The sequence below is a fragment of the Pontiella desulfatans genome, assembly GCF_900890425.1.
Lineage (GTDB): Bacteria > Verrucomicrobiota > Kiritimatiellia > Kiritimatiellales > Pontiellaceae > Pontiella > Pontiella desulfatans.
In genome coordinates this window covers 518,507-576,177 of the sequence record NZ_CAAHFG010000001.1, presented here as the reverse complement: position 1 = coordinate 576,177, position 57,671 = coordinate 518,507, and the positions used below count along the sequence as shown (strand labels likewise).

At 53.4% G+C, this 57,671-nt stretch carries 54 protein-coding genes, 1 tRNA gene and 1 pseudogene (1 of these 56 cut by a window edge); 26 read left to right on the top strand and 30 right to left on the bottom strand.

Annotated elements, in window-relative coordinates; genetic code table 11:
* The 7 genes from E9954_RS02200 to E9954_RS02170 all read right to left on the bottom strand — a co-directional run.
* Positions 1–673, bottom strand: partial view of a sulfatase-like hydrolase/transferase gene (locus E9954_RS02200; protein ID WP_136077611.1) — the beginning only. It extends 959 nt beyond the left edge of the window; the window shows 673 of its 1,632 coding nt (coding positions 1–673); its start codon is at positions 671–673; its stop codon lies beyond the left edge, outside the window.
* Entirely contained in the window at positions 670–3,039 is a 2,370-nt protein-coding gene (locus E9954_RS02195) for a glycoside hydrolase family protein (protein WP_136077610.1), read from the bottom strand. Before E9954_RS02195 ends, E9954_RS02200 begins: the two co-directional genes overlap by 4 nt.
* Positions 3,040–3,072: 33 nt before the next feature.
* Entirely contained in the window at positions 3,073–4,446 is a 1,374-nt protein-coding gene (locus E9954_RS02190) for a Gfo/Idh/MocA family protein (RefSeq protein ID WP_136077609.1), read from the bottom strand.
* A 248-nt stretch (positions 4,447–4,694) separates the two neighbouring features.
* Positions 4,695–8,189 carry a beta propeller repeat protein gene (locus tag E9954_RS02185; RefSeq protein WP_136077608.1) on the bottom strand — a complete coding sequence of 1,165 codons (3,495 nt, stop codon included), beginning with the start codon at positions 8,187–8,189 and terminating at the stop codon, positions 4,695–4,697.
* 437 nt (positions 8,190–8,626) lie between these two features.
* A complete protein-coding gene (locus E9954_RS02180) occupies positions 8,627–12,016 on the bottom strand; it encodes a fibronectin type III domain-containing protein (RefSeq protein ID WP_136077607.1) in 3,390 nt (1,129 codons plus the stop codon).
* 162 nt (positions 12,017–12,178) lie between these two features.
* A complete protein-coding gene (locus E9954_RS02175; protein WP_136077606.1) occupies positions 12,179–12,820 on the bottom strand; it encodes a response regulator in 642 nt (213 codons plus the stop codon).
* Entirely contained in the window at positions 12,820–15,033 is a 2,214-nt protein-coding gene (locus E9954_RS02170) for a sensor histidine kinase (RefSeq protein WP_136077605.1), read from the bottom strand. The genes E9954_RS02175 and E9954_RS02170 overlap by 1 nt, the downstream gene beginning before the upstream one ends.
* 652 nt (positions 15,034–15,685) lie before the next feature.
* Between E9954_RS02170 and E9954_RS02165 the strand changes: the two genes are divergently transcribed.
* The 9 genes and pseudogenes from E9954_RS02165 (at position 15,686) to E9954_RS02125 (ending at position 25,670) form a co-directional block, all read left to right on the top strand.
* Positions 15,686–17,056, top strand: coding sequence for a DUF4185 domain-containing protein (locus tag E9954_RS02165; protein ID WP_136077604.1), 1,371 nt, complete (start codon positions 15,686–15,688; stop codon positions 17,054–17,056).
* A 35-nt stretch (positions 17,057–17,091) separates the two neighbouring features.
* The gene (locus tag E9954_RS02160; protein ID WP_136077603.1) at positions 17,092–17,322 is read left to right on the top strand and encodes a hypothetical protein; all 231 of its coding nucleotides are present in this window, start codon (positions 17,092–17,094) and stop codon (positions 17,320–17,322) included.
* 305 nt (positions 17,323–17,627) lie between these two features.
* A pseudogene (locus tag E9954_RS33600) lies at positions 17,628–17,804 on the top strand (Gfo/Idh/MocA family protein); the annotation flags it as partial.
* Positions 17,805–17,967: 163 nt separating this feature from the next.
* Positions 17,968–19,989 (top strand): tetratricopeptide repeat protein, encoded by a 2,022-nt coding sequence (locus E9954_RS02150; protein WP_136077602.1) that lies wholly within the window; start codon positions 17,968–17,970, stop codon positions 19,987–19,989.
* The gene (locus E9954_RS02145; RefSeq protein WP_136077601.1) at positions 19,973–21,502 is read left to right on the top strand and encodes a TIR domain-containing protein; all 1,530 of its coding nucleotides are present in this window, start codon (positions 19,973–19,975) and stop codon (positions 21,500–21,502) included. Before E9954_RS02150 ends, E9954_RS02145 begins: the two co-directional genes overlap by 17 nt.
* Positions 21,503–21,800: 298 nt before the next feature.
* Positions 21,801–23,291, top strand: coding sequence for an IS21 family transposase (istA, locus tag E9954_RS02140; RefSeq protein WP_136077600.1), 1,491 nt, complete (start codon positions 21,801–21,803; stop codon positions 23,289–23,291).
* Positions 23,288–24,070 (top strand): IS21-like element helper ATPase IstB, encoded by a 783-nt coding sequence (istB, locus tag E9954_RS02135; protein ID WP_136077599.1) that lies wholly within the window; start codon positions 23,288–23,290, stop codon positions 24,068–24,070. Before istA ends, istB begins: the two co-directional genes overlap by 4 nt.
* Before the next feature lie 93 nt (positions 24,071–24,163).
* Positions 24,164–25,123 carry a thrombospondin type 3 repeat-containing protein gene (locus E9954_RS02130; RefSeq protein WP_136077598.1) on the top strand — a complete coding sequence of 320 codons (960 nt, stop codon included), beginning with the start codon at positions 24,164–24,166 and terminating at the stop codon, positions 25,121–25,123.
* An 85-nt stretch (positions 25,124–25,208) separates the two neighbouring features.
* Entirely contained in the window at positions 25,209–25,670 is a 462-nt protein-coding gene (locus E9954_RS02125) for a tetratricopeptide repeat protein (RefSeq protein WP_136077597.1), read from the top strand.
* Between the two features lie 94 nt (positions 25,671–25,764).
* Here the strand turns inward: E9954_RS02125 and E9954_RS02120 are convergent, their stop codons facing one another.
* From E9954_RS02120 to E9954_RS02105, 4 genes are read right to left on the bottom strand one after another with little or no spacing between them, the layout of a single operon-like run.
* Complete coding sequence (locus E9954_RS02120) at positions 25,765–26,031, bottom strand: hypothetical protein (RefSeq protein ID WP_136077596.1); 267 nt, start codon at positions 26,029–26,031, stop codon at positions 25,765–25,767.
* A gap of 50 nt (positions 26,032–26,081) precedes the next feature.
* The gene (locus E9954_RS02115; protein ID WP_136077595.1) at positions 26,082–27,047 is read right to left on the bottom strand and encodes a Gfo/Idh/MocA family protein; all 966 of its coding nucleotides are present in this window, start codon (positions 27,045–27,047) and stop codon (positions 26,082–26,084) included.
* Entirely contained in the window at positions 27,044–28,366 is a 1,323-nt protein-coding gene (locus tag E9954_RS02110; RefSeq protein ID WP_136077594.1) for a Gfo/Idh/MocA family protein, read from the bottom strand. The genes E9954_RS02115 and E9954_RS02110 overlap by 4 nt, the downstream gene beginning before the upstream one ends.
* Positions 28,359–29,657, bottom strand: a complete 1,299-nt coding sequence (locus tag E9954_RS02105) for a 3-keto-disaccharide hydrolase (protein WP_136077593.1) — start codon at positions 29,655–29,657, stop codon at positions 28,359–28,361. Before E9954_RS02105 ends, E9954_RS02110 begins: the two co-directional genes overlap by 8 nt.
* Before the next feature lie 179 nt (positions 29,658–29,836).
* Between E9954_RS02105 and serC the strand changes: the two genes are divergently transcribed.
* From serC to E9954_RS02070, 7 genes are all read left to right on the top strand, one after another.
* Entirely contained in the window at positions 29,837–30,910 is a 1,074-nt protein-coding gene (gene serC / locus E9954_RS02100) for a 3-phosphoserine/phosphohydroxythreonine transaminase (RefSeq protein WP_136077592.1), read from the top strand.
* A gap of 196 nt (positions 30,911–31,106) precedes the next feature.
* A tRNA-Arg gene (locus E9954_RS02095) sits at positions 31,107–31,181 on the top strand.
* A gap of 82 nt (positions 31,182–31,263) precedes the next feature.
* Entirely contained in the window at positions 31,264–32,631 is a 1,368-nt protein-coding gene (locus E9954_RS02090; protein WP_136077591.1) for a site-specific integrase, read from the top strand.
* A 412-nt stretch (positions 32,632–33,043) separates the two neighbouring features.
* A complete protein-coding gene (locus E9954_RS02085; RefSeq protein WP_136077590.1) occupies positions 33,044–33,640 on the top strand; it encodes a hypothetical protein in 597 nt (198 codons plus the stop codon).
* A gap of 476 nt (positions 33,641–34,116) precedes the next feature.
* A complete protein-coding gene (locus E9954_RS02080; RefSeq protein WP_136077589.1) occupies positions 34,117–35,751 on the top strand; it encodes a hypothetical protein in 1,635 nt (544 codons plus the stop codon).
* Between the two features lie 56 nt (positions 35,752–35,807).
* Positions 35,808–36,239: a hypothetical protein gene (locus E9954_RS02075; RefSeq protein WP_136077588.1), complete on the top strand. Its 432-nt coding sequence runs from the start codon at positions 35,808–35,810 to the stop codon at positions 36,237–36,239.
* A gap of 349 nt (positions 36,240–36,588) precedes the next feature.
* Positions 36,589–37,617 carry an ATP-binding protein gene (locus tag E9954_RS02070; RefSeq protein ID WP_136077587.1) on the top strand — a complete coding sequence of 343 codons (1,029 nt, stop codon included), beginning with the start codon at positions 36,589–36,591 and terminating at the stop codon, positions 37,615–37,617.
* On the opposite strand, the gene E9954_RS02065 is transcribed toward E9954_RS02070, so the two are convergent.
* Positions 37,565–38,746: a PDZ domain-containing protein gene (locus E9954_RS02065; RefSeq protein WP_136077586.1), complete on the bottom strand. Its 1,182-nt coding sequence runs from the start codon at positions 38,744–38,746 to the stop codon at positions 37,565–37,567. The two genes, E9954_RS02070 and E9954_RS02065, sit on opposite strands and share 53 nt — an antisense overlap.
* 585 nt (positions 38,747–39,331) lie before the next feature.
* On the opposite strand from E9954_RS02065, the gene E9954_RS02060 reads away from it, so the two are divergent.
* From E9954_RS02060 to E9954_RS02050, 3 genes are read left to right on the top strand one after another with little or no spacing between them, the layout of a single operon-like run.
* Positions 39,332–39,871 (top strand): YpsA SLOG family protein, encoded by a 540-nt coding sequence (locus tag E9954_RS02060; RefSeq protein WP_136077585.1) that lies wholly within the window; start codon positions 39,332–39,334, stop codon positions 39,869–39,871.
* A gap of 3 nt (positions 39,872–39,874) precedes the next feature.
* Entirely contained in the window at positions 39,875–40,891 is a 1,017-nt protein-coding gene (locus E9954_RS02055; RefSeq protein ID WP_136077584.1) for a hypothetical protein, read from the top strand.
* A gap of 2 nt (positions 40,892–40,893) precedes the next feature.
* Complete coding sequence (locus tag E9954_RS02050; protein ID WP_136077583.1) at positions 40,894–41,121, top strand: hypothetical protein; 228 nt, start codon at positions 40,894–40,896, stop codon at positions 41,119–41,121.
* A 122-nt stretch (positions 41,122–41,243) separates the two neighbouring features.
* Here the strand turns inward: E9954_RS02050 and E9954_RS02045 are convergent, their stop codons facing one another.
* The 7 genes from E9954_RS02045 to E9954_RS02015 all read right to left on the bottom strand — a co-directional run bounded on the left by E9954_RS02045 (position 41,244) and on the right by E9954_RS02015 (position 46,776).
* The gene (locus tag E9954_RS02045) at positions 41,244–41,627 is read right to left on the bottom strand and encodes a hypothetical protein (RefSeq protein WP_136077582.1); all 384 of its coding nucleotides are present in this window, start codon (positions 41,625–41,627) and stop codon (positions 41,244–41,246) included.
* Between the two features lie 115 nt (positions 41,628–41,742).
* A complete protein-coding gene (locus tag E9954_RS32940) occupies positions 41,743–42,294 on the bottom strand; it encodes a hypothetical protein (protein ID WP_222847019.1) in 552 nt (183 codons plus the stop codon).
* Between the two features lie 19 nt (positions 42,295–42,313).
* On the bottom strand, positions 42,314–42,898 hold the full coding sequence (locus E9954_RS02035) for a helix-turn-helix domain-containing protein (RefSeq protein WP_136077581.1): 585 nt from the start codon (positions 42,896–42,898) through the stop codon (positions 42,314–42,316).
* 630 nt (positions 42,899–43,528) lie between these two features.
* On the bottom strand, positions 43,529–43,966 hold the full coding sequence (locus E9954_RS02030) for a helix-turn-helix domain-containing protein (RefSeq protein ID WP_136077580.1): 438 nt from the start codon (positions 43,964–43,966) through the stop codon (positions 43,529–43,531).
* An 86-nt stretch (positions 43,967–44,052) separates the two neighbouring features.
* The gene (locus E9954_RS02025) at positions 44,053–44,664 is read right to left on the bottom strand and encodes a hypothetical protein (RefSeq protein ID WP_136077579.1); all 612 of its coding nucleotides are present in this window, start codon (positions 44,662–44,664) and stop codon (positions 44,053–44,055) included.
* 49 nt (positions 44,665–44,713) lie between these two features.
* Entirely contained in the window at positions 44,714–45,310 is a 597-nt protein-coding gene (locus E9954_RS02020) for a hypothetical protein (protein WP_136077578.1), read from the bottom strand.
* Between the two features lie 11 nt (positions 45,311–45,321).
* The gene (locus E9954_RS02015; RefSeq protein WP_136077577.1) at positions 45,322–46,776 is read right to left on the bottom strand and encodes a hypothetical protein; all 1,455 of its coding nucleotides are present in this window, start codon (positions 46,774–46,776) and stop codon (positions 45,322–45,324) included.
* A gap of 109 nt (positions 46,777–46,885) precedes the next feature.
* On the opposite strand from E9954_RS02015, the gene E9954_RS02010 reads away from it, so the two are divergent.
* Positions 46,886–47,146 carry a helix-turn-helix domain-containing protein gene (locus E9954_RS02010; RefSeq protein ID WP_222847018.1) on the top strand — a complete coding sequence of 87 codons (261 nt, stop codon included), beginning with the start codon at positions 46,886–46,888 and terminating at the stop codon, positions 47,144–47,146.
* Positions 47,147–47,291: 145 nt separating this feature from the next.
* Here E9954_RS02010 and E9954_RS02005 read toward each other — a convergent pair whose 3' ends face one another.
* Genes E9954_RS02005 through E9954_RS01995 form a run of 3 tightly spaced genes read right to left on the bottom strand, consistent with a single transcriptional unit; the run spans position 47,292 to position 48,607 of the window.
* Entirely contained in the window at positions 47,292–47,510 is a 219-nt protein-coding gene (locus E9954_RS02005) for a hypothetical protein (RefSeq protein WP_136077576.1), read from the bottom strand.
* A gap of 30 nt (positions 47,511–47,540) precedes the next feature.
* A complete protein-coding gene (locus tag E9954_RS02000; RefSeq protein ID WP_136077575.1) occupies positions 47,541–47,726 on the bottom strand; it encodes a hypothetical protein in 186 nt (61 codons plus the stop codon).
* Positions 47,726–48,607, bottom strand: a complete 882-nt coding sequence (locus E9954_RS01995; RefSeq protein WP_136077574.1) for an ArdC family protein — start codon at positions 48,605–48,607, stop codon at positions 47,726–47,728. Before E9954_RS01995 ends, E9954_RS02000 begins: the two co-directional genes overlap by 1 nt.
* A gap of 186 nt (positions 48,608–48,793) precedes the next feature.
* Here E9954_RS01995 and E9954_RS01990 point away from each other — a divergent pair, with 186 nt between their 5' ends.
* The 6 genes from E9954_RS01990 (at position 48,794) to E9954_RS01965 (ending at position 53,469) form a co-directional block, all read left to right on the top strand.
* Positions 48,794–50,893, top strand: a complete 2,100-nt coding sequence (locus E9954_RS01990; RefSeq protein WP_136077573.1) for a right-handed parallel beta-helix repeat-containing protein — start codon at positions 48,794–48,796, stop codon at positions 50,891–50,893.
* A gap of 38 nt (positions 50,894–50,931) precedes the next feature.
* Complete coding sequence (locus E9954_RS01985) at positions 50,932–51,498, top strand: porin family protein (RefSeq protein WP_136077572.1); 567 nt, start codon at positions 50,932–50,934, stop codon at positions 51,496–51,498.
* Between the two features lie 26 nt (positions 51,499–51,524).
* Positions 51,525–52,334, top strand: a complete 810-nt coding sequence (locus E9954_RS01980) for a hypothetical protein (RefSeq protein ID WP_136077571.1) — start codon at positions 51,525–51,527, stop codon at positions 52,332–52,334.
* 308 nt (positions 52,335–52,642) lie between these two features.
* Entirely contained in the window at positions 52,643–52,822 is a 180-nt protein-coding gene (locus E9954_RS01975) for a hypothetical protein (protein WP_136077570.1), read from the top strand.
* A 9-nt stretch (positions 52,823–52,831) separates the two neighbouring features.
* On the top strand, positions 52,832–53,215 hold the full coding sequence (locus E9954_RS01970; protein WP_136077569.1) for a hypothetical protein: 384 nt from the start codon (positions 52,832–52,834) through the stop codon (positions 53,213–53,215).
* Positions 53,216–53,250: 35 nt separating this feature from the next.
* On the top strand, positions 53,251–53,469 hold the full coding sequence (locus E9954_RS01965; RefSeq protein ID WP_136077568.1) for a hypothetical protein: 219 nt from the start codon (positions 53,251–53,253) through the stop codon (positions 53,467–53,469).
* A 145-nt stretch (positions 53,470–53,614) separates the two neighbouring features.
* Here the strand turns inward: E9954_RS01965 and E9954_RS01960 are convergent, their stop codons facing one another.
* The 8 genes from E9954_RS01960 to E9954_RS01925 form a co-directional block, all read right to left on the bottom strand.
* Positions 53,615–53,875 carry a hypothetical protein gene (locus E9954_RS01960; protein WP_136077567.1) on the bottom strand — a complete coding sequence of 87 codons (261 nt, stop codon included), beginning with the start codon at positions 53,873–53,875 and terminating at the stop codon, positions 53,615–53,617.
* On the bottom strand, positions 53,862–54,311 hold the full coding sequence (locus E9954_RS01955) for a hypothetical protein (RefSeq protein ID WP_136077566.1): 450 nt from the start codon (positions 54,309–54,311) through the stop codon (positions 53,862–53,864). The genes E9954_RS01960 and E9954_RS01955 overlap by 14 nt, the downstream gene beginning before the upstream one ends.
* 131 nt (positions 54,312–54,442) lie before the next feature.
* Positions 54,443–54,760: a hypothetical protein gene (locus E9954_RS01950; RefSeq protein ID WP_222847017.1), complete on the bottom strand. Its 318-nt coding sequence runs from the start codon at positions 54,758–54,760 to the stop codon at positions 54,443–54,445.
* A 1-nt stretch (position 54,761) separates the two neighbouring features.
* Positions 54,762–54,977 (bottom strand): hypothetical protein, encoded by a 216-nt coding sequence (locus tag E9954_RS01945; RefSeq protein WP_136077565.1) that lies wholly within the window; start codon positions 54,975–54,977, stop codon positions 54,762–54,764.
* Positions 54,974–55,414: a hypothetical protein gene (locus E9954_RS01940; protein WP_136077564.1), complete on the bottom strand. Its 441-nt coding sequence runs from the start codon at positions 55,412–55,414 to the stop codon at positions 54,974–54,976. Before E9954_RS01940 ends, E9954_RS01945 begins: the two co-directional genes overlap by 4 nt.
* A gap of 16 nt (positions 55,415–55,430) precedes the next feature.
* The gene (locus tag E9954_RS01935; RefSeq protein ID WP_136077563.1) at positions 55,431–55,862 is read right to left on the bottom strand and encodes a JAB domain-containing protein; all 432 of its coding nucleotides are present in this window, start codon (positions 55,860–55,862) and stop codon (positions 55,431–55,433) included.
* A gap of 250 nt (positions 55,863–56,112) precedes the next feature.
* A complete protein-coding gene (locus tag E9954_RS01930) occupies positions 56,113–56,937 on the bottom strand; it encodes a RecB family exonuclease (protein ID WP_136077562.1) in 825 nt (274 codons plus the stop codon).
* 84 nt (positions 56,938–57,021) lie between these two features.
* On the bottom strand, positions 57,022–57,438 hold the full coding sequence (locus E9954_RS01925; RefSeq protein WP_136077561.1) for a hypothetical protein: 417 nt from the start codon (positions 57,436–57,438) through the stop codon (positions 57,022–57,024).
* Positions 57,439–57,671: the final 233 nt, after the last annotated feature.

The following is a 57,671-nucleotide window of genomic DNA, read 5'->3' as shown; positions in this document are numbered from 1 at the left end:
CGGTTGGATGGTTCATCAGTTTAACGTGCGGATACCAATACCAGCCATGCTGCCAGTAGGTTTCAACCGGCCGTCCGGTATCCACATTGGTTACCGCATGTTTTCCGCCGCCCTTGATGGGTTTGTGTTTGAAGTCGGTGTAGGGATTGTCCGTATCGCTCAAGCCGCCGGGCGTAAAACAACCTTCATCGAACCCATGCAGCGCATATTCACCCGCCATCTGCGTCTTGCCGGACCAGAAGGTTCCATAGCCGGCCTGCTGCGCCACATGCCCGATCAGCAACGGGGAGCTTTGGTAGACCGGCCAGGTATGGACCAGCTTGCCGGTTTCATCATGGCCGCGTCCCCGGTCGCCGTTGTTCCACCATTTGGTCCTATAGGCATAGCGCCCCGACATCATCATGGCGCGGCTGGGGTTGCACACCACCGAGGCCCAGGCCGTCTCGATCCAGCACCCCTCTTCGGCCAAGCGGTCGATCACCGGCGTCTTGGCCCGGTATTTCGGGTCGGATGTGGTGGTTGCATCCGGGGCAGTCCACACCGAGCTTCCATACACGGGAAACTCGCGCGCGCTGATGTCGTCCGCGAAATAGATGATAATGTTGGGCTTCGTTGTTGCCACAGCCGCGGAAGCGGCCAACACAACGGTTAAAAACAACACCTGTTTTTTCATTGTTCATTCCCTGTCAGTTTTGAATAGCCGACCACCAGACCGCCATCCTTGGTTTGGCCGATCAGTTTGCCCACAAAATTCTTTGCGGAGATTCCGCAGCCTTCGCCGAAGACCACCACCAGTCCTTCGGCATGTTTCTCTGTTTTCCGAACCAGGGAACCACCCCCGAAGTTTACAGCCTCTGAACCGCCGAAGCGGAGCGATTCCAGATCGAGGTCGGCCCGGGCATCGAAGCCCTCTTCGGAATGGATCAGCACCCGGATTTCGCGGGTATCCCCATTCACCGGCTCCGGGTTGAGCATCGTCAGGCGCTTGGGCACGGCCAGAGGAATAATCACGTGCTTGGCGCTGTGCGCATCGTTGCCGAAGTCGTCTTCCTTCTTCACGTCGATCACCGCCAGCGACAGATGGGTTGCGCGGCCGAACGCATCCTGCAGCACATTCGGGCGCTCCACCTTGTGCCAGAAGGTGCGGGTGCCGTCCTCGTACTGCGTACAGGTCGGCGTATAGGCCAACCCATCCTCATATTTCCAATTCACGCCGTCCGGGGAACGCAGGTAGATGGCGCGGTAGTCGAGAAAGGCATTGATGAGCATGTGGAACTGCACCCCGTCATGCCACAGCGTTGGATCTTCATAATTCGAGTTGCGGTATGTTGGAGGAATCGTTTCGTTTTCGCCGACGACTCCCGAGACCACGTCGTAGGGGCCGAGAATGCCGTTCGTGCTGCGCATCATCGCACCGGCCTTGGTGACGAACAGGAAGCTGCCGTCTTCGCACTGCACGCCGGAGAGGTTGCGCTCAAGCCGGTAGGCATTCGTGTAGTTTTCCGGAACGTTGACCTTCATTTCACCCTGGACTTTCCACGGGCCGTTCATCGTATCCGAGGCCAGAACCATCGCCTTCCAGTTGATCAGCGAATAGAGCGCATACGTCCCGTCGTTCAGCAAAATGATGTTCGGATTATGGCCCAGCCCGTTGGCGAAACCGTAGGCCGTGGCGTCCCGCTCGACATAGGGCCCGGTCGGATTGTCGGACACCACATGCGCAACCGTCGAACCGGGCCAGGCCCAGTGCCCCTTGCGATCGCCTTCCGGCCAGCGGGTCACGCAGATGTGGTATTTGCCGTCCGACGGATCCTTGATCGGTTTGCCGCCCCAATAGGACCAATCGGGATGCTCGACCCCGTTGTCGGGATCGCGCGGCCGCACACTGGCCGCTCCCCACAGATCCGAACGGAGCTTTTGGTGAATCGGCATCGGCAGAATGAGATCGCTGAACGAAGCACCGCGCACGGCCTTCACCTTCGCCATGGCAACCTCGGAAAGCGGGCTTGCATTCCCACTATAATCGACGGCCATCACCGCATAGCTGTTCCGTACGCCTTTGGGCGGCAGCATGTCCTCGAAGTGGTTGCCGGCCACATGCGGCGCAATGCAAATGCCATCCCGGTAAACCTTGAAATATTCAACATCGTTATCGCCGGTCTTCCAACCGAGCTTCACCACCCAATCCTCGCCGGAGGCTTCAACCGCATGCGGCGCGGCCGGCGGAACCGAATCCATTTTGCGGGCCTTGACCACCGGCGAAACCGAAGTCCCCTGCTTCACCGCATAGCAATAGGTCTTGCCGTGGATGATGGAACGGTCGATCCAGTGGTTGCCATCGATTCCATCGGCCATTTTCCCGTATCCCGTGCGCTCTTCGTCGCTGCGGTAAACCGTAACCGTTTTGTTTTCATCGCTGTTCCAGGAGAGTTCGATTCCCGCATCGATGGCATTGGCGGCCAACCCGCAGACTCCCCCCTGCAACACCTTCACATCCACCCAGTAGACGTAGACGATAATCCCGTGGGTCGATTCCAAGGTAAATTTAAGCTTCGGCATACCCCGTTTTGCATCGCGGGCCGTGACCGTATAAAACCCTTCATAGACCTGCGGCTTCGCGGGGCCGTTCGGCACCTTCACGCGCCCGGCCACCATGCGTTCCGAATCGCCGAACACCAGCGCGAGGCTCACGCGCCCGTCGCACGGATATTCCGTATTGGAGGCAAAACGCCAGGCCAACACATCGCCCACCTTCAGCGCCTTGATCCCGGTGTGGTCCAGCACCCTCGATTCAACGGTCGCCTTCGCGGCCCCGCCGTTCATCATCCGCCCCAACGCAAAGCCGACCTTGCCGTTTCCCTCAACCACTTTCGTCGTCCAGTACGGCGACTGCCCGGGATTCCGCCAACCCGCACGGACCTCCTCAAAGTCGCCGTCCAGCAGACTCTTGCCCGGCAGGTTGCTCCCCATCAGGGGAACATCGGCAACGGCGCCTCCCCCCATCAGCAAGGCCAATAGAACGGCACGTCCCTTCGTCATGGCGTCCTCCGCCAAAGAACGAAAGCCATGGGTCTACAGTTCATAATATTGCTCCCAACCCTTGCGCGGGGTGTCCTTGAGCAAACCGTTCGCGAGGTCGTTGTTGCTGAAGCGGTTCTTCGCCCGGTCGAACGCCAGCGTCTCGCCCGGGTTGCCGATGCGCTGGGCAATGGAGCCGAGGATGAGGAACTGCGACAACGGGCCGGCAATTGAAAACGGGGAGCGCGCCTTTTCCACGCCCTTGCAGGCCAGCAGAAAGTTGGCGTAGTGGTCGGAATGGTCCTCCCATTTCCTGGGCAGCTCCCCCGCCTTGAGCATTTCGCGCATCCGGTCGTAGGGAACAACCTGCAGCGGGTCGCCGTGATGCTTGCCGTAGAAGACGAGATCGTCCGTGAAGATGAACTTGCCGGGATCCTTGTGGAAGTCGTGCTCGCGCCCTTCGAACTCCTTCGGAACCGGCGGCAGGTTATTCCAACCGTCGTAGTAGTCCACCGTCATGGCCGGCAGGCCGTTGCGCGCGGGAAACTTGAAACCGAGCGTCGAAGCCTCCGGGAAGATCAGCTCGTGTTTATTTTTAAGGGTCTTCACTTCGATCGACTCCGGCATGCCGAACTCGAGGAAGTGGTGCATGGTGTCGAAGATATGCGCGCCCCAGTCGCCGAACGCACCGGTACCGTACTGTTGCCAGCCGCGCCACTTGTTGCGGGAATAGAGCGTGCTGTACGGATGCTCCGGAGTGGTTCCCATCCAGGCATCCCAGTTGATGTGCTCCGGCATCGGCTCGCCGACCGGCCAGCCGGTGATGGCCTTTTTGGCATCGTAGTGGTGCGGATACCAGGCGAACCCGTTGTTGATGAAGGCATCCACATGGCGGACGTTCTGGATCACGCCGGCTTCCTTCCACGCCTTGAACTGGAAATAGTTGTCGCCGGAAAAGCCCTGGTTGCCCATCTGGTTGACCACGCCGTGGCGTTGCGCGGCCTGGGTCATCAATTCGATTTCCTGGAAGGTGCGGGCCAGCGGCTTTTCGGTGTAGACATGCTTGCCCAGCGCCATGGCCGCCATCGTGACCGGAAAGTGGGAGTGGTCCGGCACCATCACCATCACCGCATCGAACGCGTTGGCCTTTTCGTCGAACAGCTTGCGCCAGTCGTCGTAGAGGTATGCCTTCGGGAAACGGGCTTTCGCCTCGTCGACAAAACTGGACTTCAGATCGACGTCGCACAGGGCCACCACGTTCATCACCCCGGAGCGCTCGAAGTTGCTGAGCAGCCGGTTGCCGCGCCCGCCGACGCCGATCCAGGCAACATTCACCTTTTCGTTTGCGCCCAGCACCTTGCCGGGAATCAGCGAGCAGGCGGAAACCGCGCCGCCCGCAAATAAGCTTGTTCTTCTGGATAGATTCATTTCCGTTCCTTTTTTTACGATTCAAAGGCAATTAACTTGAAGAGTCTCACCACAGAGCGCACGGAGGCACTGAGCAACCAATATACCTGCCACCCTCTGCGTCTCTGCGAACTCTGTGGTAAAAAATTAAAATCAGTTTAATTTGGTATCAGACCCCATGTGGCATGCTCAACCACACCATCGAACAAGGGACGTTCACTCTCCCCTGTTCCAAACGGGAATGCACCTATCCAAAAGGCCGATAAAGCTCAAGGCAGTTCAACCTGCACACGGTAGAAGCGGTTCGACGCCATCCCGGCATCGACGAACTCCAACGGGCCTCCGGTGCCCGCAACCCCGTTGGTCAGCACCGACCACCCCGACCGCAGGTCGCCGGCAACCTCGATGGTGTAGAGCCGGCCCTCGACCGACTCGAATGCAATGCGGTTCCCCTCCGCCAGATCGGCCCGAAGATAGCTGCCGCCATCGTCGGGATCGGTGCCGGCCACGAATTCGGCGGGGCCGTCGAAGCCATCCGCATCCGCATCGGCCAACCTGCCCTTCTGCCCGTTTTCCTCCATCCAATCCCAGAAGAACGGAATCGGCTCCCCGGTTTTCAGCGGCGAAATGTCCGCCCGGAAAAAGCCGGTTCCATGATTGCCCATCCAGAGCACGTCGGGATCGTAGGGATCGGGTTCAACCTTGCGGATACCGTCGGGTTGCCCGTGGCGGTTGTTGATTTTATGCCAATTGGCACCGCCATCGATCGTTACATAGAGCCCGGGATTGCGTTGCCCGACGGTGGTGTTCCTCTCCACGGTGACCGCAATGATGTCGGGATCGGCCATCGAAGGCACGAAGTGGCGCAGGTAGGGCATGTCGAAGAGCAAATGCCAGGAGGCCCCGCCATCCTGGCTGACGTAGCCGCCCCCGGTTGATCCGTTATAGTCGCCACAGGCGATATAGATGCCGCCGTTCGCATGCACCACCACGTGGTTCACGCTCCGGATCCCCGACGGAATCGGGAGCGGGTTCCATTGGCCCCCGCCATCCGTCGTTTGATACAGACCGCCGGGATCGCCGTTGTGCGTTTCGTTCAACGCGGCATAGAGGATCTGCGGATCGGCCTGGTCCATCGCCAGGCGGTAGACGCTGCGGTTCGCCGGAATGCCGTTGGTGGCCATGTCGAAGCTGATGCCGCCATTGGTGGATTTATAAATACCCTGCCCGAACGTTTCCGTATCCCCATCGAACTTGCGCCCGTTGTTGACGAAGTTGCCCGACCAGCGCTCCCACTCCGAAAACGGAATGCAGAAATAGAGGTTGTTCGCATCCTGGTGGTCGATCAAAAGCGAACGGGAATCGAGCACATCGTTTGCTCCGGGAAAAACAATCGGCGTTGAAAGCGTGGTCCACGAGTCGCCGCCGTCGTCCGAGAAGAGCAGCTCGCCGCGCATATCCTGCCGGAACGGAATCATGTAGACGTGGTTCGGGTTCCGGGGATCGGTGGCGATGGTTGAAATGGAGAGCGGGCTGTTGTCTGAAATGCTTTGGCCGGTGAGCTGCTCCACGGCGATGGCGCCCGGATAGACGAGGTTTCCATCGTCGGTGTTGCGCCAAAGACCATGTTCGCCACTGCCCCAGAGGTAGGTGCCGGGAGTTCCGGTTTGCAGGCAGAAGGTTTCGCCGGGCAGGTTGCAGTCGCCCCGCCCCACCCAGTGGCCGCTGCCCGGGAACGTTTCGTCGTCGTCCACCTGGTTCCAGGTTGCGCCGTGGTCGGTGGAGCACATCACCTGCTGGGCAAAGGCGGTGTAGACGTCCCCCAGCGGATTGCAGAAGACGAAACGCGGGCCGGATTGGGTGTTGTCGTTTTCGCGATGCTCCCGATCCACATGGGCGAAATTCGCGTTCATGCCCAGGGGTTGCCCGCGCGACTGCCAGTAGGCCTGGTCCGTCCCGTTCATCCAGTATGGCCCTTCGCGGGCGGCGGCGATCCAGTTCGTTCCGCCGTTTTCGGTCATCCAAATGTTGCCGGGCGGGAAGGCATAGTCGTGCTTGTAGTTGTGCGAAAGATAGACGCGGTCCTTGTTGGTGGGGTCCACCGCAATGCGGGTGAACTGGCTGAAGGTGTTCGTCGGGAAGACGGGATGGTTGGTTTTCACATCGTCCGTAGTCGTCTCGAGCCACTTGCCGACCGCCCAGAAATATTTTTCCCGGTAGCCATAGGACGAGGGGCCGACGATGCCCATGTCGATGCCGAGGTTGCCGGCTAGATCCTCCCAGTTCGCGCCGCCGTCGGCACTGCGGAACACCCCGCCGGAGGTATCGATGGTGCTGCCGTTGGGCGTGTAGTGCGTAACCTCCAGCACGTAGAGCAGGAATTCATCGGCCCCGTCGAAATAGAACCCCATGTCGCGCGGCTGGTTGTGCGGCAGCTGGCCGTGTCCCGGCACCAGCGCCCAGTCGGCCCCTCCATTGGTGCTTTTATAGACGCCATGCTGGTTGGAGGCATAGACGACGTCCGAATTACGCGGGTCCACGATGATTTTGCTGAAGTCCGAATCGGCCGGGAACACGGAAGTAACCTTTGTCCACGATTGGCCCTTGTCGGTGGACTTGAGAATGAACCCGGAGGAATAGTTTCCGTCCGTGGAATAGAACAACCCGCTCTGGGTGAAATGGGTATCCTTGATCATCCAATGCTGGCCGGCCCCGATATACCACACCGCGTCGTTGTTCGGATCGACCGCCAGCACACTGTGCATCTGGGAGTTGGCGGGTTCGATATCCAGCAAAAAAAACCAGCTGCGGCCGCGGTTGGTCGTTGAATAGATCCCCTCCTTCGCCATCATCAGTCCGAAGTCGGGATCCTGGTAGGAAAACTCAATGCCGGTGATGCCCCCCGGCAGCCCGTTGCCATCGATCTCCTTGTAGCTCGTCCAGTATTCGCCGCGGTTCAGGGTGACGTGCCCGTTGCCCATGTCGAGCTGGGTATACATGGCATCCGGATCGCCGTTGTTGATCCAGAACTTGTCGATGTATCCCGACATGCCGGGGCCGAACTGCTTCCACTTCACCAACGGGGTCGATTCCACGCGGTTTGCCTTCAGGTTGGCAAAATAGGCCGTATTGAGCGGAGGCGGGGGTTCTGCTTCCTCGGTGATTTCCAAGTGGATGTTGTCGATGTAGAGATAGTCGGCCAGCAACGCCCCGGCCTGGTCGATGCCGATGAACGGCCGCACCTCATTGACGTCCGTTGCAATGAAATCCGAGATCGGCCCGGCATAGGCAACGTGGTACTGGCCGGCCGCATGTTGTTCTGAGGAAGCATCGGTTGGGCCGTTCCCCCCTGCGCCGTCCAGCGCGAAACGCGGTTGGAAATCCCCGACGGCGACGGCCAGGTTGTCCGGCAGATACATATCGAACGTCAGGGCATAGGTCGCCGTGGGCGGAACCTGGCCAAACGGGATCGGGTTCAGGCTGGAGCGGAGCGCCGTGAATGCATTGGCATCGGTGGAAAGGCGGATGAACTTTCCCGAAGCCAAAGGGAAGGCCGCGGCGGCCGCGGAATCGGTGGTTGCATCGACAATGATTCCGCTCGCCGAGTTCGCCGTTTGCAGCACGGTGCCGGGCAGGGTTTGGTTGTTGCCCGAGGCGGCGTTCAAGGCCGCCCCCTCGAAATCCTCGCTCCAGACCACGGCGGCCGAAGAAGACAACACCCATCCCGCAAGGGAAACCACGCATAATCCCAATCTGTTTCTCATAATACCAAATTAAACTGATTCGTTTTTTTTTACCACAGAGGGCACTGAGGCACAGAGGAGCGGAATTGCTATATTTCTCTGTGCCTCCGTGTCCTCTGTAGTGAGACCATTCAAGCTAAGTTCCTATAAGTCCCCTCTTTTAGCACACAACCCTACAAACGTAAATGAACCACAGATGAACGCGGATAAACACAGAACCCAAGACAGGATATGCACAACCGACACCCAACCCAGCGGGAAAGTGGGGCAAATTTCGTATCGTCTTGAATATCAGCGTCCATCCGTGTTCATCCGTGGTTCCATTCCCGGGTTAAGGATAACAGGAAACCCCCGCCAAAACAGGCCCGGCGCTCAACAGCAACACCATGGCTACGTCTCTTTTTTTCATTGGTTCTCCTAACTTCAACCCCGCGCCACGGGGGCGCGGGTTGTTTTCCCTATAGTTCGTTGACCTTCAGATCGAGGAACTTCGCGGCGGCGTCGGCCGGAATGAAGTTCGTGACCGCCTTGAAGTAATAGTCGATGTTCTCCGTACCGAGTTCTTCCGCGGCCGGATCGTCCGCCCACGACGGGATGGCCAGGTTCAGCGTTCGTTCCAGCGAGTAGCCGACGCCCGGCGCCGGATCGCGCAGCTCGACGTGAACCACCACGAAGCCATCGACTCCATCCAGGTTGGCCGCCGTGAAGCTTGGCAGCGTACCCACATCGGCGCCGTTGTTCGGATCGCCGCCAAAGGCATATTCCTTCAGGTTCGAGAGCAGGTCGCCATCGATGTCCTCGTTGAGGTTCGTGACCCCGTTTTCGCCCGCCCAGTAATCGACCGACGGAACCGATCCCGATGAACTGTAGGACAGCTCGTAAACCTTCATGCGGCTACCGGTTGCGCCGACATACAACCAGCCGATGGCGTCCACGGCCGTGAACGAGTCGTTGTGGGTTTTGTCGAACGCGCCCGGATCGGCCAGCAGCGTCCCCGGATCCACCACGCCGGCCGCACCGATCGCCGCCCAATTTTCGTCGTAGAGGTTGGCCACATCGAGTCGGCCTGCGGGAATGTTCTGGGTTCCGTTCGCAACCGCGGTTTCGTGCGCATACCACAGCCCGTTGTTGCGGATCGCCAAGCGCAGGGTTCCCGTATTCAGCTTGTTGGCCAGCGATACGGAATGGGTGTCGGTGGTAATGTCCACCGTCGCCTCCGCATCGGACCAGTCGGCCGTCTGGATGTAGGCCAGCAGGTTCATTGCCGAACCGTTCGCCCAGAGATCCAGGTCGTCGCTGGCCAGTCCGTTGGATGTCTTGGTCTGGACCTCGAGGCCGGCCGCCCCCTTCCCGTTGGAGATGTCCGGCCCCACCGTGTTGTTCTGCACGATGGCATAGAGCGGCACATTGACATACTTGGCATTCACCGAACCCGAAAGCAGGGGCGCCGAGGTGTAGTCGAGGAACATCATGCCGCCGTTCGTCGACAGGCCGGTCGTCTGGTCCAGCCCGAACTGCCCCGTCGAGATATTGTCCTTGCCGCCGGTTTGGTCGCCGAACCAATCGATCTGCTTGATCGAGGCAAACGGCACGCCGGGCACTTCCGCGGAGTCCGCGGATCCGGCATCGAAGTTTGCGCGAACCGTGTACCAGTTGGTTACGCCGTTAAAGCGCGGCGAGTCGAAATAGGTCTGGTCGGACACACTGGCGATCACACGCTGCGAACCACCGGACTGTTCGGCAAACAGCACGTCGTAGCTGGTTGCCTCCAGGGTGGACGGCCAGCTGACGGTAACGCTTCGATCCCCGCCTAGCGTGGTCACCCCCTCCGGAGCGGTGACTTCCGGCGGATAGTTGGTGTGCGTCAGGCTGAGGGCCTCGAGAACCACGTCCGCCTTGTTCGTGAGGGTGCCGTTGGTCTTCCACGCGTTGCGGTAGTGCCCCAGCGTGAACCTGGAAGCCGCGCTGTCGTACATGTCTTGCTTCGTGGAGGTGTAGTAGGCGAGGCTCGTGTTGGTGGCCGTCGAGGAACCGAGCGTGGCCTTGGCCTGGTAGACCCCCGACTCGCGGGTTTTGCGGATGCTCCAGTCGAGGGTGATGGTTTCCGAGACGAGGTCGTCGGTCGTCACGCCGTCCGCGTCTTCGTCTTCGGGATCCCAGCCGAGGTCTTCGCGCTGGAGCTCCGCCAGCTTCGTCGATGCATCGGAGTTTTCCGTGGTGAAGAGCACGGCGATGTTGCCATCGGCCACCAGGCGCACCAGCATCAAGGCCTTGTCGCCGTCCCACGCAACGTGCGCGCTGTTTGCGTCGGACGTGAGCCCGAACGACAGGATGTCGGCGTTCAGCAGCGTTGCAACGGTCTGCCCGTCGGCCAGATAGGTCTGCACCTGGAACTCCATGGAACCTTCCAGGGTATCGTCGGCCAGGTTGTCCATCAGCTTATCGAGATAAACCGCGTTGCCGATATAGTTGGTGTTCCCGAACCCGTTTCCGAGGGTCGAGGCCTCGCCGGTTGTGGTGGCGTTGGTGATGTTGAAGGCGTTGGGATCGGTTCCGGTTGCCGCTTCCCAGCCCTGCTGGCCGGCGAGGTCGCCATTGGAATAGCCCTCGGCGGAAGTAAAGGAGGTGTCGATGAGGCCGCCGGTGAAGATGGCAACCGGCGTGGCGGAAACTTCCGTGGAGTTGGTCGAGTTCGGGAAACCCGGATAGACCGCTTGAACCACGTAGAAATAGTCCGTGCCGTTGGCCAGCCCCGCATCCACCACCGAAAGGCCGGCCAGGTTGGTGAATGCCGCGGCATAGCCACCGCTGGCCGTGGCCCGGAACACCTCATAGCCCGTGGCTTCCGCCGCGGCTTCCCAGCTGATGGTAACCTGCGAATCGTAGGCAACGGCGGAACCGTTTGCCGGAGCCGTCAGCGCGGGGGCAACAATGGATTTCACGACGGTCAGATCGTTGATATCCATATCGACCAAGCCGTTGCCGGCGACCGTAAACGGTTCCTGGTAGGCACTGCCCAGGCGCCCCATGGCCAAGACCGGACTGGACGAAGCATAGACCGCCGCGGATTTATCTTTCCCGGCCGTGGAAACCACGTTGCCACCAAGGCCGTTCGTGCGGATATCATCGATCCACACCCCGCTACTAAGATTCGAGACGCTGCCCCAGGCGGAATAGGCTCCGTCGGTGGATTTGCGAATCGTCCAGGTTAAACGGAGTTCGTCCGACTGGCAGTCTCCGGTTTGCGGATTCATCCCAAGAAGAACGGCAGGCTCGGCATAGGTGGTTGCATCGGAAGGCGTCTGGAAAATTCTGAGGTCGGCGTCCTGCTCGGTTTGCAACTGCATATCGAGGCGGTTGTTGGCCCGGTAGCGCAGGAACATGCAGACATCGTCTTGCTGGAACTCGCTCAAGCCGTTCGTGGTGGAATCGGTCAACCCTATGGTGAAAAAGTTGGCATTCGGCAGTTCTCCGGCCGCATAGGTGGCTGCCGGAAAGCTGAAGCTGAAGTCCATCGTCCCCGTCCACTCGCTGTAGAGCTCGTTGCCGGCGGATACTTCATCCAGATAGACATAGCTGCCGTTGGTTTCCACCAAGAAGGCGTTGTCGCTGGCCGCGTCGTTTATCAACCAGGCACTGTTATCCACGCTGAACGTCACCCCGCCGAGTTGGTTCGAGACAACCGGCACCCCGTTGGTGTCGTGGTTGAGCAGCTGCGTCCAGTTGTTCTGCCCCGCAAGCTCCTGCCCGCCGGTATAACTCCCGGCGGAACGCTCGAATATCGTTTGCCCCTGGGCCGCTACGGCCAAGCCCGCCAGCACCATTAGGGATCGGGTTTGTTTCCTCATCTTATTTCCTCCTGCGTCAAGCCTGCCGCGCAACCCCGGACTCACCGGCGCCTCCTAACGAGACAGTTAACATGATGAGGTATAACAGACCCAATGAGAACGCCAACCTATCCATTAGGATAGACGGGCGTTTAGGCGAAAATCCCCGGCTATTGGGGCGTATTATTGGGAATTCAGATGAAGGATGCCCCGCTTGAACGCATGGACAACCGCCTGGGTGCGGTCGGCGGCATCGAGTTTTTCGCGAAGGTTAACAATATGCAGCTTCACCGTGGGCATCGAGATCTTGAGCACTTCGGCAATCTCCTTGTTGCTCAAGCCATTGGCCAGCTCGGTCAGCACCTGCATTTCGCGGGGCGTGAGGCTTTCCTTGCCGCGGCGGCGTTCGAGCTTCTGGGCAATGCCCGCCGGGAAATAGGTTCCCCCCGCCGCGATCTCCTGAATGGCCTCGAGCACGTCCTCCACCTCGCCGGCTTTTTTGGTGAGATAGCCCTTCACGCCGGCCTGCACCGCCTTCCAGATATCCTCTTCCGAGTCGAACACGGAGAGCAGCACCACTTTCGTTTCCGGGAATTCGGCCAGGATCTTGCGGGTGCATTCGATCCCGCTTTCGCCGGGCATCTGGTAGTCCATCGTAACGACGTCCGGCTTGAGCTTGCGAACCAGCCGCAACGCCTCCTCGCTGTTCGCCGCCGCCCCCACCGGTTCAAGGCCCGGTTCAATCGAAATGGTTTCCGTCAGCCCCAGCCGCAGCAGGGCGTTGTCGTCCACCACCAACACCGTCGTTGTTTTCCCCTTGGCCATCAATCCAGTTCCCATTCCTTGGTTGAAGGGATATTCAACCCAACGGCCGTCCCCTTGTCCAGCGCGCTCTTGATCTGTATGGAACCGTTTAATTGGTTGATCCTCTCGTGCATGCCCTGCAGGCCGAACCGCCCCGCCTTGGGCAGATGGTCTACCGCAAACCCCTGGCCGTCATCAACTATCCTTAAGGAGAGGACGTCGTCCGCAAAGACCAGCTCAACCGATAGGGTCGAGGGCTTGGCATGGCGCGCCGCATTGGTTGCCGCCTCCTTGGCAATCAACAGCAGGTTGCGTTCGGCCACCTTTTTCAGGCGGCGCGGCTCGCCTTCCACCGAAACCACCAACCGGGCGCCGCACTCTTCGGCCAAGGGTTCGAGCGCCGCGCGCAGGGCCGCCGGCAGATCCATCCGCTCCAGCAATCCCCCGCGCAGATCGAGGATGGACGAGCGCGACTCCTCGCTGCAGTGCGCCAGCATCCCCTGCACCACCTCGATCGCCCGCCGGTTTTTCGCCGCATCCTGCTCCACTTCGGTTGCCGCACCCTCCAAATGGTTCTTCAGCTCCGTATTGCCGCCCGCCAACCGGAGTGCGCACGCGATCGACTCGAGCCGGCGTTTCATATTGAGCTCCAGCAGGCGCTGGCTCCCGCGCAGCTGGATCGCCATCCCGGCCAGCCCCTGCTCCAGGTTGTCGTGTAGCTCGCGCGCAATCCGCTGGCGTTCGTCGAGAATCGCTTCGCGCTCGATCTTGTCGCCGATGATGCCCGTTTGCTTTTCAACCGTTCGGTGCAGCAACCCCACCCAAACCAGCGCCAGCGCCAGAACCCCCAGGCCAATGCCCAGCACCCATAGCAACCGGGCGGCCGTCCACCACGGGGCGGGCACTAGGATTTCAACATCGCCCGCACCGCGCAGCTGGATCCAGAACCAATCGATGTAGAGCCGCCACCGCCGTTCCTCGCTGCGCGTCAGGTTACAGATGCCCGTCAGCCGCAGGGTGGCCCCGGGCTTCAGCCCACCCTCGATTTCAACATGGGCCGGCAGCTTGGCCTCGAACAAATAGGTGTTGTGCCGGCACAGCAACGTGCGCTCCCGCTCCCCCGTCGACAAGCCAAACGATTCCCCCACATCCACCAGCAGGGCTTCGATCTCGACCAGCTCCTGGTTCAAATCCGTCGCCGGGAAATAATCCCACTTGTGCCGCAGCGCCTCGTCCACCTCCATGGCCACCGGAAGCGGAGGCTCCCGATGCCCGACAACCCGCACCTCGCGCGCCAGGAATTCCGGACTAATCGGCAACGGGCGCACAAAGCCCTCAAGCTCCACATAGTCGCCAACCACCACATCCGGAACGGCGCGGGCGGTGACCTTGATGCAGGCCTCCTCGCCACGCAGATAGATATGCTTCCCCTCCACATGCGAAACCAATCCGTGCGTCCCCACCGGCAGCCGGTCGTTTTCCCCGCTGCGCATCAATTCATGGATCGGCAGCACCCGAAGCCCCTTTCGCGGCTTGTAGTCGTCGATCACCTCAAAGTCGTCCACCGAGTTCACAAAAAAAGTACGGCCCACCACCTGGCGATTCATGTTGAACTGGGTGCCGGCCACGGCATTGAACCGAATCCGGCTGAACATGAGTTCCGCCACCTTTTCCTCGGCCCCCTCCGTCTGGGGAATCTGGACATCCAGCATGCTATTGTTGTGCTGCACCGCCAGCGTAATGTTTTCCCCGCCCGTGCCTCCGGAATAAACACGCATGGAAACAATCCGGCCCGCAACCCAGACCCAATCGCAATCGATCGTCGCCGAAAAAAATTCAAAATCGTGGAACGGGCGCGCCTCCGGCAAAGGTTCGCTCCCAACCAACTCCACCGAGTCCGCATAGATCGAGGGAGAAAAGAACCCCTTGTTCGAGACCCCCTCAACACGAACCATCTCCCCCGGCGAAAACCTAGAATAGGCAGGGCCGCCCCTGGGTTGCCGAACATAAATGCTGACCTCGCCCCCGCGCAAAAAAAATCCATTGCCCGTCGGATGCACCCAAAGAACCTGGCCTTCAACCCGCACAGGCTGCCCCTTTTCCGCCATTTCCGGCGCCAGGTCGCGAACAGCCGCAATGCTCGTGATCGGCGCACGGGCAAACGCCGTCCCGGAAATCAACACGGCCAGCAAAACCGGCACGGCAAAGCGTATCCTGCATTTAAGAGCAATCATGATCGATTAGATGTATCCCAATGCGTCCCGTTTGGCAACAGCCATACCCTCTTCCCCCGCCGGATCGTTTGCGGCACAGCCGCCCTGGTGCGGCGGGAACGGAAAGGCCACGCCGCTTTAAAAACCGGTGCGGACGGTTTTGTTGGCCACACAATTGAGAAGCAATTGCGCGCATAGCACAAAGACTACCGCCAGGCTCTTCATGAATCTTAAGCCCCCTGCGTGGAGGGCGAGGTTCCATCCGAGCCGCCCGTGGAGGGGCAGACGCCGTCCGCCCGGGCGCACGGCGTGCGCCCCTCCAGCAAGGCATCGCAGGCGTTGGGAAGAGGTCGGCCGACACCTTTCCCAAAAGCGTCGGCTCTGCTTGGTCGGAAAAAGCAAGCGCAACAACAATTGAGTCTTTGTGAACGTCGATTCCGATGTATAGTTTCTTCATGGCGCGTCCTTTGGGTTGAATGTGAGTATTCAATGTTGGATAGGCTCTTCTTCGGAAGAGCAGCCCGCGATAAACCATCGGGCACGCCTCTAACTTTAACAGGAAAAACCGACCGAGGCTCCTGAAGCGAAGCGCAAATAATTTCGCATGAAAATTAGTGCCGAAGGCACGTTTCATCAACTTCAGCCATAAGGTCTGCAATGAAAGGGATACCTGATGATACGACATCTATCACTGTTCTTCGTGTTTGTATTAATAACGGTCGGCGTTTCAGCTGCCAGCGACAAGAACACACCAACTGACGCTGATAACGGATTCACATGGAAATCTGAAGTTCCTGACGACTGCCCGTTTGAGAGATCGCAAACGTTGACGGCGATCTTCTTCACTGGTCGCCATAGTGATTATCACTGTGGTGACACATGGTACCCATCCTGGGCAAGTGATGGCAATCTGTATTCTCCATGGACTGACGGAAAAACCGATGGAGTCTCTTGCAAGTCCGGGTATGACGGTAAGAAGGCACATACGGGCCACGGAATGATGATTGGTGATGATCCACTCAGATTAATCATCAAGAATACATCTCCTCCAAAAGCTGCCAGCGCCGAGCCTTACAAAGGGCGTTACCCCGCGGGGTCATTGGTTCATAACGGTATCTGGTACTATGGCACTTATTGTCTTGGGCCAGCCGGAAGCACCAAGCACAACGGATTCACCTGGAATTGGCCGGTCCTGGGGCCGATGCCGGGTTTCCAGATCTCGCGGGATATGGGCAAGACATGGGAGCCTTCACCTCTCTCACCCGAAACGCCGTTGTTTCCCGAGCCGAAAGTGCATCTCGGCCCGGTAAAAATGGGTGCACCTCATTTTGTGGATTTCGGCAAGAACATGAAACATTCACCCGATGGAAAGGCCTACATGCTAGGCATGGGCGCAATGGTGGACGATCCTGAACCGCGTCCATGTGTCAAGCCCGCCACGGGAGGAGGATTTGAAGTACAGGATTGCGATACGGACTTTGCGCACGCCAATCTGAGCTGGATTACTGCCGATCAGGTCTACATGGCACGCGTCAAGCCGTCCCCTGAAACAATCAATGACATCAAGGCTTATGAGTTTTTCGGGGGGCACGACGTGAACGGCAAACCTGTCTGGACCGGTGATTTCGAGAAGATCAAGCCATTGATCGAGTGGAACAACAACATGGGTTGTGTCACGGCCACCTGGGTACCCGGGCTAAAGAAATACCTGATGTGCATCACGGACGGCTGGCCAACCGTAGCCAAGATGGACTCATACATCCTGGAAGCCGATACGCTCACGGGTCCATGGAGGATGGTCGTCTACTTGAAAGACTTCGGTGACCAGGCTTACTTCCTCAATTTTCCAAGCAAATTCGTAAGTGAAGACGGGAGGACTCTGTGGTTGTGTTACTCCGCGAACTTCAGTCGTGGCTGGAATGGCGTAAAGCTGGACTTCAACCCTCCGGGAGGGCGGTACGGTTTATGCCTGCATGAGGTAAAGCTTCTGGGACCGAGCGACAGTACATCAACTGCGAACAAGTCGCTGAAGGCGACGTGGTGACCCGCACCTTAGCTGATCGTTCGCTAAGGAAAAAAATGACCAAACAAGAAACATACGAAGTTGGACTTAAGTTACTAGGTGTATATATACTCGTTAAAGCACTATCCATTGTAGCTCTTACCGTGATCAATCTTGCGAAGTTAAGTTTCGAAAGCCATCTTTTCTCAACCGCCCTCTACTCTCTTTTGCATCCGGCAATCCAACTCGGATTTGGCGTATTCCTAGTTAAGAAAACAAAACTGATTGTTAGCAAACTAGATAAATAAACAAAGCGAACCAGCCATCTGAGGTTCTCCGTCAACCCAAAAAAAATCCAAGGGACCGTTCAACCTAATGGCATCAGGGTGTTCGGCTATTGTTTTCCATAATTGTAAACGCCGTCTACAAAGAGTATTGGTCCACCGGAGACGGCGGCATCTTCCCCACCAACACCTGGCTGATCGACTCGGACTGGAGCCTTTTGGTCAACAAGGAGGGCTATCCTGAACTCGTCCTGCCCGCAGCGGTCTCCAACGTTTCCCCCGGCGATGTGATTGATTTGGGCGACTTGGTGCTGGAACCGGTGGATGCCAACACCAACTACGACAACGCCTTCAAGATCCAATGGGAAATGTTCATCAAGCACGTCGTGCTGGATGAAGCGTGGAACTATTCGCTGATGGAAGGCGCCAAGGGCGTCCAGCTCGCCGAACTCGGCATGCAAAGCTGGAAAGAACGCAAGTGGATGGATGTCCCGGAGCTCGGATAATCAAGGCATGACCAAATGGCTCCAGGGTCTTCTGGAGCCATTCCCCACTTCCACGCCCTTTTCAAAAGCAACATCTGGGTAAAAGTACTAGATGAATCCCGCAATTCTAGGTAGCGTATGCGTTGGTTTCTGGATTTAGCATACCTTAAATTAGCGGGATTCAATGAAAAGGATCAAACATAGCGTCCATGGTTGCATCGTTCTAGCCCTCCTGTGCACCCTTCCCGGATGCCAAACCACCGCGCCCCCTCCAGGCAACGCCCCCGAAGAAATCACCCACCACAACTGGTGGAATTATTACGAACGGGGAACGCATTACCTGCAGCAAGGCAAGGTTGCGCTGGCCCGGGAGGATTTCGAGCGAAGCCTCGGCATCCGCACAGGGGCAAAATATGGGTTTCCCCAAGACATGTGGCGGGCAAAAACCTACGGCATGCACTTCCTCGACCACTATTTCCCCAACCGGGAACTGGGCATTTGCCTCTACGAACTGGGTGAAACCGACGAAGCCCGCCGTCTCCTCGAGAAGTCGCTGGAACAGGAACCGTCGGGCCGGGCCAAGTTTTACCTCAACAAGGTCAGGGCGGATCTTAACACAAGCACACAGCTCCCGAACCCAACCGTCACGGCCAAAGCCAATACCCAAGGGGAATGGACGAACAAAAAGTCGGTCAGCCTCTCGGTTTCATCCGAGGCCAAGGGATACATCAAGGACGTGGCCATCAATAAAGAACGCCAATTCATCGAGTTGGCGGCACTAGCCTACCAGACGACCCAGGAAATCAAACTGCGCTCCGGCATGAATGAAATCCCCGTTCAGGTCGCCGACCTGAATGGCCGCAAAACAACCACCACCGTGCGGATCCGCGCCGACTGGGAAGCCCCGGTGATCAGCGTTGACCGGATCATGGTATTCCCCGGCCATTGGGTTGCCCATTGCATCTGTTCCGACAACGGAAGCCTGCAAACCATTACCCTGAACGGGAAAACCCTGCTAACCAATTCAAGAGGGGAAACCAAAACCGCGCATCCGTTCGAAGTCCGTTTCGACCAGGCCAACTCCCCCACCCTTGTTGCCGTCGATATGGCCGGCAACCGCATCGAGGAAACCTTCAGCCCCAAACTGACAAAAACCGCACTTAACAAATATGGAGATCCATCCCACTCCCAAGGCCTGGAATCCGGCTTCCTCTTCGCTTCAACCACTGCCGAAACCGACCGTCAGCCGCCCTACCTGAAGGTTGATGGTGCGGGTAGAACGCATACGGTTTTTGACGAGGAGTTCTACATTGATGGGCTGGCACGCGACGGGAGTGGTATCGCCAGCCTGACCCTGAACGGCGAGGAGCTGCTCTATTCCGAAACGAAGAATCCCCAAAGCAGCCGGTTTGGAAGGCGAGTTTCGCTCAACCCCGGCACCAACACCTATTCCATCGTCGCTATGGATCCTATGGGCAATAAAACCAGCAAGGAGCTGACGGTTGTCAGCAAGGAACCCGAATACGAGCAGGAGGAATACCGCCTGACCGTCGGTCTTCCGCCTCTGGTCTCCGATACGACAAGCCTGGGGCCGCTGGTAAGATCGTATATGCTCGGTGAGTTGCAGCGTAGCCCGATGCGCTTCCAGCTGGTCGCCCGCAACGAGGGCTGGGATTATATCCTTCAGGAGCAAAAGTTGAGCATGTCGGGTCTTTCGGATCCCAACTTTGCACTACGTATTTCGAAAATGCTTCCGGCGGAACTATTGCTCAGGGGGTTCCTGGTGGAACATGGCAACGGAACAACGGTGCAATTGCGGGTGCTCGATTCCGCCAAAGGGAACATCATCCAAGCTCCCGACGTTTATCTCGGCGGAAACGACGACGTGGAATACGAGGTGGCCGGATTGATCATGAAGCTGAAACAACATTTTCCGGTCGTGACCGGCAAGGTGCTGGATGTGGCAGGATCGAAAGTCACCATCGACATCGGAAAAAACCAAGGTGTAAACCAATGGAGCAAATTTGTTGTCCTGCACGCCGACCCGCCCGATGAACCTTTGGCCGAAACCACAGTGCATAAGCATGATCAACAGTTCGTCCAACTGGAGATCGAGCGGCTGACACCCACCATGCTCACCGCGCGAGTCCTCCCCTCGAAAGGATCGTCCATGATCCGGAAAGGCGACCATGTCTACGCCCGATAGAAAAAAAGCATTCATCAGCTACTCATCAAAGAACACCTCCGACGCCGAAGCGTTGTGCCGCCTACTGGAGGATCGCGGCATTCCTTGCTGGATGGCTCCGCGCAACATCCTACCCGGCGACGACTATGGCGAAGCCATCAGCAAGGCTTTGGCCGAAGTCGATGCACTGGTACTGCTGCTCACGGAAAACGCCAATCACTCGACATGGGTCGCCAAGGAAGTGGAAAGCGGCCTATCGAACGACAAACGCATTATTCCCGTATCCCTGGGCGGAGTGAAGCCTTCGGGCAAACTTAAGTTTTACCTCGGGGCGATCCAGTGGAAGTCCATCGATGCAACACAATGGGCTGGCCTGATCGATTCCGGAGGCGAATTAAAGGAAACCAAGGATATTTCCGAACCCTTGGATCAAATCGCCGAGATTATCAGAACAATAACCCCGGCGAATCCGTGGGTTCCTGCCGATAACTGCGACGAACCTCCCGCACCAAATGGAAAAAGACGGATATCGATCAAACTCCACCTCAAACTGATCATCAGCCTAGCTGCTTTGGCGATCGTGGCGTCAACCTACCTACTAAAACCCAACCGCCTCCAAACAACGGGGGAAGGCGTTGTTGCGGCATCCTTTGTGCCGCCTCACAAAAAGACGGCGCAGCTCAAGCACATCCTCGATCTTTCCCGGAAGGGCGATGCAGTTGCGGCCAAACGCCTGATTACCCAACTCTCCACCACCCATTCCGACGACCGCCTGATCCAAGCCGTTTCAGAACATCTCGATTCCGATCGCCGCCACGCATCGCAGGAGAACCTCAACAACCTGATCGACCTTCTGGGCAAACGGACTCCAGCGACAACCGACAGCAACCAGGCAAAGCCTCGGGTCGTGGCCTGCATCGGTCCCGAGGCAAAGCCAGCCGGAGCCAACGACGCGCTGGCTATGCTTTTCCGCATCTGCCTTCGTTCGGAACTCGAAGCCGGTGGTGGCATGCAGGTGGTCGAGCGCGAAGCCCTCGAAGAGGTCATGGACGAAATGAACCTTGGCTCTTCCGATCTCGCCGACCCGCGCGCCCGCAACGCCCTCGGAAAACTGCTACCCGCAGGCATCCTGTTGCTCGGCGATCTGATTGAAAGCGGCGACGACGCCCTGCTGTTCCTGCGTCTGGTCGATACCGAGACCACCCGCATCGTCGCCACACTCAAGGAAACCGTCGCCCCTGACGCCGACATTCGTACCCTCTGTGCCGGCCTCGCCGCCCGGATCAAGGAAAAGGTGCTCGCTGAATTTCCGCTCGAAGCCACCGCCACCGTTTCCAACTCCGGAAAGCTGGAAGCCCCGATCGGCTCTTTCCATGGCGCGATCCTGGCCTCCGCTTACACCATTTTGAATTCTACAGGGGAAAAGCTGGGAATGGCCCGCATCGAACAGCTGGGCCAAACCGAATCCACCCTCGTTGTCGATCCTGTCCTTTCCGGCAATCCGGAAACGGTTCTTGTTAGAGAGTTGCCTTAAAAGTGCCGGATCACGGAAAGGTAGACGGCGTGCTTCCTTACATCCGAAGATAATCCGTCCTGATCCGGCACGAGGCTGCCATACACATCGTCCGCCCACGTGTAGGCGTAGGCCACATCGAGGATCGTCTTACCGATGGCGATGCCCGTGCCTGTAAACGCCGGTTGAAAAGTGCACCGGGCGGCGGGGCGGTCTAAAAGTGTAACACTCCAACTAAAACTTCCGGATTTCCGGACGGATCGGGCAACGTGGTTGCCTAACCGTTTCGGAACCGGGAGGTAAAGGAGTGTACATAGACATGCAATGGTGGATCGACATCAGACGAAAGGTGCTTGTTGAAGGCGTCAGCAAGCGACAGGTTAAGGCCGAGTACAGGATTCATACCAGGACGCTGGAGAAGATTCTGGCGCATCCTAAGCCTCCTGGATACCGGATGGCCCAGCCGAGGCCGAAGCCCATGATCGGGCCGTTTCTCGGCCGGATCGACGAGATTCTCCGGCAGGACCGGGAGTTGCCAAAAAAGCAACGGCATACGGCCAAGCGGATTTTTGATCGCCTGAAAGAGGAAGGATACACCGGCGGGTATACGCAGGTGAAAGATGCCGTGCGCAACGCCCGGGTGCGTCTGAAGGATGTCTACATTCCGCTGGCTCATCGGCCCGGCGAGGCGCAGATGGATTTCGGCTATGCCCTGGCTAAAATAAACGGTCAGCTTCGGAAGGTCGCTTTTTTCGTGATGAGCCTGCCGTATTCGGATGCGGTTTATGTGCAGGCCTACGAAAAGATCTGCACGGAGGTTTTCTGGGATGGGCATGTGAGGGCCTTCACCTTTTTCGATGGCGTACCCTGCCGTATCAGCTACGACAACGAGCGGGTGATGGTGGCCAAGGTGATGAAGCGCCACCAACGCAAGCTCACCGACGGGTTCCTCCAGCTCCAGAGCCACTATCTGTTCAAGGAACACTTCTGCAACGTGGCCCGAGGTAACGAAAAGGGCGTGGTCGAATCGATGGTGCGCTATACTCGTTCCAACTTCATGGTTCCGGTGCCGGAGGTTCGTAGCTTTGATGAGCTCAACCGCATGCTTGAAGAGCGTTGCCGGGAGGAGCTTGGGCGTAAACTGCGGGGCAAGGACGGAACGAAGGGGCAGTTGCTGGCCGATGAGCGTGGCCGTTTTATTGATCTGCCGGTCGTGCCGTTCGAGTCCTGCCGGGTGCGAACGAGTACCGCCAGCTCCTTGTCGCTCGTGCGTTTCGACGGCAACGATTATTCGGTGCCCGTGCGCTACGCCCACTACGAAACGGTGGTCAAGGGCTATATCGACCGGATTGTGGTCTGCCGGGGCGATGAATGCATCGCCGAACATCCCCGGTTGTGGGGCAAGGCCGGCGTCCATTTCAACCCCGTGCACTATCTCGCACTGCTCGAACGCAAGCCCGGCGGGCTCGACCACGCCCGGCCATTGGAAGACTGGAAACTGCCATCCTGCTTTCGGGATCTGCGCAGCAGGCTGGAGGCCGATCTCGATGGCGAAGGAACCCGGGAGTACATCAAGGTGCTGCGTCTGCTCGAAAAGCATTCACCCAAGGAACTGGCCCGGGCCGTTGAGCAGGGGCTGCGTTGCGGGGCCTCCTCCCGAGACGCCATTGCCCAGTTCCTCATTCCCCGGCCGGAATGGCGATGCACCCGGTTCAACCTGGATGGACACGAGCATCTACGCCACGTGCAGGTCGCCAGCGCAGATGTGGCCGATTACAATCGCCTGCTCGGACAGGAGGTGGGCGCATGAGTGCACAGACCTCGTCACACGTACTGCTGGAGCACTACCTCAAAACGCTCAAGCTGCCGAGTATCCTGCGGGAGCACCGCAAGATGGCCTCGGTCTGCCAGGCCGAACGGGCCGATTACTCGACCTATTTGCTGCGGCTCATCGAACAGGAGATCCTCGACCGGGAACAACGGGCCGCCGAACGCCGACTCAAGTCCGCCCGTTTCCCCGTTGTGAAAACCCTCGACAGCTTCCGGTTCGAGGAGCAGCCCTCGATCAACCAGCCTTTGGTGAGGGAACTAGCCCATGGCGAGTTTATCAAGGAGCGGGAGAACGTGCTGCTGATCGGCAACAGCGGAACCGGAAAAACCCACCTCGCCACCGCCCTGGCCTTCGCCGCCTGCCAGATGGGCTTCAAGGTGCGGTTCTTCGGCGTCACCGCCCTGGTCACGCAGTTGCTCGAACGCCGGGAGGAAAGGCAGCTTGACCGGTTCTTCAAGCAACTCGAGCGCTCCGACCTGCTCGTTCTCGATGAACTCGGCTACGTTCCGTTCTCCAAAATGGGGGCCGAACTGCTCTTCGAGGTCGTCAGTCGGGCCTACGAGCGCACCAGCCTCGTGGTGACCACCAACCTGCCCTTCGAATCGTGGACGGAGGTGATGGGCTCCCAGCGGCTTACCGGAGCCTTGCTCGACCGCCTGACCCACCGGGTCCATATCCTCGAGGCCAATGGTGAAAGCTTCAGGTTGCAGGACTCATTGCGCCGCCGGGGACAGCGGCAGAAAACAAAGAAACCGTAGGAGCAATTGACACCCGCAAGGAAGCGGGGTAATTAACGAAAAAGTGTTACACTTTTGGGCCGCCGCCCGGTGCACTTTTCAACCGGCGTTTACATGATAGACGGCTATCCCTACTACTCTACCAACTACAAAGAACAATGGCTTACGCAAGCCGACGGCAGCTTCCCCTCCAACACTTGGCTTGTCCGTTCCGACTGGAACCTCATGCTCAGCTTCGGAACGAACTACGTGGCAGCCAACATCGACAACCGGATTGTCGATCCCGCCGCGGGGGATGTTATCGATCTCGGTGAGATTATGCTGCATCCTGTCGATGATGACGCAAACGGCATTGCCGACTTCTGGGAAACCCAAAACGAGGTGACCGACCCCGACGCCGACCCGGACAAGGATGGGATGGACAACCGCAGCGAGTACCTTGCCGGAACCGACCCGCACGACGGGGCATCCTGTTTCAAGGTCGATGCCGTGCGGCGTGAAACGCAAGGTCATGTGGTTGAGTGGACTCCCATGGAAGGCCGTACCTATGAGGTGTGGTGGACGCCGAGCCTGGATCGCGGATTCCAGCTACTCGAATCCGATCTGGCCTATCCAGTCGGCAGCTACACGGATGCGGTGCACACCGCCTCCGCATCCGGCTACTACAAGGTGGTGCTGCGCTATCCGACCAAAGATGACTCTGACGGCGACGGCCTTCCGAATATTTGGGAGGGGCTCTACTTCGCCTCGCCGGTCTCTGCAATCGCAAGGTACGACGCCGACGGCGATGGGCAAACCAATGCGGAGGAATTCGTTGCGGGTACAGACCCGACAAATGCAACCTCCTACCACCGGGTTGAATCGATCCGGCACGATTCGGCAGGCACGGTGATCGAATGGTCTCCGGCCAGCAACCGTGTCTACAGCGTGCTATGGGCGGACAGGCCGGGCGGAACCTTCAAGGTGCTGGCGACGGATATCGAATATCCTCAGAACAGCTGGACTGACACGGTCGATCACGCCGTAAGCAGCGGGTGCTACAAGCTTGATGTAAAGATCAAGGAAGGCGAATAGTTTAATGATGAATACCCCAGCAAAACTGGTCTTTCTGTTAGTTGCATGCTGTCTACCATTGACTTTGTTCGCTAAGTTGGAGGACTTGAAAAAGAAAGCCATGGCGTTCGAACGGGGCGGCGAGCCGCTCAAGGCGGCACAGATCTATGAACAGATCGCGCTGGACGACGCGTCTTCCCGGAAGGTTTTGGCAATCCGCCTGGTGAAAATCTATGCGTCCGAGGGCCAAAAAGACAATGCCTTGAAGTGGGCGAAATCCGTCATTGAGGATCACCCCGATCCGCAGGCCTATATGGCCGGCGTCTACGCCATGCTTGGCGAATGCTCCAAGGCCATCAACATCCTGGAAAAGGAGATCGCCAAGACAAAGGATCCCGACCGAACCCTTACTCTGTATTGGCAACTGGCAAACGTTCACGAACAGAACAATGACCCCGAGAAAACAGAGAAGGCACTCTCAGCGGCCGTGTTCGCCGCAAAAGGCACCCGCCTCGAAGCAACGGCCCAACGGCAACTGGATCGCTTCAGAAACAAGAAGGCCGAATAGAAAACGAAGTATTCAACAGGACTATTTGACGACAGGACTATTTTTTCCCTTGCTGCGGGAAAATTGGCATATCGACAAATGTTCTAAATACCCTTCAGGCGTTCAGCCGCGAGCTGGATGTCGGCGATGCGGGTGTTGCCGGCTTCGCGTTCGATGGCGAGGGTTCCGGTGTAGCAGCATGATGCCGGCGGACTGCGCGGCATTCCAGCTCGGTCATGCGGGAACAAAAAGTGGCATGGCCTTCAACATCTTCGGGATCGATGAAGCCGGCGTGGAACGAAAGGAACCCCACGCCCATTTCAGCCGTCTTTTCGATGGCATCCGCCACCTGCGCCCCGTTCACGTTCCACCTTAAGTTCACCGATCCGTGGTCTAAGAATGGGGATAGGCGCAAGGTGCCTATCCCATGTTTCATTTCGACGTGGTCTCCAACGCCATGCGCACGGACTCGCGCGCCTGCTCCGGAGTGATTTTTATTTCGTTTGTTTCACCAGACAGGAGGGCGGCGAAATATTCGATCTCGGCCTTGTAGCCGTCGCCTTCGGCCACTTCGGCAACAAATGTCTCTCCTGCGGAAGGGCAAACCTTCAGGGAAGTTCCATCAAAGCTGACCGCCGCCTTTTCGAAGACGATCCGGAAGGACATCCCGAAGCCGAACGGTTCCGGCATCATCCAACTGGCGGTGGCCGAAACGGCGCTATTGTTTTGGTAGTCGAGCTGGGTTGCCACGTGTCCTGGCACCCCGTTTCCGAAACGGACAACCGACGACCGGATCCCCGCCGGCGAACCGAAGAGGTATTGAATGAAGTCGAGGTCGTGGATATGCAGGTCCAGTGCAATGCCGCCGCTCTTGGAAGGATCGGAGTACCAGCTGTCGGCATCCCAGCCCGGCGCATAGGTTAGCCGCGAAAAATCGGCGGCGAGCACCTGGCCATAGTCGCCGCTTCCCACCGCCTGCTTGACCCATGCATATTCCGGCCAGAAGCGGATGCACTGGGCAATCATCAGCTGCTTGCCGGCGGAGTGGGCTGCGGCAATCATGGCATCGCAATCCTCGACCGAGAGCGCCATCGGCTTTTCACAAAGCACGTGCACGCCGGCTTCCAGGCATTGGATGGATAGGGCCTTGTGCAGATGCGTGGGCAGGGCGACGGAAACCGCATCGAGCTCCGTGGAAGCCAGCATGTCGGCCACATCCGTGAAGATCGCGACACGCTCAAGGTTGAGTTCGTCCGATCCGGTCTCAATGTTGCCTTTCTTCGCGGTGATGGGGTTGGCATCGCACACGGCAACCACCTGCGCATCGTCCAGCGCCTGCCAGTTGCGGAAGTGCACACCGCCCATGAAGCCCATGCCGATGATGCCAACGCGAATCACGAAAGCCCCTCGACGTCCCAGCCCTTGCGGTATTCGCGGCGGATGAACTGGTTGGCGGCCTTGTTGTTTTCAAAGCGCAGGTTCTTGGCATCCCACTTCAGCGTTTCGCCGGGGAAGCGCGAGGCCAGTGCGCCAAGCAATACGGTTTCGGTCAATGGTCCGCCATAGTCGTGGAAGTCGGCCAGGGGTTTCACCTGCTCGCCCTTCACCGCCTTCACAAAATCGTCCCAATGGTTGCGTGCCTTGATTTTCGGATAGCGGTACTCGGCGAACTTTTCGCGGGGATACGGAACCGGGAGTTGCGTGTGGGGTTGCAGCAGAATGCCTTCCGTACCGATAAAGATCGAACCCTGCTGCGGCATCTGTTCACCGAACATTTCCAGGAACTCCTGAGGGGGGCGGAGCGCGCCATCGGTCCAGGTCACCTTAACGGTATCTCCGGCGGTGAAGGCATTGCCGGGGAAGATATATTCAAACTTTTCGTCGATCGCCCAGTTGGAGGCATTCGGCACCTGGCCCAGCGATTTAACGGAGAGCGGGGTACGGACGCCCAAGGCCTGGAACATGGGGCTGTAGATATGGCAGCCCATATCCCCCAGCGTGCCGGTCCCGAAGTCGAGGCGGCAGCGCCAATTTCCGGGATGGTAGTATTTATCGAGGTACGGACGCTCCTTCGCAACGCCGAGCCACAAATCCCACTCGAAGCCAGCCGGAACCGGGTCGGTGCGGTCGGGAAGCGGATTGGGGTCGCCCCAGGTTTTATGGCTGAACATATGAACCTCCTTAACCTTGCCGATGACGCCATCCTGGATCATGCGCGCCGTCAGGCGTTCATAGGTGGTGGAGGTGAGCTGCGTGCCCATCTGGGTCACAACGCCGGTTTCCTTCGCGATCTCGGCCATGCGCCGGGTTTCATACAGGTTCTGCGCCAGAGGCTTCTGGCCATAAACCGGGAGCCCCATTTTCATGGCCGTAATCCCGATGGGGCCATGCATATGGTCGGGCGTGGAAACATTCACCGAATCGAGGTTCCCGCCCTCCTTCTCCAGCAGGACGCGCCAATCCTTATAGACGCGGACGTCCGGAAACAATTCCTTCACCTGCACCAGGCGGTTTTCATCCACCTCGGCAACGGCAACCAGGTTCACATCGCCGTTGCGGGTCAGGTTCTTGATATCCGCCATCGCCATGCCCGCCGCGCCGAAACTCGCATGGTTCAGCTTCGCGTTGGGCGACACGCCCCCCTGCCCGATGGAAAACATCGGCAGGCTCGCGCCGGCCACCGCCGTGCGTTGGATGAAAGATCGTCTGTTATTCATGGTTGAGCTCCTTGATTAAAATGTTGCGAAAAACGACCGGATCGCTGTGTCCGGCAAAACCGAAATGGCCACGTTCTAGATCCTTGCCGGGATGCTTGCTGTTGGATTTGAACTCGGTCACCGTCGAGAGGTCGGCATCCAGAATCCGTGTCCCGTTAAGCTCGACCTTGATGGCGGAACCGACCACTTCCACGGTCTGGAAATTCCATTCGCCGACCGGGCGCAGGTAGCCGCGGTGCGCGGCGACCATGCCATAGGCCGAGCCGTGGTACTGGCGGGCATCGAGCTTGGCATAGCACTCGGCGGTGTTGTCGAGCACCTGCAGTTCCGTCATGCCATGGTAGGCGGGATTGCCCTCGCCCGGAAAGCGGATGGCAAGCCCGTTGTTTCCGCGCGGCGGAAGCTTGAACTCGAAACGGACTGCAAAGTCGGCATATTCCTTTTCGCTGTAGACCGTCCCGCCCTTGCCCTTCTTGCACTGGATCTCGCCGCCGTTGAAGGTATAGTTGTCGGCATCGCCGATCCATTTTTCAACCGGGCCGCCATCCTGCCAAGCCTTGGCCGCCAGGATGGCATTCGCTTCGGTGCCGCCGATTTCGCGGATGGCCAGGTTGCGCCAGCTGATTTCCCGGCCGTGCGTCTGCAGCTGGATCGGGCCGGAGCGAGGAATCGGCAACGGAACGGTTTTCTTGTTGTTGAAATAGTTGTGCAGGCGGGCGTGGTCGACCACCAGCTGCCCGTTGAGATGCACCGTCACATATTCGCCGACCATCAGGATGCGAAGCGAGTTCCACTCGCCAAAGGGCTTGTCGGCGAGAACGAGCGGGTCCTTGCCCCTGGTGCCTTTGGGATTGTTCCACAACCCGCCCGACCCCTTGTCGGCGCCTAGGTTGAATTTGCTTTCCTCGGTCGAGTCCCAGATCTGCACCTGCGGAATGCCGCGCAGATAGATCCCGCTGTCGCCCAGCGCCGCGGTTTTATAGTCCAGCATCAGCTCGAAATCCGCGTAGTTCTTTTCGGTCGTCAGGTAGAGCCCTTTGCCATCGTTGACCAGCACGCCATCCTCAACACGCCAATGGGCCTGGATATCCGCGAGGCTCGCCGCCTTTTTCTCCGCCAGCTTTTCCGGCGGAAGCGCCATCCATTGCGCAGGATCCTCGGTTTTCAGCCCCCACCATCCCGACAAATCCTTGCCATTGAAAAGCGGAACAAATCCTTCCGGAGTGGCAACGGCATTCAAAAGAACCCCCGCGCACCCGGCCAACACACCTAGTTTTGGTTTCCAATTCATGGGAAAACGATACTAACAGACCCCATGGGCGGTATTGTAGAAAAACCGCATAGCGGTGTAGATCAGCGCAGGCCCCTTCTTTATTTCGCTCTTTTTCCATCTATTTTCTATTGGCGGGGGTTTTGGCGAATTGGTAGCTTTGGCGTTTTCAGATCAACCCAACCAAAAGGCATACACAAATGAGAGCATATAACTTTTCCGCTGGGCCGGCGATTCTGCCGGAGGAAGTACTCAAGGAAGCCGCCGCCGAGCTGGTCGATTACCAGGGTACCGGCATGTCCATCATGGAAATGAGCCACCGCGGCAAGGACTATTCCGCCGTGCACGACGAGTGCATCGCCAACATCAAGGAACTGCTCAACATTCCCGAAGGCTACAGCGTGCTCTTCATGACCGGCGGCGCCTCCACCCAGTTCCCGCTCATCCCGATGAACCTGCTCGGCGAAGGCGAAACGGCCGACTACACCAACTCCGGTGCCTGGGCGAAAAAGGCCATCCAGGAAGCCCAGATGCTCGGCAACGTCAACATTGCCGCCGACTGCGGCAAGGAAATCCCCACCCGCGTCCCGACCATCGACGAGCTACAATTGACCGACGGCGCGGCCTACCTGCACATCACCTCCAACGAAACCATCTCCGGTGCCCAGTGGAAGGAATTCCCCGAACACGACTGCCTGATCGCCGACATGTCGTCCGACATCCTCAGCCGCCCGCTCGACGTCTCCAAATTCGGCCTCATCTACGCCGGCGCCCAGAAAAACCTTGGCCCGGCCGGCATCACGCTGGTCATCATCAAGGACGAGTTGGCTGAAAAATGCCCCGACACCGTCCCGACCATCTTCCGCTACAAGACGCACATCGAAAACAACTCGCTCTACAACACCGTGCCGACCTTCCCCGTCTACATGCTCTGCCTCGTCACCCGCTGGCTCAAGGCCCAAGGCGGACTCGAAGGCATGCAGAAGATCAACGAAGCCAAAGCCGCCAAGCTCTACGACCTGTTCGACAGCTCCGACTTCTACAACGGCACCGCCGTCAAGGAGTTCCGTTCCACCATGAACGTCACCTGGCGCCTGCCAACCGAAGAGCTCGAAGCCGAGTTCATCGCCGAAGCCGCCAAGCAAAACCTCAAGACGCTCAAGGGGCACCGCTCCGTCGGCGGCATCCGCGCCTCCATCTACAACGCCTTCCCGACGGAAGGCATCGACGCGCTGATCGCCTTCATGAAGGAGTTCGAAGCCAAGCATTCGTGAATGACGAATTTCCGAAACACCCAATGAAGCAGGAAGCCTGAAGCACCCAGGCACGAAACATTGCTCCGTAGTGGAAAATCCATTTGGTTCCGGCTCCGCTGGGTTGGAATTTTGGATTTCCTTCGGGCTTGGGTTTTTCGGCTTTCGATTTTTATTGCGGCCTCGCCGCAATCCCCCTATAAACCTGCCCTTTCGTGCGCCCATAGTTCAATGGATAGAATAGTGGCCTCCGAAGCCATAGATACAGGTTCGACTCCTGTTGGGCGCACCATTATAAATCCTTTATATTCATGTAGTTACGAAGATTTTCGACATCTGCCGCTCCCGTATTTCCCCGGAAAAGGAAGCAGATTATGCAGGTCAAAATACGTAACGTTCAACAGCGGGGAAACTCGTTTTTCTTCCGTCTGAGCATCCCGAAAGAGCTTCAGGTCCACTATAACGGGCAGAAGGAAATCTACAAAACGCTGGAAGCATTCGATTCATTCTGTGCCGTCTCAAAGGCCAGTGAATTGCGGGCAAGATATAAAGAAGAGTTCCGCTTCCTGAAAAACGGAGGCTCGCTTCAACCGGAATTCTCGGCACCAGCAACCATAGCCCAACCCCTTCCTCACGCAGACCCTCTTGCCCCTCTTCTTTCTGAAGTGCTTGAAGAATTGCTGACCGCAAGGCCATGCAAACACAAAACCGTACTGGACCGGAAATCATCCGTCCGTCTGCTGACGGACTGGCATGGCGATCTACCGATCACTCAGTACACACGAAAGATGTTTCTGGATTTCCGTGATATAGGATTGCGCAAACTCCCTCCCAACTTCTACAAGCTCGACAAATTCGAGGGGTTATCCATACATGCGATAGCAAAAAAACAACATCGCAACACGATGCAACCGGCAACCGTAAACCACAAACTCGGCCACATCGGAACTGTTTTCAACTATGCTGTCAAACATGGCTACTTAAGCCGGAATCCCTTGGTTGACCTCGTACTCCCACTGGAAAAACTCCCAAGCAAAGAGCGGGACAGTTATTCAACAGACCAGCTCCAGCGGCTCATCGACACGATGGCCGACCTGACAGCATCGGGGAAAGTTAAACGGCACCAATACTTCTGGGTGACGATGTCGTGCCTGTATTCCGGAGCCAGATTAAATGAAATAGCACAGCTTACGCTCGATGACATCACAACCGTGGACGGCATCCCATGCTTTAACATAACCAGCGAAGGCGAATTGGCTAAGAGCCTCAAGAATCGCAGCTCGTGTAGAGTCATACCCATCCACCCCACTCTGATCGACCTTGGCTTCATGCGCTATTACGAGGAACGGCTCTCTCGCACAACCCGTTATTCCCCAGCTAGCAGAACCAGGCTATGGCACAATATATATGGTGACAAGGATGGAAACACAGGCCGGGGTGTCAGCCGCTGGTTCAACGACACGGCCCGTCCCAAATTCCTCACGAACGAAGAGCACGAAGACCACAAGGCCAAGCGGAAAAGTTACTGCTTCCATTCATTGCGCCACACGTTCATCAGTCAGGCACAGAACCAAGCTCGGATGAACCCTCGCATTGAAATGCGTCTAACAGGCCATTCCGATGCATTCATCAGCGAGGAACACGCCAGATACGGTAAAGACATGCATCCGAAAATCATGCTGGAGGAACTGGAGAAACTGGATTTTGGTTTGGATTTATCGGGGATACGGGGTCGATACTGAGCATCTGAGGCCGCAATATCGCTCTATTACTGGTTGCCCCATGTCCGCCATGACCCCGGTGTAAAGTGGCAAAAACTGATCCAACATGACTATAAATCACTGTTTTGAAAACTTTCCTTGCCATCGTGTTCAGACAGGAGTATCAACGGCTCAACTAACAAGAAAGGAGTTATTTCAGCAAAGGACGAGTTTAATCTGAAACGGCTAATGTTTCGGAACAGGTACATACGACAGAAACGCCTAATGTTTCAATGAATGAAGTAGGTTCCGCTCAAAAGTCCTAACACAACATGATCAAATTACAGTGGTGTTAAAACCCGACACTACATGAGGTAATAAGCAAGTGATCAGCGTTTAAAGCTGCCATCCGCCTCTCATAACGTTTTAAAAAACTAATGAGAAAGGAAGTAGCATGGAAACGCAAAGAAGACAGCACGCTGAAGTAACCGTTAGCATACGGGGATCATATCCCGCAGTTCAGAAAACACTTAAGGAACTGGCGAATCGAGGTCTTCCAGACCTCCCCCTACCAACAGAGCAAAGTTCAACCATAGAGCTAGCTAGTCAACAGGACTGCGCTTCCACGGAAAGCAATCCACCTATGCCGGATCTTGCTGACTTTGTGGACGTAGAATCCCTTGTCGGAACGACGCTGGAAAAGCAGAGAGAACTAAAAAAATTCCTTTTGGAATATGATTTCCTCGTTACCCATCGTTCCGACCTGAAGAGTCAGCTCCAACGCTTCTCAGAAATGCACCCCCAGAAAAACGGAGTGCAACTGAGGGACATCAGCGTTTATTACAAATACCTTAAAGAGCGAAATGAGTGGAAAAAGTTCTACGCCCGATACGATATGCTGCAGAAAGAACATTCTCGCTGGCCTACAGGCAAGCTCTTAGATTCCATCGCAGCGGAGTTCGGAAAGTATTTCCCACACACCATCAAGTACCACGAAGTCCTTCTGCTGGCCCGACCGTATTTTCAGGCCCTTATCGATTCTGGTAGCTGAGCGGAGCAAGGAAGTTGCCAATAGTTAACGTTACCCGATGCGTATTGCGAAATCGGCGTCTTGGCTCAAGAGATACTATGTTTCTACGAGAATGCTGTATTTGACTTCGAACTACTGGAATGGTGCTCTCCTGCGGATTACCACTTTAATGATCGAAATTATTAGATCATGACTGGTCGCTATATTACCCATCCGACAGTGAATATATCCACCCCTGCCCAGACATCAGCACCATCTACATGGATGACTGGAACTAAGACGAGCCGTTCCTTACGGCTGATCCCCTGCCAAGAGCCTGCCAAAACATTAGCGAGACTACCTATTCCCCTTGTTTTCATTGCCCCAAATGGATCTATCCACTCGCCACTCTCTGCCAAACTTTTAAGGGCAAAAATGTGTTCCTATGGGTTCCCGAAAGCAATAAGGCGACTGCAATTCGCAGCCACCAAGAGTTGCTATAAACCCAAAGGAATAAGATGCAAGATACAAATAAAAATACGGATGCAGCAAACGCTGCAGATATCGAAAAGAAGGTCCACGAACTGCCCACCGTGGTGGTCAAGGGCAACACGCACGGCCTCCGTGCGGGAGCTGCCAAACTCATCGCAGGTGAATTGGCCAAGACGGGGCGTTTCTTCATGAACGGCGATGCTCTTATGGAGCTGGTCGTGAAAGGAAAGAAACACGAACTCCGTCCGGCCACTGCTAAACGCCTGGCGTACCTCATTGAGAAGTACACCAAGCCGGTGGCATTGAAAGCGGTGAAGGATTCTGCGGTCACAGTTCCGACTCAGTGCGGACAGGGATTCGCCTCCAGCATCATGGAGACCGATGAATTCCATGAGTTGCTCCACTCCATCCAGATCATCTCCCCCTGCCCGCTGCTGATCAAGCACGAGGGTAAGCTGGAGTTGGTAGCTCAGGATAAAGTGGTCGGCGACGTGTTTGCGCATGGAGAAGCCCCTCCCGAACCGGAAACGGTGAAGGAAGCGAAGCAAATCCTCGACAAAGTCCTGGTGGACTTCGACTTCGTCAGCGATGGCGACCGTTCAAGGGCCTATGCTGCGTTGATTGTTCCCAGTCTGGTGATGGGCGGCCTGCTTGAGGGTCGTGCCACCATCGACCTGATCGAATCGAATGAGTCGCAATCAGGGAAAGGCTACTGGAACAAAATGAAGTCGGCCATCTACAACCAGCAGTCTGCTGTCATCAACTTCGGACAGCGTGGACTGGGCAGTGCGGAGCGGAGCTTTAACTGCGCCGTTGTTGCAGGCCATGGCATGATCCTTTTCGATAATTGCCGTGGACATATCGAGAGTCAGCAGATAGAGAGCTTCCTGACCGAAGACTCCTATCAGGCTGCGGTTCCGCATTGTCCTGACGTAACGATTGATCCAACCCGGACCGTTGTGTCGATGACGACCAACGAGGCATCTTTGAATAAAGACCTCGCTTACCGCACAGCACCGGTGCGCATCAAGAAGCGTGAGAAGGGATATGGTTTCGAGCGTTACGAAAATGACGGGTTTATCCTCGATCACATCCGCTTGAATCAGCCTGTGTTCCTCGGTGCCGTGTTTCGCATTGTACGTGAATGGTACAGCAATGGGGGTCAGGTTGATCCCGTGGCCGCACACGCCCACGACTTCTCTCGCTGGGCAGGTGTCATGAACTACATCGTTAAGGATATCCTTTGCGAGGCTGACATGTTTGCCGGGTATGACGACGTGAAGAAAATGCTCTACACGCCGAATCAGAGCTGGTTGCGGGAAGTTTCCCGTGCCCTTCTGGAGAACAAAGACACCTCCGCATCCATGCAAACAGGTGACATCCTGAAGGAGCTGGAAGAACTGGGGCTTGAAAGGCTCATTCCTGGCCTGAAGGACTACGAAACCCTGGATATGGGCAATTGTCTCCGCAAGTGTTCGACGCTTGCCGGGCGCAAGCTGTCGCCCCTGTTCCGGGGTACGGGTGACATCGTCATCGAAGGCATCCGCATCAAACGTACGGTGGAATCGAAGCCTCGCATCGAAATCGATGCGGAAGGCAAATCGGTAAACCGTGGTGATCGTGAGACTCCGTGCTACTCGTTCGAAGTGGTGAAGGGCTAACCTAATGGGCTTTCCCCTTCTTCGGAAGGGGAGGCTCCATTTGATAGGAAAATATTATGAAATATTATCAGAAAATTGAGTTCGTTCCCTCCATGAAGCTGGATAAGGACAGTTGCCCCGATGAAAAACGGGAAGCATGGCTCGAAGAGGTAGCATGTGCGATTCTCAACCACACGAAGGAAGATTGCTGCCTTAAGGTGCGTCAGGTCCTGGAAATGCTGGTAGAGGCGAACCGTGCAGACCTGCTGACTGGAAGTAAGGACAAGTACTACTCCATCGACCAGTTGGTAGGAGGAGCGACCAAGAAAATGCGTTCGCTTGATGAAGTCGTCCAGATCAACCAGATCACGGTAGTCCGCTGCGAAGCCTGGGTTCCTACGACAAAGCGGGAAAAACCCCGTATTGTAGATCTCTACTACTTCCTTCTTAACCCCGATGAAGTGAGCGACCTGCACAAGAAAGGAACGCTGCCGAAGAGCAAATGGTAATCATCGAACACGCTCCCCTTCGGGGGAGCACCTCTAACGACACAACATTAGAAAAGGCAATCAAATGAAGGCAAAGAAACAGAAAAGACTACGTGACTCTGACCGTAAGAAACGCCATGTCAATTTCGCTGAGATAGCGAGACTTATGGGCAGCTCACGCACATACCGCTAGTCGTTACTAGCAACCCCTCCCCTCCTCGGATTCTTATCTGTGGAGGGGTTTTTCGTGCCCACTGTCAGCGATTAGTTCCCCACGAGGCAAGATCCGACATGGGGCACCCGTAAACCACCTTAAATACGCTACTTACGACAGCCCCGGTAGCCCATCCCCCATATCCCCGGTGAAACAGTGCTGAAATTGATTTTGTTTTGGAACGGCGAGGCAAATAATCATTCATCTGAAATCCGTACAATTACTCCGGTTTATCTTGCTCCGGTCTTAATCCTAATTATCATGCAAGAGTGTGGTGTTTTTATTCATTATGGGGTGAGTGTTATGACAAATGCGGAGAATTCTAACGAGACCAACGCTGGTTTTGTCGATCTATCCCCCTCACCATCTTCATTAATAGAGTCTCTTCGGGATATCGGATATTCTCTTGAAACGGCCGTTGCTGACGTAATCGATAACAGTATTACCGCTCTCTCAACTTCCATTGATGTGCGCTTTTCCTGGAACGACAGCACTCCCTGGCTCGCCATAATTGATGACGGGCATGGCATGAATGGTGCCGAATTAATTTCAGCAATGCGCTTTGGGTCAATGAGTCCACTACTTACCCGCTCTAAAAATGATCTCGGTCGCTTCGGACTTGGACTAAAAACCGCATCTTTCTCCCAATGTCGTTGCTTGACGGTTTTAAGCAAAAAACAGGGAGAGATCAGCTGCTGCCAGTGGGATTTGGACTCAATCCTGAAGTCAGAAGATAATAAATGGTTACTTCGGATTTTGGCAACAGAGGAGCTTAAGCAGTTTGATTTATTGAATAGTCTGTCATCCAAATACCTGGATTCCTACGATTCTGGAACCATTGTTCTATGGAATGCGATAGATCGTATAGATGCTGGAGCTGACCTTGAAATTAAGGAATCAAAATTCAACGAAGTATTATGCTCAGTTCGGTCACACCTAGAACTTGTCTTCCACCGTTTCATTTCACCGGATTCAGGGCAATCTAAGGTGCAATTCCGATTTAACAATGATGAGCTGGAGGCATTTGATCCTTTTAATTCATTTAAATCAACCGAGAGACCCTGCGCTGACTTTAAATGTGAAGGGCAAAATATCCATGTTCAACCATATGTACTTCCTCGCTTCAGCAGAGTCAGTAAATCTGAGTGGAAGAAATACGAGGGTCAACTCGGCTACCTTTCTTAGGAGGAAGTATGTCCTGAAGTATGACCGACACCTCAAAGGGCTTGTCGCCACGTCTAAGTTCAAGGTTCAGCTTCGTCCCGTGCGGCTTAGACCAGAACTGCGATAAAGTAGATATTCCTGAAGCTGAGTTTCCATCCTCAATACCCACCCCATCCACCTTCACAAGAACATCCCCGTTCCTGACACCGGCTTCATAGGCCGCACTATCTTTAATCACATGGGCAATCAGGTCCCCGGCATCAGAATTTGATGATACAAAAACTGCACCAAGACGATTATGTACATATTCACGTGGAGGTCTAGGGTTCGGCTTTATGTACAACGTCCCATTAGGGTAATCCACGATGAGTTCCATCCGGGATATAGCATATAGCCCCAGGACTATATCGTAGAGTTCACTGTTATACTCCAGTCCTCTGTAGAGAGGTCCGACCGGAACACCGGATATAGTAAGATCACCGACTGAAATCTGCTCAGCCCAGCATATCTCATCTACATTCCGTCCACTGTAGGCAGTATGACCGTCATTTACAGCTGCAGGACTTTCAGGATGATTCTTTCTCCAGTCAGCAAACTTGTTTCTCGGCAACGCTACACCTATGTCCGCCCCGGTATCTATCATGACATCAATTGTACTCCCATCTGCAGCATCGATCTCAAAAACAAGCAGTGGAACTGATTTCTTTAGCCTGAAGGCTTTCCAGTCAGCTATATCATCAGGAAGCTCATTCAGCCCATCCATACCGTACTCATGGGAATTAAAATAGAGAATACCCTCCCTGAAGAAGCTCCAAGGAATGAGCCCATCTATCTTGAGATCATCGCTCAACGGTGGATCAAGGACACGACACCGCCCCTTCAGGCTTAACCCTACAATCTCAAGATTAACCTGCTCAGTATAGCCAAGGTTTACCTTCCCAGGGTGAAAAGCCACAGTAGGTTTGGGTTCATCCCACTTGATACCAATCTCCCGAACGGTTGACTCGAACAGAACGAAGGCCTCACATCCGGTATCGTATGCAAGATTCACTTCATGACCGTTGATCTTAGCCGCAAGTTGTATGTAATCCCCGGCTTGCACATCCAGAGTAATGAGCAGAGCAATGGCGATCAATGCACACTTCATCATCTGGCTCTCCGAATGAGCACCATTCGCACCACAGCCATCAGAACAAAGCTACCGATCACCAACATGGTCGCATACTTCTTCACCTCATCATGCATAGACGGGTCGGTGGCAGCGAGAATAGCCCTGATGAGTAGAGCCATCAGAACAGGAATTATGATTATCAGAACCCAACGCTTCATTAGAATGATATCCCCTTGCAAGATCCATTAAAGATTATATTATGACACACAAAAGGCAAGGCAACTAATACTTCACGGGGAAGGTATTCATCTATGGGAATGGGAAAGAAAGATCCGAAGACCGATGGGAACAGTGTACCTAACGACCTTCCCCCACCCTCTGCTGCGGATTTGACATCTCTACATATTGAAACCTTTGCAGCCTTCAACAGACAACTCCGGGAACACAACTGGAAATGGGTAGGTGGTTCTTTCAAGGATAGAGGGTCAAGTGTAGCAATCAGCTGCAATTCCTGCAGTTTCGTGGATACCAAGGAAGCGGGATCTATTATCGAACGTCCCCACCCCTGCCCCAAATGCTCGGACGGCGACGCTTCCAGCTAAGAGCTTATCCCAACCTAAGACCATGCCCATCACCAAAATCATATCCAGCGGGACTGCCGGACCTGAACGGGGAGCCCTTGATGGTGCCCTGGAGTACGGAGTGGATCTAGAAGGATGGTGCCCTAAAAACAAACAGCCTACCGGAGATAATATTCCCGAAGGCTTTAAGCTATGGGAGCTTGATTATGAATCAGAAGAGGCCCGCCCGATACCCAACGTTATCGAATCCGATGCAATCCTGTTATTCACTCATGGCACGATATCAGGCGACACTCTTAAGATCATAGAATACTGCCGGAAAGCCAGAAGACCCTTTGAACGAATCGATCTATTGCGGACGGGTCGGCTCAAGGCCATACAGCTGATATCCAGATGGCTTCTTGGAACCGGAGACAACGACTACGATGATTATGTGGCGACTCCACCCGAAAACTGTATTCTATATGTAACCGGAGACAGGGAATCCAAATCACCCGGCATCCAGCAGGAGGTCTATCTGTTGATGCGGGAACTATTGAATGAAGTAAACGGGTTTTGGCTGTATCCGATTGGGGAAGAGTGAATCATGAGAATAACCATATATTTAAGCTTACTAATTCTGATTTTCCAAAATATCTGCTGTGCAGATCTATCAAATCAATCCAGATCAACCACGGACGCTTTGCTGGTTTACGAATCTGGTTTCAAAGATAACATGAACCGTAACAACGGTGTTTTCAAATCAGTCAACGCTTCTCTGGCCACTTTCCCTGAGACAGGCCCACCGGCAACTTTTAAACAACTCTGGGGAAAGAATGACGTATTCATGATCCACCCGCTCAATCGCAACGACCCAGGCTCAGTAGATTTCTCACAGATTACTGAACAAGGGAAAGGAACGCTCAGACTATTAATTCACAAACATCCTGACGGGAATCATAAACTGGAAATTATGAGAGCCGGCCGGAACGTCTTTTCGGATCATATCTTTCAGGAAAAATGGGTGCCCATTGATATCCCGTTCGACCACCAGCCTATTACATTGAATATCATTCCTACAGGATGGATGTTCGAATGGAGCTTTATCACATATTCCATAGGTCCTTATCAAAATTCACCGACTTTACCCAATATTCCTGTATCGAATGACTATGAGATAGATGCCTCAAAAACCTCAGACAAGGAAAACATACGGGTGAATGGGTTTCAGAAAGCAGAACGTACCGAAATACAAATGAACATATCGTTACGCAGGAAGAATACATCTGCACCAACGGAAAATCTTAAATTACATCTGTTCGTATTTGGGAAGAACCTGGCCAACGAACTGGACACTGTTCACTTCACGCAAACACTTAATAATATCAAACTCAATGATGGAAATAAGTATGCTGCGGCTTCAGAAAATATAGTTTTCCTAGATCGTGCCGGTAACAATATGAGTGATCGTGAATATCGAGGCTTCTATATCTATCTGACCGATGAAGCTCATAACATTCTAGCCGTAAGATCCACACATCCCCACTTTGAGGAGTTGGTAAAAACCTATAACCCGCCGATAAAAAATAAGACTGTCAGGAAAGTATACATAAAGAAAAAATAACCATGTCTAAAGCCTACTGGGAAATGATAGCTGATGAACTGCACGCCGCTGGGTGGAGCTATGGGTTCAGCACGGTTGTAGACACCGAGCATGGTTTGCTGCACTACGCATGGGCGGACAAGGAGACGGGACATCGTTTCAGCGCACAGGCAGAAACCAAAATGGCAGCCTTCATCGAGCTACAGGCAATTTGCTCCAAGCATAATGCGAAGTTGGATAAGGCAACATGACCATCACCGCCCTATCCAAGCAAATTGGCAAAAGCGTCCCCTACATCCTGACGCTCCAGAAGAAATACGGACTACCGGCCACGAAGGATTATTCCGAGGGCTATGCCAGCCAAACTGTACACCTATTTAACTTTACAGGTGACCGTAATCGTTTTCTTTAATGGGTTTTTCCCGATTTTATAAACAGCCTTGCGATTCTTGATGTTGTGACCAGTAACTCCTGCCGCAGCACCTAATCCTGCAGCTACGCACGTTAGACCTGCCACAGCCGCTCCAACTCCAGCCGCAGGTAATGCCACAGGAGCAGCTATCAGAGCAACTCCAGCAACACGACCTTTAGTATAAACTTTGTATTTAACACCAAGCTTATCGAGTTTCGTTTTTAAAGTTTTGACGGTTTCCTTCATATGCTTGACTTCCTTGAGCACAAACGACTGGTTTGAGCTTAGAAGGTTGTGGATTTTTTCGTCTGACACTTCACTTACCTTGTATACATTTATATCCATGAGTTTTCCTAATAGGTTATACCAACAGTCTGATTATACTGGAAGAATTCAATAAGGGCTTCAGTCTGTCAGGCTTACACCTAACCGAGCATATGCACCCCTGAATGGACTCTGTTTATCCAGCAACGACTTCTTCAGTAGGACGTTCCCAGCGAGGCTCAAATGCTTCCTTCTTGAGTTGTACGTCGGTAAATTGAGACTTAACCAATTTCACAGTTCCGTATCCAACTGCAGCAACGCCAAGTGGTATCGCTGCGGCCACAGCAATCCCTGCCGCCATACCACCTCCGACCAAAGCACCAAGAGCGGCAAGGCCAGATGCCATTCCTGCGGCAGATAAACCACCTATAGACCCCAGAACACTAACTGCACCCAGAGATGCTCCAACACCTAAACCACCGCCGCCTACAGCTCCAATTTTTTCACTGATCTTTTCTTTCTGGGCTTCTGACAGCTTCTTGTAATCTTTAAAACCAATTTCCATCATAGTGTGGCACCGCTTTAACATCTCATCTGATGGCCAAGTTATCCCACAAAGAATTCTCCCAATAGCAGGAGAAGGACAACCAACAGTTTTTGCAACTGATTTGACTTCCAACTTCTCAGTTTCAATGAATGCTGCGAGTACATTTTTTAGGTTATAGATAGTTAGTTTTTCTTCACTCATTTCTATTTCTCCTTGTTAGTTATTCACATTCACCCTTACGAATCAGCTTGATCTCAAACCGTCCGTCAACTTCTTCACAATTTAGTTTATTCGCTTCGCATATAGCTTTGATCCCTTTGACCAGTCCGAAACTAGCGAACCCGGCAGCTACAGGAACAGAGGCAATCACTGCAGCTCCCGCAGCGACTGAACCGCCAATAGTTGCCAGACCAGACGCTACACCTGCAGCAGACAAACCTGCAACCGCTCCACTGGCAGAAATAGCAGATATACTAGCTCCAAGTCCTATACCTGCCCCACCCATAGCGGCAACCTGTTCAGCTAAACCCTCCCTCTCCGCTTTTGAGAGAGACTTGTATTTTTCATGACCAATCACTACCAAACCAAACAAACGGTTCATAAAATCACTGGTTGGTTTTGTTTTCTTTGATTCAATGCGACTAATCGTTGCCTCACTGCAGCCGATGACTTTTGCTAACTCTCTTCGGGTCATAATCAAAGATTCACGAACTAGCTTTAGCTTCTCTCCGCAATTATCTGCTGTAATTGCTTCCAGGAACTTTGCCTTTTCTTCATTTGAATCCAGCGTCGGTTTATCAGTCATAATGCCTCCTTGAATGCATGCAATATCCAACACGAATGCCCGACCGTCAACATATATTTTACTTTTTTTGCACTTGTTTGCAGATAGCGCCGCATATGACCAGATTGCTTGCCACAAAAAAAACGCCTTCTCTCAAAACTTCCGCACCCTTGGAGGGGATAGAGGGGGATCAGTGGAGGAGGCGACCAGATAAATATCCGCAACCCTTTAGTAACACCGGGATTACCAATCCCACGACCACACCCCCTCCATAACCCAAAACCTCCTCGACACGGCTCCCTCCATGAAAACAGCCCTCTGCCAGGGGAATCTCTATGGAGGGGATCACGTAAATGCCGGAGTTCCTAGGAGTTGCAGCAGAAGAATCGTAATTCCCCCCTCCATCCCCGGTGATATTCGGGAAACTTACCAACAACCTTCAATTATTCGTGGAAAAGCATAGCGGCAACGCCGAGGAACACCGTTCCATAAGTTTACAGGCCCTTGCGTGGAACGGCGTTCCAATCCAAATCTGTGCCTATTTAGCGGGATTTCAGTACGCTAGGGGCAAAAAAGAGCCCCCATCACCCAACAAACAAAAAACTCCCGACATAAACATCGAGAGCTTTGGCATTCACTACCCGATCAAGGCTACTTCAGCGCATCATGGGCCTTCGTCTTGCTCATGCCACGGATCGCCTGCATACGGTCAGCTGTTGCCTGCTGACGGAACGGAATCTTACCATCAGTGGCTTCCCACTTCACAACGCTCTGAGCACTCACTCCTGCAAGCTTAGCCAATTGAACCTGAGTCAGTGAAAGTTTCTTACGCATCGATGCCACACCCTTGCCGGTGATCCAGAAGCTCTCACGGGCTTCTTCCTTTTCCACGACCGCTTCGAGTTCTTCATCGGGCACGGCTTTCTTGAGCAGATTGATTTCCTTCTGTAGCTCCCCTACCTCCCTACGCAGGTCGGCGATGTAGCCACGCTGGGCAGCATTCACCCGTTTAACAGGATCTAGTTCCTTTTTGATCTCCTTACGGGCCAGGCGGGTGATTTCGGCTTGCAGTGACTTCATTACTGACATGTTGTGCTCCTTGGTTAATACCAAAGAATTACTAGATCACGTTATAACTCTCAACTGTCTACTGGTTGAAAAGATATGCCAGTAGCTCACTCCCACTTCGGATCAGGAGGTTTTACCCCGGTCTCTTCTTCCATTCGCCGGAACCAGCTATGTCCGATTTCGACTACGTGGAATTTCCCAACGGGTTGTTTGCGGGAAAGAACGAGTTCACCCTTCGGTGATGCAGATCCCGGCAGAAAGCGATGGATTAGAACATCCATGTATCCATCGTTGTTGAAATCGTCATACCTGATTGGAACCACTTCCAACTGAAACCGACGATCCGTTTCAGTCGTCACCACCCCGTTAGTGATGCACAGGTGATGCCAAAGCTTCCCATCCACCAAACGGCAGCTATCCGAATCAACGCTGTCGTACTGCGGAACAATATCTGCTGGATCATTGACAACCGTTCCATACTCCAGGTCATCCATCATCTGCCTACCAATATGGTACTGCACATAATTCCAGTCAGAGTGATTGGTGCGGACATAATCAAGATATTCGAATGACGTATTGTTGCCGACAATAGGAGCACCCATCTCCCACGGCAGATCCTCTAATAGAGCTGAACTGAAATCGTATTGGGAGACATAATCATGGTGTGAGGTGCATCCTGAAATGAGGATGGCTATTGAGATTAACGCTATTGCTCGCATTGGGATTCCTTCTGTGGGGTAAAAAAAGAGGGCAAGTGGCCCTCTTTGGTTACTGGCTTACTTTCGATCCAATCATAGTATTCATCGAATCATAATAATAGACCGTGTTCCCTTGTTTGACCGCTCTACCAATCATCATATTCTGATAATTGTAAAAGTAAGTCGTGTCACCTTTTTCGACGGCTCGTAACTGCTGAAGATTGGACTGGTCATAGAACACAGCCGTATCCCCCTCTTGAATAAACCTACCCTTATACTGAGTTTGCGATCCGTACACAGCCATTGAATTTCCTTCAGGTCTAACCGTGCCAATGAAAGCAGTATTGCTTCCATATATATCCCAAGAATCGCCCTGCTGAACCATTTGTCCGGCGTATGCACAATTCGCACCCCAGAACTGTTGTACTTCAGAGTTAAAAGAGTTGGTATACACAGTAGTTGTATCAATTACAATTGGTTCCCAATTTACCATCTGGTCGTATTTATCAAATGAATTCAGCGACAGCTTAGGTTCCTGCACTGGAACACTGAAGCCATTTGTTGACACATATGAGTCCTGGGCAAGCCAAGAAGAATTCGTAAAGGGTTGGGCACAGACAGACATGCCCACCACCAGAATGAAAAACACGTACTTCGCCAGATGCATTACATGCCTCACTAATTGAAATCCATGCTAGAGAGTCTTTTCGTTTGCCGAACAACAACACTAAGTTCCTCATAGTACACGGTAATGAAGACCTCGTACCCTCGGACTGCATCCTTGTAGGTCAATGAATTCTCAAATCGCCGATCTTTCTTCACTTCAGGTACATAGCGGCCATAATTATTAACAAATGCCTGAATAAAAGTTTCAGGAGAAACCCCTTTTGCATTGAACAATTCCATTATGAGTGAATGGTTCAGCCTAAATGCTTTTACCTTCCCATCCTTATCAATCAGAACATCTTCAAACCGATCACTATCAAAGTGATCCTTTCGAATAAGGTCTTCAGAATAGTGACAGAAAAGCTTATGGGCATCATCGCCATCCATTCCTAGGTAAAACCCCTTAATGCATAGTTCAGATTTTTCTGACGCTTCCTTTTTACATCTTGCAATCAAATCAGGGGCTTCCTTGTTTAAATTCTCCAGGAACACCTTCTCTTTCGCCGCCCATTCCTGTCGCTTTCTATCAGCTTTTTCATCTGCGTGCCATTTCTCTTCAGCCTCACGAGTCGCCAATTTTCTTTTATTGATATAAGTATGACCATCAAATTCAATCTTCGTATAACCATCAGAAAACATGAAACTTTTAAGCTGCGTTAGGTCAAAGCCGTTTCGCAAAACCGGCTGGCCCAACTCATCAATTATACCCGTAAATAATGACGGATAGCGTGACGAAGAGTTGAACTCTATTACCTTCATCTTACCCTCAGAATCCACTCCCCCAAATCCAAGCAGGCGAACTCGGTGACTTTTCTTGTCCAGGAAACTGATGACAATTACCTCACCCTTTAAATCGATAGAAATCCGATTATCTCCTGACCGTCCATAAGACCCCATCGCCTCATAAGTCCCCCCAATTTCACCAAGCCAAGGATGACTAGACAAACTCTTGGAATGAAATACCTGGGCAACACTTCTACGAGACTCACGGAAATACTCTAAAAAGGATGGAATTGACTCCACTCCATAACTGTAACTTCTGACATGACTCCATCTATATGAAGATTGACTATGGTAAGCCATATGTATCGACATTTCTCCTAGCGAATAAAGATATACAGCCAGATTGTTTTGATAAGTACCCTGATATGGAACAAGTGCCCTATCTTCCTGTTGCTTATTGATTTTCAATGCTGGATTCAAAAACCCTCTTGTCTTTATCTTGCCATTTTTAATCTCCAAGGGAGTTTCTTCTGGGTGCATTTTGGAAGCGTAGTTCAGCACTGCTTTTTTGAGCATACCCTGCTCAGAAGAAGTATAGAATGATGCCAACTCACTTTTCTTATGATTGCTTGAAGTATTTCGCTGTGAAAATACAGCATCCAATGATTCCTGACACAAAGCTGTTGTCGGAATAATGATACAACATGCGAGAAGCAACGAGTTCATCGAACTTGTTTTATTCATTTCTTTTCCCCTATCTAATTAAACACAGCCACTCACCAGAGCAACCAACAACAGCTCCCACTCATGAACAAAAACTTAACAGATACACCATTATCGTGTGTAGATAATAATGCAGTACGATGGTGTTCTTTTCTTCGTGAGCGCACGTAGAAAACAAACACCACAGGAAATGCTCGGAATCGCTGTCCGTGAAAGACGGCTGGAGCTTGATGTCAGCCAGGAACAACTGGCCGAGATGGTGAGCGTTCACCGAAACTACGTCGGTAAGATCGAACGTGGAGAACAGAACCTCACCATTGAAACGCTGGTAAGGTTCGCCAAGACTTTTCGATGCAAGCCGAGTGAGTTGCTGGGTGAGGCGGGGCTTTAACCTGAGCGATTGACATTTTAATCCAACCGGCTAGTGTGCAAACAAGTCAAGCAACACACCCCGCAGGCTCCGCCTGTCACCCCAACATTCGTTGCTTGTCCAGAACCCCGAACCTAACTTCCCCCCTGGTTCGGGGTTTGTTTTTCTACCCATTCTCAATCTCAAGAAACCCAGGCCCGTTGCCTTCTGGATCACAGTTTACAAAGACCACTTTCTTAAAGGTCTTCTTTCCCTGTTTCCCTTCTGCAACAAAGCCCCAGTATTCTCCAGACTGATCGACTGCCCCTCCGGTGATAGTTAGACCAACCAACTCAGGGATTAACTGTTCTAAACACGCCTTAACGTGTGGTGATTGTTTACTCATTAATTTCTCCTTTAATTAAAAAGGGAGCCGTCATTGGCTCCCTTCCCGTATTTCATCCAACCGCCCCATGAACAGCTCATACTCATTGGCTTCGCTTTCTCCGTCATCCATCTCCATCAATGTCCAATCAACAGCATCAATGATTCTGGAGCGGTGTTCTGGATGCTCATCAATGGCCTTACGTGCCTCCTGAATTACTTCCTCCCTGTAGTCCATCAGGCAGCCTCCTGCAGCTCTACCTGACCTGCATCCTCCATGATCCAATCGAAGGCCTTCTGGGCTTCACCACCGGCTTTTACAAGCATGGTTGGATCAGACTTCAACCGTTTCAACCAGCCCTTGAGATAAGCTGCCTGATTGGTTTCGGTGGACATCAGAATCCCGCAGTAACCACATAGGAATGCCGAGGTCATTTCTGCCACCAGCTCTTCTTGGGAATACGCATGAGAGCCGAATCCAGACGGCTCCATGATAGCCTTTCGACCGACTCTATTGACGTGGCCTGTGCCGTGACTGAGTTCATGACTGAGAGCTGAAAAATACAATTCTCTGGACTCAAACAATTCCGGATCAGGCACCTTCACCACATCCAGTGACGGCGAGTACGACGCATTCCTGCACCCATGCTTAATCGTCGGACGGTTAGCCATCGATGCAACTAGATGATCAGCAACATCTAACGGTTCATGTTCCCGTTTCGGGATCTCCACTACGGGGACTTTACTCGCTGGCAATCCCTCGCATTGCTCTACATTGAACACACGATAGTAGCGGAGCATCGCATAGCCCTTTTCGTCGGGAGCGTCTTCCTTGGCTTCCACAAATCGCCAGAACACGACAGGACAGGACTTCTCTCCCTTACGGACTTTACCACCCATCGCATTGATCTGTTTCATGGAGAGGAAGTACGGGCTAGAAAAACCGAGCATATGTAACAGGAAGACATTCGCCCCTCGGTACGGCTTCTTTGTTACGAGGTTGCGGGGCATCAACGAGAATGATGTCCAGGGTTTCTTCCAAGGAAGCTCATTAGTTTCGGTGATTCGTTCGATCATCCTTTCGGTGATCATGTTGTTTATCTTCTGATATGCGTTCATGGATTCCTTTCATTTGATTTGGTATGGATACAAAAAAACCACCCGCAATGGATGGCCGAACTTGAGATTAAAGGCTGTTTTAAACAGGCATCAATTTACCCATTTAGATTGCCATTTTTCCCCTTGCCAACTCCTAAAAAAAGAGTAAATCCCCGCTTAGGGGTTTGAGAGAAATGGAGGTATGAGATGAAAACTATGACCGTTATTTTTTCGTGCATTGTTGGATTTGTTCAAATAGCAAGTGCAGCTCCGCCTGCCGAGTGGCCACTTACCTCAGAAGGAAATGGGCACTTTTACGAGGTTGTCTATGTTCCAGACAGTATCAGCTGGACGGATGCCAGCAACGCTGCAGTCAACGCTGGAGGATATCTAGCCACCATCACGTCAGGGGCTGAAAATAATTTTGTTCACAACCTGATTGGTAACTCCATTTATTGGGATGGCCCATGCGGCCCATGGATTGGGGGCTTCCAGACAGCAGGTTCTCCTGAGCCGTCGGGCGGATGGCAATGGGTAACCGGCGAACCGTTTGTTTACAGCAACTGGAACAGCGGACAGCCAAATGAATTTAATAACAATAATGAAAACTGTATTCATTTCGGATGGAATCCAGAAACACCGTATTGGAATGATGTTCCTGATAGGAGGAACGTATTCGCATCGAGATATGTACAGTCATATATTATTGAATATGATGATAATCCCAGCCCAATACATTACGTGGATATTGATAACCCAACCCCCCTACCCCCATACACAACCTGGTCCACTGCTGCTAATGAAATTCAGAGCGCAGTAAATGAAGCAAGTAATGGGGACATGGTTCTTGTAAATAGTGGTCATTACGTTATCTCAAGCACGCTCGACCTACTGAAAAGTCTGAACGTGCAAAGTGTAAACGGACCTGAAGACACGATTATTGATGCGCAACATCAATGTCGGGCGGTCCGTATGTCATCTAATCAGGGAATTCTACAGCTATCTGGATTTACCATTACAGGAGGGAATTCCACACCCCCGTTTTCTAGGGGAGGGGCTATTCACGCATATGGTAACAGTATAATAACCGTGACAAACTGTTATATCCAAAACAACTCATCTCCAGGATCGGGTGGGGGTATCGGAATCTTTGCAGGAAGCGGGAAAGCTATCTCTGCAACAGTGACGGGCTGCATAATCACCGAAAATGATGCTGTCGTCCGAGGCGGGGGTATACAGGTGAAAATTGATGGGTCAGGCGACATTAAAATCAGTAATTGTATTGTTGAAAACAATCAAGCTGAACGGTTTGGAGGAGGTATTGACATATGGTTTATCCCCGGTGCCGAAGGAGCAGCTTTTGTTGAATCCTGCAATATATATTCAAACCTTTCTCTGCACCACGGAGGTGGTATAGCTGTTCATGCAGCCGATGCGGTTGCAGGTGTATCCAGAAGCCTAATCCAAAACAATACAGCAGTACGTGGCGGCGGAGTAAGGTTGGGCAAAAACTCAATGCTGTCTGATAGTCTTGTTTCGGGAAACAAGACAACACAGTTTGCAGGAGGGGGCATCAGTGGCAGCGATTCAGCGATAAGCACTGTACTAAACTGCACTATAGTGAACAATCAGGCACAAACGTATGGCGGAGGTGTCAATAAAGCATTTATCGCTAATTCCATCGTAATCGACAATAAAGCACCTAACCAACCCGACATCGCAAATGACTGCCTTCCGACATACTCCTGTTCGCCAAACCTGTTTGCCACCATAAATGGAAACATCAATAGCAACCCGCAATTCGTCAACCCCGCTAATGATGACTATCGCCTCTTAATGACATCCCCCTGCATTGATGCTGGAACAAATGCATTTGTGTATTCAGCATATGACTTGGACGGACTCGACCGAGTCAGGGATGGGGACCTTGACGGCACTCCCATTGTGGACATGGGAGCCTATGAATTAAAGGCATCTACGATTACGATCTACATCAAGCCCGGCTCCGACACCAACCACATCAACCTGAAATCAAAGGGGCGGGTACCCGTTGCCGTGATAACGACAGAGGAAGTAGATGCGATGGGTATTGACCCTGCCACGGTGCGTTTCGCCGGTGCATCTCCAGTGCATACGGCGTATGAAGATGTCGATCAGGATGGGGATACAGATCTTCTACTTCACTTCCTCACACAGGAACTTCAGTTAAGCTATACATCTACTGATGCATACCTGATCGGCCAGACCCATGATGGACAGATTCTGATGGGAGTTGATACAATCACGGTTGTTCCAAAGAAGAAATAGTTCATCGCTCTTGGGTTTGAGAGAAATGGAGGTGTGAGATGAAAAAATTGAAAATAATACTGATTGGAATGATGGTGATACCAGGAGTCACCGTCGCAAAAGTCGAGCTTCCAGATTTCCGGCCATACGGTGGACTGGACTATATGTTTATCGACACAGTTAATTATGGAGGGGAAGCGAATCTTGGAGCAGTCAGGGGAAAACTGGGAGCGGAACTGAATCCCTATCTGGCACTGGAAGGTTCTGTCGGGACAGGGGTAATTTCCGACCATGACGACAGATTCAATGATAAGTTGAAGTTGACGCAAATATGGGGGCTCTACATCCGGGGAATCTTACCGCTTCATGACCGGATAAAAGTTTATGGTCTGCTTGGTGTTACGAGGACAGAATTTGAAGGTACCCCGGCAGATACTGGCCAGACACAAAGTTATCACACAGCTGGCTACTCTTATGGCCTCGGCTTTGAAGTCTTTCCTTTGGATAACCTCGCTATAATTGTTGAGTTTGCCAGCCTGATTGATGAGCTTGAAATAAGCGGCTCACGAGATGAGAACGAGCTTGAAATATCCGGGATCAGCATTGGGGCTAAATATTACTTTTAGGGGTTTGAGGATAATGAAGGTGTGAGATGAAAATCAATATAGCAACCCCAGCAGGTCTGATCATCGCCTGTACCACCGTACTTCATGCTCAGGAAGTCTACATCGATTCCCTTGACGGGAACGGTCAACTTACCGTATCCATCCCCTCGAATTCCCATTACTCTGTAGAATGGACCAGCTCACTTACCCGCACCCCGCAGTGGCATCGTAACTGGGCTGAACTGATCAACATCCCAGGGACAAACATGACCGTCGAAATCCCCATGTTCTACCGAGTTTACTGTTACACGAACGGATTGATTATTAATCCAACGCTGAATCAAACCTACACCTATAACCTCACAAACGCATACGGAGAGTTCTGGAAAGATGAGATCACCTTGCAGGGACTAATCTATCTCCCATCTTTGACCAATACGTATACGCTATATACCGGCATTCTTTCATGGACCAACGATCAACCTGCTGGTTCCGGCGAGCCTCAAGCGGTAGGCTTCATTCGCATCACAGGACAGGAAATGTATATGGCAGACCCATTTAATCAAGTTGAATTCCCTTGGTGGAAATCAGTAGAACCGGGAACGACTTGGACTAATAGTTCATATGAGATAACAACGATGGAAGGATATGAAGACATCTCAGTTCCCGCAGGTGAATTCACTGGTTGCTATAGGTTTCATCGACGTAGAATAGGAACAACAGGATCAGACACGGGAATCAGACAATGGGTTAAGCCCGGATTTATGCATGTAAAAGAAGTGGGCTATTCAGATTATGTTAATCCTCCAGATGCAGCCCCTATTGTCAAAGAACTTCAATCATGGCAAAAAAGGTGATTAATGCCGGTCATACCCCGACCGGAATAATCCTTTCGGACTTCCATACTCATGTTCGGATCATACGACTGCAGCAGGTTTGCGAGTTCTAGTTTCATTGGGTTTCCTTTCTTTGGTTAAAGGGGTGTGGGTATAAAAAAACCACCTCGGTGATGAGATGGTCTGAGATGACTAATATGATCACAACAATGCTCTAGTATATTTTACTACTCATTGATTTTACAATTGTTACAAATCTTCTTCTATCCACCCTTCGTGTCCATTATGATGATCAGTCTTCGCTCTAATAGATAAGCAGGAGATCACTCATGGCCACAAACCCGGCAGGAAAAGGCACCAAGACTATCGGCATTAATATGAAAGCTGATATAGCCCAGGAACTGGAACGCCGGGCCGCTTCTATGCAACTGTCTACTGGAGCCTACTGCAAAATCATTCTTGGTCAGTGGCTTGAATCTGGAAAGAAACTTCAGTTGAAGGAAAACTAGGGGACCGGCATGTACGAGATCAGAAAAAGCAACAGCCACCTGTTCGTGGAGCTTCAGGATGACTTTGACTACCCCATGATCCAGACCATCATCCGTCACGAAACGATGCTGAAAGAGTATCCCCATACAAACGATATCTGGCTTATCGGAAAACACCGTGCAGACATCCGGCTGGGAGAACTAGAAACCATGGTGCGGGAATTCCACTGCTTGTGCCCTACTGATGCCACCCGCACAAAAACCGCAGTTGTCGTGAACGAAGGCCTTACCGGAGCGATATTTGAACTTTGGGTCAAAGGCATTCAAAAGCGTGTGGCATTCGATATCAGGATTTTCCACACGATGGAAGAAGCCGAAGAATGGCTAGGGATTGCTAAAAAGCAAGTGGCTTAGCATTACAGTGTGATGACCAGAGAACGGAGGTTAAAATGAACCGTGCTCTTAATAATAAAACCTGGATCAAAGGGCTGACCATGGAATGCCCACACGCCATACCGGTGAGCGACTGCCCTCTGAACGGATTGCGAAGCCTCCCTATTTCCGAGGCCAACAGAGTGATCAACGAATTGAGCGACGAACAGGTCAATGCCTACATGAAGACCCATCGAAAATGTTATAATCATCGGGTGAAAACGCAGACCGTTTAAACAACACATCACTATTTTCAGCCACCGTGCACACCCTGCACGGACTCTATATACAGCGTATAGCAAACCTATCTTTTCCCAACATTGATTAGGTAGGATAGGTTTCTCATAAGCTAAACTTTCAGCCCGTGCAAGGCGTGCATAGTCATTCTAACAATGCTGATTCAGCATCCCCTTGAAACAGGAACTCATCTAAACATTCCTGTATTGAACAGATATCCGAATCAACCAGATCAGCCACGACCGCTATCGCTGATGGACTGACCTCAATGGTATCGTCACCGCAATGCTTCAGTAGACCCAGCAGATGAGCCACAGCAACAATACGGTCTACCCGTTTTGTAACGGCGTTCCTCGTTTCCAGATACCGCTCTAATACCTCCCTATCGATTTCATCCGCTTTCATAGCCACCTCCTTCGAGCATTAGCGGTTCATTCATAACGAGCTTAGGCTTTCGCAGACCAGCAATCGCCTTCACCCCCGAATAGGCTCCAACGCCCAAACCAGTAGCAACAGCCACACCTCCGGCTCCCATCAAAACGAAGCTGGAGCCATAAACGAGCACTCCCACGGCAGTCATACCTAGGCCGAACGTTGATCCAGTCCCGAACGGGGTGCCGTAGTTGCGGTGATTCACATATCCGCTGACACCTGCGACTAGTAACCCGATGCAGACCAATCCTTGACCAGCGATGGCCATCAATGGAGACACAGCAATCCCTGCTGCACCGACACCGATGGCCCCGACCGAGGACAGAACCGGATGATTCGAGACTACCTCCCCTGCCGCCTGAAGGTGCCTCTCGGCACTCGCAGGCAGAACCGATTCCAGCTTCTCCAAGGGACCATCCCTGACAGGCATAGAGCGTGTATCCTTACAGATCACAGCTCCACACATCCCGCAGTAGTTGGCCCGACTGAATTGCTCCTGGGTCAGACCTTCCCCGCATTGTTCACACCAGCGGTAAGCCATCAGTATTCCTCCGGCAATAGAAGCGTAGTTGCTGAGCGATCCGCTTCTGTGATTACCCAGATTTTGGTGCCGTCTTCCAACCGGTACGCCGACAATATCCTGAGGTCATCCGCAAGGGCTTCATCGTTAGCGGTTTTGTCCTCATCGCAGAGATCGCCCCAGTCACCCAGAGCATGTTTGACAAGGAAGTGGCTGGCCAACTGACCGGCTTTCTCCAATGCCTGTAACGCTCCTGGTGTTGCAACGATCTGTCCCAAAGTAAAAAGCCGAGCCCCATTTGGGACCCGGCCTTCGCCTGCTTTCGTATCCATAACCATTTTATTCTCCTTGGTTGTCTATCCATATGTCGTACTCGTGTTCGGCATCTGCCTTCTGCCAGTTCCAGCCATACGTGGTGTTCACAATGGCAATCTGTTCATCGACGCTATCTGTGTCTTCGTACAGATAGGCTCTAGTGATCCTATCCACCAATTCAGTATCTGGACCTCCTCCGACGAACTTTCCTTCGGGGGTTTTGATAACTACTTTGCTCATTGTGTATCCTCCAGGAATCCCGACACGCCTTCAGTCGGTTCATTGATGTACCAGCTCACTTCAACACCGAGATTGTTGGCCTCGATGTACAGAAGCAGCTTTTCGTAGACACCTTCCGGTGGGCACCATGCAGTCAGGAAGCAATAGACCAATTCACCATTACTAATTAGCGAATCATCCAGCGTACACTGGAAACTGTTCCACTTGGTTCCCCAGTTGGCTCGACGCCAGTCATACCAGTTATCATGACCGAATTGGTTCCGGAGTTCTTCGACTGAAACGATCTTCAGTCGACTCTTCAACAGCTCCTTTGGTTCCGGCACCAATGCATTGAAATCAAATAATGATTCCTTACCCGCCAGGTGATCTTTGATACGGACAGCTGTCTCTTGTGTTCGGCACTTCAGTGTCACCTGATTCATGCAGTGATTAGGCATTTGGTTCTCCTTCCCATTAGCTGAAGTGACATAGGCCTGCTTCCCGTAGCGATAACGCTCGATCCCCGATAACCACGTGATCCAGGATTTTAATCCCCATGATCTCACCAGCTGAAATGAGCTGACGGGTTATTTTGATATCCTCTGCTGATGGTGTTGAATCACCGGAGGGATGGTTATGAGCGAGAATGCACGATGAGGCGCCGCTCAGGATCAGAGGTCTGAAACATTCACGGGGATGGACTAGAGCCGATGAAACTGTTCCCAATGAAACGAGGTGCTTTTCTATGACCTTGTTCTTTGCATTCATTGCTATGACGACAAAGCATTCCTGGGCTGCCTCTTTCAGCTCACTCAGGTATCGCTCCACATGTTCGGGTGTCGTGATGAGCGTCCCATCTATTGCCGCTTCTCTGACGGCCAGTTCAGTTTTCAATTGCAGTACCATGGTATTCCTTTCGATTTTTGGGTTTAGTTGAGTTACGAGTGATGCTTAAAACGCATTGCAAAGTGGTCATTTGTCCCGGTTTTAGATAATGTCGGGATATTTCGGAGGGCGTTGGGGCTATTTGGTTTCAGGAAAAGCAAAGGGGGCAAACACCGGGAAGATGAATTTGCCCCCTCGTACCAGTATGCGGTGGGTATGGGAAATTTAACGAAAACCGTTATGTTCTATATTCGAACACATAAAGGCATGGTTATGCTGCCTTGGATTCAGCCTTCGAATTGCATCCCCACTCCTCACATGCTCCCTTGAATGGACAGTCACCACATGCAAAGGAATCGTGACTGGGATAGTACAGATCATTAGCAACCACGGTTTCAGCCTTCGCTACTAGCGATCCAAGCAGATCCCAGCTTCGTTGCCCCCGTGATGTGGTATGGGATTCAAACACTGGCTTCTTGTTTTTGACGCTAATGTCGAATCTGACCTGCGGATTAAATCCGTGTTTCAAATGATAGGCCCAACTATAAGCTGTTGCTTGCAACGATTTATGAGCCTTAGCGGGATTCCATCGGGTTGCCGATGTTTTCCAATCGATCACTAACGGCTTCCCATCCTTCTCCACCACTAGATCAAATTCACCCACCAACGGTTTGGACAGGAACTTCCCATCATGGATCACAGGTACACAGAAAGCCTCACTGACTTCGATCACCCTCTCGGAGTCATCGATGTTATCCCATGCGATACTGATTAAACCTCGGCCCTGTTCCTCAACGCCATCGGCATCCAGTTTTCCGTATTTGATATTCTCTTCCCCGGATGTCTTGCGCCAGTCTTCGGTGTACAACTGAAGAGCTTCATCAATCGTTAATGGCATTTCCACTTTCCTACAAAGGAAAATCTGGTCCAGCGTTCGGTGGTAAACTGACCCGGCTACTAGATTCACCGATGTATGCGTGGGTTCCAGTTTAGCGATCTTCTGGAAGTACCACTGTAGCGAGCAGATATTCAATAGACTGTTGAGTGAACTGAAACTCCAGTGGGGTCGCTTTCGTAACTCGGATAGGGTTTGCATATTAATTCTCCTTTCGTGAACACAAAAAAGCCCCGCTATCCACGAAGGGACAACGGGGCTACTCGATAACTACTGAGGCAGGTTCTAGGCTGCCTGTTTCAACACATCCACAAAGCGGGATGCATCCGGCTTGGTGAGCTGATATACAGATTCCACTCCATATAACCGACCAACTTCGATATTGAGTTCCGCTAACGGTTTATTCCGGGCTTTACCCAGGCTCAGGATGTACGAAATCTGCTTATTAGACGCAGGGCCAGGATCTCCAGGTTTGCCTTGTGAGCGTTGCTGCGGTTTACCCGAACCGTTAGCCGTCTTACCCGCTATCTCGTCTTCCACGGACTGCTCTACAAGCCTGAAGGTCTCATGGATCTTCTGTTGCAGCTCCTGAGCCGTTGCTCCGGTTGGAAGTTCGACTTCCACACATGCTAAAAACGACCGACTAGAATATTCCTGGTCGGCCGGGACTTTCTTTGAGTATGACGCATTGAGCTTAATCATAGTTGGTCTCCTTTGGTTTGTTGTCTGGACACAAAAAAGGCCACCAACATGAGCTGGAGGCCGTACAATTCTTGATTTCTGAGGGTAATGATTCCCCTGTAACTATTATTCCCTGTTTTTGGGAGAAATTAAGCTGAGAGAGAATATAGGTGCCCAAAACACCCCATTTCAGCCGTTTTTTACACGTAAACAGCGGTATAAACCCTTAATAGAGAAGACCTTTTCTATAGGGT

Excerpts from the sequence above, each read along its gene's own strand:
- E9954_RS02045 (WP_136077582.1), bottom strand. The coding sequence starts at position 41,627 with ATGGATATAAATGTATACAAGGTAAGTGAAGTGTCAGACGAAAAAATC.
- E9954_RS02000 (WP_136077575.1), bottom strand. The coding sequence starts at position 47,726 with ATGGACTACAGGGAGGAAGTAATTCAGGAGGCACGTAAGGCCATTGAT.
- E9954_RS02055 (WP_136077584.1), top strand. The coding sequence starts at position 39,875 with ATGAGAATAACCATATATTTAAGCTTACTAATTCTGATTTTCCAAAAT.
- E9954_RS02110 (WP_136077594.1), bottom strand. The coding sequence starts at position 28,366 with ATGAATAACAGACGATCTTTCATCCAACGCACGGCGGTGGCCGGCGCG.
- E9954_RS02175 (WP_136077606.1), bottom strand. The coding sequence starts at position 12,820 with ATGGCCAAGGGGAAAACAACGACGGTGTTGGTGGTGGACGACAACGCC.
- E9954_RS02010 (WP_222847018.1), top strand. The coding sequence starts at position 46,886 with ATGCAGTACGATGGTGTTCTTTTCTTCGTGAGCGCACGTAGAAAACAA.
- E9954_RS02105 (WP_136077593.1), bottom strand. The coding sequence starts at position 29,657 with ATGAATTGGAAACCAAAACTAGGTGTGTTGGCCGGGTGCGCGGGGGTT.
- E9954_RS02160 (WP_136077603.1), top strand. The coding sequence starts at position 17,092 with ATGACCAAACAAGAAACATACGAAGTTGGACTTAAGTTACTAGGTGTA.
- E9954_RS01940 (WP_136077564.1), bottom strand. The coding sequence starts at position 55,414 with ATGCCTAATCACTGCATGAATCAGGTGACACTGAAGTGCCGAACACAA.
- E9954_RS01995 (WP_136077574.1), bottom strand. The coding sequence starts at position 48,607 with ATGAACGCATATCAGAAGATAAACAACATGATCACCGAAAGGATGATC.
- E9954_RS01945 (WP_136077565.1), bottom strand. The coding sequence starts at position 54,977 with ATGAGCAAAGTAGTTATCAAAACCCCCGAAGGAAAGTTCGTCGGAGGA.
- E9954_RS02170 (WP_136077605.1), bottom strand. The coding sequence starts at position 15,033 with ATGATTGCTCTTAAATGCAGGATACGCTTTGCCGTGCCGGTTTTGCTG.
- E9954_RS01985 (WP_136077572.1), top strand. The coding sequence starts at position 50,932 with ATGAAAAAATTGAAAATAATACTGATTGGAATGATGGTGATACCAGGA.
- E9954_RS01935 (WP_136077563.1), bottom strand. The coding sequence starts at position 55,862 with ATGGTACTGCAATTGAAAACTGAACTGGCCGTCAGAGAAGCGGCAATA.
- E9954_RS02065 (WP_136077586.1), bottom strand. The coding sequence starts at position 38,746 with ATGATGAAGTGTGCATTGATCGCCATTGCTCTGCTCATTACTCTGGAT.
- E9954_RS32940 (WP_222847019.1), bottom strand. The coding sequence starts at position 42,294 with ATGAGTGAAGAAAAACTAACTATCTATAACCTAAAAAATGTACTCGCA.
- istA (WP_136077600.1), top strand. The coding sequence starts at position 21,801 with ATGCAATGGTGGATCGACATCAGACGAAAGGTGCTTGTTGAAGGCGTC.
- E9954_RS02130 (WP_136077598.1), top strand. The coding sequence starts at position 24,164 with ATGATAGACGGCTATCCCTACTACTCTACCAACTACAAAGAACAATGG.
- E9954_RS01930 (WP_136077562.1), bottom strand. The coding sequence starts at position 56,937 with ATGCAAACCCTATCCGAGTTACGAAAGCGACCCCACTGGAGTTTCAGT.
- E9954_RS02050 (WP_136077583.1), top strand. The coding sequence starts at position 40,894 with ATGTCTAAAGCCTACTGGGAAATGATAGCTGATGAACTGCACGCCGCT.
- E9954_RS01965 (WP_136077568.1), top strand. The coding sequence starts at position 53,251 with ATGAACCGTGCTCTTAATAATAAAACCTGGATCAAAGGGCTGACCATG.
- E9954_RS02180 (WP_136077607.1), bottom strand. The coding sequence starts at position 12,016 with ATGAGGAAACAAACCCGATCCCTAATGGTGCTGGCGGGCTTGGCCGTA.
- E9954_RS01950 (WP_222847017.1), bottom strand. The coding sequence starts at position 54,760 with ATGGTTATGGATACGAAAGCAGGCGAAGGCCGGGTCCCAAATGGGGCT.
- E9954_RS02085 (WP_136077590.1), top strand. The coding sequence starts at position 33,044 with ATGGAAACGCAAAGAAGACAGCACGCTGAAGTAACCGTTAGCATACGG.
- E9954_RS02190 (WP_136077609.1), bottom strand. The coding sequence starts at position 4,446 with ATGAATCTATCCAGAAGAACAAGCTTATTTGCGGGCGGCGCGGTTTCC.
- E9954_RS02165 (WP_136077604.1), top strand. The coding sequence starts at position 15,686 with ATGATACGACATCTATCACTGTTCTTCGTGTTTGTATTAATAACGGTC.
- E9954_RS01925 (WP_136077561.1), bottom strand. The coding sequence starts at position 57,438 with ATGATTAAGCTCAATGCGTCATACTCAAAGAAAGTCCCGGCCGACCAG.
- E9954_RS01970 (WP_136077569.1), top strand. The coding sequence starts at position 52,832 with ATGTACGAGATCAGAAAAAGCAACAGCCACCTGTTCGTGGAGCTTCAG.
- E9954_RS02080 (WP_136077589.1), top strand. The coding sequence starts at position 34,117 with ATGCAAGATACAAATAAAAATACGGATGCAGCAAACGCTGCAGATATC.
- E9954_RS02030 (WP_136077580.1), bottom strand. The coding sequence starts at position 43,966 with ATGTCAGTAATGAAGTCACTGCAAGCCGAAATCACCCGCCTGGCCCGT.
- E9954_RS02060 (WP_136077585.1), top strand. The coding sequence starts at position 39,332 with ATGCCCATCACCAAAATCATATCCAGCGGGACTGCCGGACCTGAACGG.
- E9954_RS02035 (WP_136077581.1), bottom strand. The coding sequence starts at position 42,898 with ATGACTGATAAACCGACGCTGGATTCAAATGAAGAAAAGGCAAAGTTC.
- E9954_RS02020 (WP_136077578.1), bottom strand. The coding sequence starts at position 45,310 with ATGCATCTGGCGAAGTACGTGTTTTTCATTCTGGTGGTGGGCATGTCT.
- istB (WP_136077599.1), top strand. The coding sequence starts at position 23,288 with ATGAGTGCACAGACCTCGTCACACGTACTGCTGGAGCACTACCTCAAA.
- E9954_RS02145 (WP_136077601.1), top strand. The coding sequence starts at position 19,973 with ATGTCTACGCCCGATAGAAAAAAAGCATTCATCAGCTACTCATCAAAG.
- E9954_RS02075 (WP_136077588.1), top strand. The coding sequence starts at position 35,808 with ATGAAATATTATCAGAAAATTGAGTTCGTTCCCTCCATGAAGCTGGAT.
- E9954_RS01975 (WP_136077570.1), top strand. The coding sequence starts at position 52,643 with ATGGCCACAAACCCGGCAGGAAAAGGCACCAAGACTATCGGCATTAAT.
- E9954_RS02005 (WP_136077576.1), bottom strand. The coding sequence starts at position 47,510 with ATGAGTAAACAATCACCACACGTTAAGGCGTGTTTAGAACAGTTAATC.
- E9954_RS02185 (WP_136077608.1), bottom strand. The coding sequence starts at position 8,189 with ATGAGAAACAGATTGGGATTATGCGTGGTTTCCCTTGCGGGATGGGTG.
- serC (WP_136077592.1), top strand. The coding sequence starts at position 29,837 with ATGAGAGCATATAACTTTTCCGCTGGGCCGGCGATTCTGCCGGAGGAA.
- E9954_RS02090 (WP_136077591.1), top strand. The coding sequence starts at position 31,264 with ATGCAGGTCAAAATACGTAACGTTCAACAGCGGGGAAACTCGTTTTTC.
- E9954_RS02015 (WP_136077577.1), bottom strand. The coding sequence starts at position 46,776 with ATGAATAAAACAAGTTCGATGAACTCGTTGCTTCTCGCATGTTGTATC.
- E9954_RS02195 (WP_136077610.1), bottom strand. The coding sequence starts at position 3,039 with ATGACGAAGGGACGTGCCGTTCTATTGGCCTTGCTGATGGGGGGAGGC.
- E9954_RS01960 (WP_136077567.1), bottom strand. The coding sequence starts at position 53,875 with ATGAAAGCGGATGAAATCGATAGGGAGGTATTAGAGCGGTATCTGGAA.
- E9954_RS01990 (WP_136077573.1), top strand. The coding sequence starts at position 48,794 with ATGAAAACTATGACCGTTATTTTTTCGTGCATTGTTGGATTTGTTCAA.
- E9954_RS02025 (WP_136077579.1), bottom strand. The coding sequence starts at position 44,664 with ATGCGAGCAATAGCGTTAATCTCAATAGCCATCCTCATTTCAGGATGC.
- E9954_RS02150 (WP_136077602.1), top strand. The coding sequence starts at position 17,968 with ATGAAAAGGATCAAACATAGCGTCCATGGTTGCATCGTTCTAGCCCTC.
- E9954_RS01980 (WP_136077571.1), top strand. The coding sequence starts at position 51,525 with ATGAAAATCAATATAGCAACCCCAGCAGGTCTGATCATCGCCTGTACC.